The organism is Actinomadura sp. SCN-SB, assembly GCF_043906805.1.
Lineage (GTDB): Bacteria > Actinomycetota > Actinomycetes > Streptosporangiales > Streptosporangiaceae > Spirillospora.
Map to the genome: position 1 here is coordinate 1 of NZ_JBIMPP010000001.1, position 53,810 is coordinate 53,810.

Genomic DNA, 53,810 nt, shown 5'->3' on the forward strand with positions numbered 1-53,810 from the left:
CCGCTCACAGACCCCGCTCCACGTGCGGGTACCCTTCGGCTCATGCTGACGATCGAGCGTTCCCTGGTTGACAAGATCGTTGCGCATGCGCGCGCCGACCACCCCGACGAGGCATGCGGGCTGCTCGCCGGGCCGGAGGGCTCCGACCGCCCCACCCGGTTCATCCCGATGACCAACGCGCAACGGTCGCCGACCTACCACGACTTCGACTCCGGAGAGTGGATCAAGGTCGACAGGGAGATGAGCGACCGGGACGAAGAGATGATCGTCCACTACCACTCGCACACCTCGACCGAGGCGTACCCGTCCCGCACCGACATCGACTACCTGCGCTCCCCGCTGGCCGACCCGCGGGTGCACCGGGTGATCGTCTCCACCCGCGACCCCGAGGAGATCGAGTTCCGCTCCTACCTCCTGGTCGACGGCGAGGTCGTCGAGGAGAAGGTCGAGATCGTCGACTCGTACTCGTGAGGTCGTGCGGCGCCCGGCAGGCGGCCTCCGCGCCAGGGCGGACGCGAAACCCGGCACCGGTAAACTGGCCCGCATGCGGAGCGGCGAGCAGCGCGAGGGGACCCGGCGGCACCGGGCGGTCGCGCCGTGCTCGGTGCCGCCGGTGCAGAGCTTCCTCTTCGGCCATTCGCGTGCCGAGGTCGTCTACGACTGTCGCTGACGCGCCACGGGGACGCCGAACGCTCCCCACAGCCCGGAATTCCCCCGCGCCCCGCCCTGTTGTGATGCCGTGGGCGGGGAGCCCGTACGACCGAAGGAGATCTTCGCGATGGCGATCGAGGTCCGGATCCCGACGATTCTGCGCAACCTCACCGGCGGTGCCAAAGCCGTCGAAGGCAAGGGCGGCACGCTCGACGAGCTCTTCTCCGACCTGGACACCCGGCACCCCGGCCTGCGGGACAGGCTGGTGGACGACAAGGGGCTCCGCAAGTTCGTCAACGTCTACCTCAACGACGAGGACGTGCGGTTCCTCGGCGGTCTGGAGACCGAGCTGTCGGACGGCGACAGCGTCACCATCCTCCCCGCCGTCGCCGGCGGCTGAGCCGGAACCCACGACGCCATGCGTTTCGACTCGCTGCTGGAGTCGCTGGGCCGCACCCCGCTGGTGGGCCTGCCCCGGCTGTCCCCCGTCCCCGACGTGCGGCTGTGGGCCAAACTGGAGGACCGCAACCCCACCGGCTCGGTGAAGGACCGCCCCGCCTTCTGGATGATCAACAAGGCGGAGAAGGACGGGCTGCTCAGCCCCGGCTGCACCATCCTGGAACCCACCTCCGGCAACACCGGCATCTCCCTGGCCATGGTCGCCAAACTGCGCGGCTACCGGATGGTCTGCGTGATGCCGGAGAACACCTCCGCCGAGCGCCGCCAGCTCCTGCGGATGTGGGGCGCGGAGATCATCTCCTCGCCCGCGGCCGGCGGCTCCAACGAGGCGGTCAGGGTGGCCAAGCGGCTCGCCGCCGAACACCCCGACTGGGTGATGCTCTACCAGTACGGCAACGAGGCCAACACGCTGGCGCACTACGAGACGACCGGCCCCGAGATCCTCGACGACCTGCCCTCGGTGACCCACTTCGTCGCCGGCCTCGGCACCACCGGCACGCTGATGGGCGTCGGCCGCTACCTGCGCGAACGCGTCCCCGACGTGAAGATCGTCGCGGCCGAGCCCCGGTACGGCGAACTCGTCTACGGGCTGCGCAACATCGACGAGGGCTTCATCCCCGAGCTGTACGACGAATCCGTCCTCACCACCAGATACTCCGTCGGCTCCAAGGACGCCCTGCGCCGCACCCGCGAACTTCTGGAACACGAAGGCATCTTCGCCGGCATCTCCACCGGCGGCGCCCTCCACGCCGCCCTCGGCATGGCGCGCAAAGCCGTCAAGGCGGGGGAGCGTGCCGACATCGTGTTCGTTGTGGCCGATGGTGGGTGGAAGTACCTGTCGACGGGCGCGTACAGCGGCACCCTTGAAGAGGCAGAGGCAAAGCTGGAAGGCCAACTCTGGGCGTAACACTGTGGGGGGCGACCCCCCACACCTGTCATTGTGGGGGGGGCGACCCCCCCACACCCCCCGAAGCGGGGTCGGCGGCCCCTGCCGCTCGCCTGGCGGCTCGCGGCGGTGTCTTTTCATTGTGGGGGGACGACCCCCCACACCCCCCGAAGCGGGGTCAGCGGCCCCTGCCGCTCGCCTGGCGGCTCGCGGCAGGGGCCGCCGACCCCGGTGTAGGGGCTCCGCCCCTACGACCCCGGCAGGGGGCTCCGCCCCCTGCACCCCCGGTTATTGGGGGCTTTGCGTTGTTGGGGGCTGGGCGTGGGGGCGATTTTGCCGCGGCTTATACTCGAACGCGGTTCTAGTACTGGCTTCGCGGCGTGGACGGGCAGGTGGGGATGAGCGGGTTCTTGGACGCCACGGCGGTGAAGCAGGTCGCGGACGGCCGGTATGAGGTCGAGCTGGACGGCGGGTATGCGATCGGGACCGCTTTGAACGGCGGTTACCTGATGGCCGTGCTGGACAAGGCCGTCGTCGCGGAGTCACCGCACGAGCATCCGCTGTCCACCGCCGCCACGTTTCTGCGGCCGGCCACGGCGGGGCGGGCCGAGGTTCTGGTGGAGACGGTCAAGGTGGGGCGTACCGCCGCCACCGCGCGGGCGTCGCTCGTTCAGGGCGGGGAGCGGCTGGTGGAGGCCCTGATCGTCACGGGGACCCTGGGGGAGAGCGGGGAGCACGAGTGGAGGGGGGAGCCGCCCGTTCCCGCGCTGCCGCCGATCGAGAGTTGCCCGGAGTCGATGAAGCAGGGGCCCGTCCGGGTGCGGGGGTTCGCCGACCGGGTGGACATGCGGTTCGACCCGTCCACCATGCGGTGGCTGGACGGGGAGCCCAGCGGCAGGCTGGAGGCGCGGTCCTGGTTCCGGATGGCGGACGGGACGGAGCCCGACCCCTACGTGCTGGCCGTCGCCGTGGACGCGCTGCCGCCGGTCGCGACGAACATCGGATCCACCGGGTGGGCGCCCACCGTGGAGATGACCTGGCACCTGCGTGAGCTGCCCGCGCCCGGTCCGCTGGCGCTGTACGGGAGCGGGCGGCTGGTCAGCGGCGGGTGGTTCGACGAGGAGGTCGAGGTGTGGGACTCGGCGGGAAGGCTGGTCGCGCAGAGCCGGCAGCTCGCCCGTCTCGCGCGCAAGGGGTAGCCGCGTTTCAGTCATGTGACCATGTGATGTACGACGCATGACACGCTTCTGCGGCGGGTTCTCGCCTAGCCTTGTGGACCATGTCGGAATCTTTCGGCACGCGTTCGACCGACGCGCCGATCGGCATCTTCGACAGCGGGTTCGGAGGGCTGACCGTGGCCCGCGCGATCCTCGACCAGCTGCCGCACGAGCCGGTGATCTACCTCGGCGACTCCGCGCGCCAGCCGTACGGGCCGCGTCCGATCGCGCAGGTGCGCGCCTACGCGCTGGAGATGCTGGACCAGCTCGTCGCCGAGGGTGTGAAGATGCTGGTGATCGCCTGCAACAGCGCCAGCTCGGCCATGCTCAGGGACGCCCGCGAGCGCTATGACGTGCCGGTGATCGAGGTGATCAACCCGGCCACCCGGCGGGCCGCCCGCGCCACCCGCAACGGCAGGGTCGGGCTGATCGCCACCCAGGCCACCGTGACCAGCAGGGCGTACGAGGACGCCTTCGCCGCCGCGCCGCACATCGAGCTGGTGGCGGCGGCCTGCCCGCGTTTCGTGGAGTACGTGGAGCGGGGCGTCACGATGAGCGACGAGCTGCTGGAGGACGCCCGCGAGTACCTCGCGCCGATCATCGAGGCCGGGTGCGACACGCTCATCCTGGGGTGCACCCACTACCCATTGCTAACCGGTGTGATCTCGTATGTCGTCGGCGACGGGGTCACACTGGTCTCAAGTGCCGATGAGACCGCGAAGGACGTCTATCGCGTGCTGCACGACCGTGGAATGGCCCGCGCGGAAGCCCTGCCGCCTCCCGCGCACCGGTTCCGTGCGACCGGAGACCCCGCCGTGTTCGCAGCGCTCGGCCGCCGTTTCCTCGGACCGGAGATCGGTTTCGTGGAGGCCATGGAGCACACGGCTCTGATCACCTGATTCCTCGGGGACATCAAGAGGAGGAGTGAGCGTGCGGGTCACTGTGATCGGCTGCTCGGGCAGCTTCCCGGGGCCGGACAGCCCCGCGTCCTGTTACCTGGTCGAGGCGGAGGGGTTCTCCCTGCTTCTCGACCTGGGCAACGGGGCGGTGGGAACGCTTCAGCGCTTTCACGACGTGCTGGACATCGATGCGATCTGCATCACCCACCTGCACCCCGATCACTGCCTCGACCTGTGCGTCTACTGGATCGCCCGCACCTACTGCCCCGACGGTCCCGCGCCCAGGATCCCCGTGTACGGGCCCACCGGCACCGCCGACCACATGGTCAAGGCGTACGAGCTGGAGCCGAACCCCGGGATGCTCGACACCTTCGACTTCCGGCCGCTGGAGCCGGGGCCGGCCACGATCGGGCCGTTCACGGTGACCACCGCGCTCATGAACCATCCCGTGGAGGCGTACGGGCTGCGGATCGAGCACGGCGACCGCACCCTGACCTACTCGGGCGACAGCGGCCCCTGCCCCGAGCTGGTCGATCTGGCCCGCGGCGCCGACCTCTTCCTCTGCGAGGCCGCGTTCGTCCAGCGTCCCGGGCTGCCCCCCGACATGCACCTCACGGGACGGGAGGCGTCCGACCACGCGTTCAAGGCGGGCGTCAGCACCCTCGTCCTCACCCATCTGCTGCCATGGAACAGCCCGGAGCAGACGCTCGCGGAGGCCAGGAAGGGCGACTTCCGCGGCCCGATCGAGCTGGCCCGGGTCGGCGCCGTCTACGAGGTCTGAGGCCCCGGGTCAGCGCGGCGACCGGACCTCCGGCGCGGGTTCGTTCGGAGTGCGGAGGCTGGACGTGCGCAGGGAGCGCTCGGCCAGCGCCGCCAGCGCACCGCCCACCAGCGGCGCCACGATGAACAGCCAGACCTGTGACAGCGCCGTCGAGCCGCCGAACAGGGCCGGTCCGATCGAGCGGGCGGGGTTGACGGACGTGCCGGTCAGCGGGATCCCGATCAGGTGGACCAGCGCCAGCGTCAGGCCGATGGCCAGGCCGTCGAAGGCGTACACGTCGTTGCCGCGGGTCACCATCAGCCAGACCAGCACCAGCATGAACGTCATGATCACTTCCAGCAGGAACGCCCCGCCGACATTGATCCGTTCCCCGTAGCTGTTGGCGCCGTTCACCTGCATCTCCACCCCGCCCGCGGTGGAGATCAGCCGGATCACGCCCATCCCGATGAAGCCGCCGATCACCTGCGCGATGATGTAGACGCCGGCCTCGGTGGCCGTGATCCGCCTGGCCACCAGGAACCCGACGGTCACCGCCGGGTTCAGGTGGGCGCCCGAGACCGGGCCGATCGCGTACAGGAGCGTCAGCAGCACCAGCCCGAACGCCAGCGCCACCCCGAGCGTGCCGATCTGCGCCAGGCCGAAGACGGCGGCGCCCACCCCGAAGAACACCAGCAGCGCGGTTCCCGCGGCCTCGGCGATATATCTGTTCATTGAGCCCATCCCCCCGGTCACGACTCAATGAGAGTGATTACCGTCCGGAGCGGGATCAACCATGGGACGCGGGGCGCCGATGGAGGCGGCGCGGTTCCCAAGGCCCTAGGGTGGGTCCCATGGCCCGACCCGACGATCGCGCACCCGATCAGCTTCGTCCCGTCCGCTTCCAGCGCGGCTGGCTCGACCACGCCGAGGGATCGGTGCTGATCGAGTTCGGCGGCACCCGCGTGCTGTGCGCAGCGTCCGTCCAGGACTCGGTGCCCCGCTGGCGCCGCGACAGCGGCCTCGGCTGGGTCACCGCCGAGTACGCGATGCTGCCCCGCGCCACCAACACCCGCAACGACCGCGAGTCGGTCAAGGGCAGGCTCGGCGGCCGCACCCAGGAGATCTCCCGGCTGATCGGCCGGTCCATCAGGGCCTGCGTCGACTACAAGGCGCTCGGGGAGAACACCGTCCAGCTCGACTGCGACGTGCTCCGGGCCGACGGCGGCACCCGCACCGCCGCGATCACCGGCGCCTACATCGCGCTGGCGGACGCGGTGGAGTGGATGCGCAAACGGGGCCTGTGCAAGGGCGACCCGCTGATCAACTCCGTCGCGGCGGTCAGCGTGGGCGTCGTGAAGGGGCAGCCGCGGCTCGACCTGTGCTACGAGGAGGACGTGGCCGCCGAGACCGACATGAACGTGGTCTGCACCGGCGACGGCAGGTTCGTCGAGGTGCAGGGCACCGCCGAGGGCGTCCCGTTCGACCGTGCCGAGCTGGACGCGCTGCTCGACCTGGCCGCCGGCGGCTGCGCGGAGCTCACCCGCCTGCAGAACGAGGTTCTGGGCCGGTGACCGGCGTCCGGACGATCGTCCTCGCCTCGCGCAACAAGAGCAAGATCGCCGAACTGGAGCGCATCCTCAGCGGGCAGGGGGTCGAGGTGGTCGGCCTCGACGGCTTCCCGGACGCCCCCGAGGTGCCGGAGACCGAGCTGACCTTCGAGGGCAACGCGCTGCTGAAGGCCAGGGCGATCGCCGCCGCCACCGGCCTGCCCGCCGTCGCGGACGACTCGGGCCTGTGCGTGGACGCCCTGAACGGCATGCCGGGCGTGCTGTCGGCCCGCTGGTCGGGCCGGTTCGGCGACGCCTCGCCCGACAAGGACGAGGCCAACCTGCGGCTCGTCCTCGACCAGCTCGCCGAGGTCCCCGACGAGCACCGCGGCGCGCACTTCGTGGCCGCGGCTGCGCTGGTGGTGCCGTCCGGCGCCGAGCATGTCGTGGAGGGCCGCATGCACGGCCGGATCATCCGCGCCCCGCGCGGCACCGGCGGCTTCGGCTACGACCCGATCTTCGTCCCGGACGACGAGACCCGCACGTCCGCGGAGCTCACCCCCGAGGAGAAGGACGCCATCAGCCATCGAGGCCGGGCCTTCCGCGCCCTCGCGGGGTTGCTGCCGGGGGCGCTGGGCTCGGCGCGCCGCTGAGCGGTCAGGCGCCCAGGCGTACGCCGGGGAGCATGTGCCAGCCCACGGCGTCCATGATGCCGCGGAGGTGCGGCGGCATGCGGTCAAGAACGATGGCGCGGTCGTGCAGGGGACGGGCCGCCGTGTCGGCCAGGATGTTGAGGGCGCCGAGATCCATGAAGACGAGCCCGGACATGTCCAGATGGAGCTCGCCGTCCTTGGCGTGGGCACGGGCGGTGCCCAGCACCCGGACCAGGGCGGAGTGCCGGAAGGCGTCCAGCTCCCCGGTGAAGGCGAGCCCCGGCGGGTGGAACGTGCGGTCGATCCGGAGGACGTCGTCCTCGAACTCGGGGTCGGCGGCGACGGCGCCGCCGTGCAGCGCGCCCAGCGCGTCCAGGTCGGCGGGACCGCAGCGGCGCCGGTCGACCTGGCAGACGGCGATGACCTGAGCGGACTCGCCGACCAGGAGGTCGAGACCGCGCTCGAACTCGGACAGCGACTCCAGGCCCTGGGGATGGTCCAGTGCCCAGGAGAGGTCCGCGACGATCCGCACGCCCCGGTGGCCCTGCCGCATGGCCTGGGCGGTCGCGTCTTTCACCCAGGTCAGCAGCGCCTCGGGCGCGAGCCCCGACCCGTTGCGCCCGGCGGGGACGGTCCGGCCGGGAGCGTGGACGACCTTCTCCCCGGAGTCCAGGCCCGCGCGGGTGAACGCGCCGACGACGTGGCTGCGCTCCTCAGGGCTCTCGTACGCGAGCCAGCAGTGGTCCCCGGGACGCAGTTCGCCGACCGGCCTCCGGATGGACCAGAGGGTCTCCATGACGCCTCCCCAGGGGCTCGCCGACCCTTTCCAGGGTACGACCGGGGACCGCCGGGATACGGGGACTGGCAAGGGTTTTCGTCGCTATCTGAAACTTTCCGTGACCCCCGGGGGCGCGTCCGCGACCTGCGTCAACGCCGGACGTGGAGGCGGACGAACGTCCCGTCCCAGCCCGCCCGCAGCTCCATCAGATCCACCAGCAGCCGTACCGTCCACAGCCCGAAGCCCCGTTCCAGGGCGGAGCCGGGCGGGACGAAGCCGACCAGCGGCCCGGCGCGCCACAGTCCGTTGTCGCCGACCTCGCACAGCAGCTCCGGCCCGTCCGCCCACACCCACGCCCCCACCGGCGGTGAGCCGTGCCGCAGCGCGTTGGCGGCGACCTCGTTGGCGGCGGTGACCAGGTGCTGCGCCGCCTGCGGGTCCAGGCCGTGCCGGAGCGCGCGTTCGCCGACGAAGGCGCGGAGGCCGTGCAGGTCGTCCGAGGTGATGGCGTAGTAGTCGGCGCCCCGCGGACGCTTGAAGGCGCGAGCGCGGTCGCACCGGCCGCCGAACACGGCGGGCTGGACGTAGTCGGTGTTGCGCACCGTGCGCCCGCGGTCCTCCAGCAGGGGGTGGGTCTGCCGCGCGTGCTCGATGATCCGCTGGGGCAGCCCGTTCACGTCGTACGGGCACAGCGCCCGCGCGTCGGCGTCGCCGAACACCACGTTGATCAGCGACTCGTAGCGGGCCCACTCCACGGTCTGCCGGGGCGTCCAGCCGTCCCAGACCGGCTCGGCCAGCGCGCGCACGCCGCGCGGCTTCTTCGACAGCAGGAGTTCCTGGTAGCTCTTCAGCGTCCGCACCGGATGCCGGTAGAAGGCATCGGAGTCGTAGAACTCGATCGCCTCCCCGTACGGTGCCAGGGCGTCGCGCAACGCGCCGAGCCCCGGCTCGCGGACGACCACGATCACGGCCTCGTCCGCCTCCACGCCCTCGGCGACGTACGGCACCGACACCGACAGGAAATGCTCGATGCCGCCGTACAGGAAGGCCCTGTGCTCCAGCGTCATGAGATGCCGCCCCCGAACCGCTCGGTCGATGCCGCGGGCCGCCGGCCACGGACGATGCCGGGCAGGCGATGCCAGCCGACCATGTCGATCACGGCCTCGACGGCGGGGGTCAGGCCGTCGAGGACGATCCGCACGCCGGCCGGGCCGTTGGCGTGCAGGGTCAGCAGGTGCAGGCCGCCCAGGTCGATGAAGGCGAGCCGGGACACGTCCAGGAGGACGACGCGGCGCCCGGCCGAGGCCCTGGCGAGCGTGTCGGCGAACACCGTGTGCCGCGCGGAGTCGAGCTCGCCCTCGACGCGCAGGCCGGGCGGGTCGAAGGTGCGCACGATGGTCAGCACCTCGTCGCTGAACTCCGGGTCGACCTCCACCAGCACCTCGTGCGTGTCGCGCAGCGCGGCCAGCTCGTCGGGCAGGCAGGCGCGCCGCTCGATCTGGCAGATCGCCATCGCCATGGTGGACGGCGCGACCGCGTCGCCCATCCGGTGCTCGCAGCCCACCATCTGGCCGAGGTCGTGCCGGCCGGGGCCGCGCAGCAGCCAGCTGTGGTCGGTGGTGATCCGTACCGCCCGGAAGCCCTGGCCGAACGCCTCGCCGCTCTCCCGGTCGATGGTCTCGGCCATCTTCTCCGGGACGAACCGGCCGTGCCCGTCCAGGCAGGCGTCCCGGTGCCCGATCACCCGCAGCTGCCGCGAGCCGAGGAAGGTCCTCAGCTCGGCTCCGGTGCGGGTGGCGATACCCGGCAGGGTCTCCGGCCCGGCCTCGGTGACGTAGACGATCTTCTCGCCCGTGTCCAGTCCCTCGCCGACGAAGCCGCCGATCACGAGATCGCGCTCCTCCGCCCCCGAGTAGGCCAGCCAGGCGTGATCACCGGGCCGTACGTCCTTCACCGGGCGTTTGGCGAACCAGTTGGTCTCCATTGCGCGTCCATGGTGGTCGGCGAGGTCACGTCAAGCGTACGCCCGCGAGCGCTGAGTCGCAGCCGTACCGTGGTGCCCCGCTCACCGGTGCGGATCTGGACGAGCGAGCACAGCAGGCGCACCGCCCACAGCCCGAACCGTCCGGGGGCGTTCGTGCCGGGCGTGGCGCCGCGCGGCGGGAGCAGCCCGGCGTCGGCGCCCGCCTTCCACCGGCCGCGGTCGGAGACCTCGCAGACCAGGGCACGGTCGTCCGGGTCGGTCCACAACGTCAGGACGATCGGCGGCGCGCCGTGCCGCACCGCGTTGGTCACCACCTCGGTGACCGCCACCAGCAGGCGTTGCAGGTGCTCGTCGCAGACCTGGGCGCGCTCGGCGAAGTCGGCCACGTACTGGCGCAGCCAGTACAGGTCCGGCCGGTCGAGCGGGATCCGGTCGGCCCCGGGCGGCGGGTCGGGCAGCGGCCCGGTGTCGCAGCGCTCGCTGAACGTCCAGGGGTCCAGATAGCCGGGAGTGGCCACGGCTTTGGTGCCCTTGACCGTCTCCGGATGGGTCTGCCGGGCCGCCGCGATGACGCCCGCGGGCAGCGTGCGCGAGTACGGGCAGAGGAACGCGGCCCCGGTGCCCTCGTACGCCAGAGTGGTCAGGGCCTCGGCGCGCTGCCATTCCAGCACCTCGGCGCGGGAGCGTCCCGTCCAGGCGGGCTCGGCCAGCATCCGCAGCCGCCGCCCCTCCCACAGCGCCGCCTCGGCGTGATTCAAGCCGTCGGCCATCGCCCGCGGGGGGTGGGTGTACCAGTCGGACGGGTCGGCGAACTCGACCTCGTCCGCGGCGGCGCCGAGCGCGTCCTCCAGGATCATGCGGCTGCCCAGCGGTGTCACCGCCAGCACGCGGTCACCCGCGTCGATCCCTTCGCGCAGGAACGGGACGGCGCCCGCGAGGTAGCCCTCCATGCCGTCATAGGGCAGCACGCGATGGGTGACCGGTTCGCTCACGACTCCACCCTGACGATCGCCACCGTGCCCGGAACCCGTCCAGCCTAGGCTTCCCCCTCACGGCCGGAAAGGGCCGGGCGCGAAAGGTATGTCGAGGCTCCGCGCGCGAACGCTAAGCTGTGCTGGCCCGCATACCCAGCGGACGTGGCGAAATAGGCATACGCGGCAGGTTTAGGTCCTGTTGGTGGCGACACCGTGGGGGTTCGAGTCCCCCCGTCCGCACTCGGTCAGTGGAGGGCTCGGCGTGGGTTCAGCGTGGGGCTCGGTGAGGGCCGTTCAGCTTCCCAGCCCCAGGTCCCGGCGCAGGCGGTCGACGTGGCCGGTGGCGCGCACGTTGTAGTACGCCTTCTCGATCTTGCCCTCGGCGTCGATGAGGAAGGTGGACCGGATCACCCCGACGACCACCCTGCCGTACAGCTTCTTCTCGCCGTACGCGCCGTACTCCTGGAGGACCTTGGCGTCGGGGTCGGAGAGCAGGGGGAAGGTCAGCCCCTCCTTCTCCCGGAACTTGGCGAGCTTGCGCGGCTCGTCCGGGGAGATGCCCACCACCGTGACGCCCGCGGCCTCCAGTTCCGGAAGGCTGCCCTGGAAGTCGACCGCCTCCTTGGTGCAGCCGGGGGTCAGTGCCGCGGGGTAGAAGTAGAGGATCACGCGCCTGCCCCGCAGCGACGCCAGGCTCACCGTGGCGCCGTCGGCGTCGGACAGCTCGAAGTCGGGGGCGACGTCGCCGGGCTCCAGCCTTTCGGACACCGGGTACCGCCTTTCTCAGTGATGGGTCGCGTCCAACCGTACCCACAACTTCTAGGGGGACGGTCTCCCGCATCCGGCACCGCCGAGGCCGCGCGGGCGTTTCCGGGGAAGACCTGCAAGACTGTTCGGATCATGTGCCGCGCAGGCCACTGGACGTACGCCCGACGATAAGGAACAGGCATGGCTGACAGGTCCCGCGATCCGGAGACGCTGGAACGGCGGATCGAGCGCACCCGCCTGGAGCTCGCCCAGACCATCGACGAGCTGGCCCAGCGGGTCAGCCCGAGCAACGTGGCGCAGCGCGGCGCCGAGCGGTTGAAGGAGGAGGCGGGTCAGGTCGCCAGGGCGGTCGGCGCGATGATGAGGCCGTCCGACGGCACGGGACCCGAGAAGGACGACGAGCCGGGGCAGGGCGGACCCGACCCGCGGGTGGTCGCGGCCGTGGGGGTCGGCGCCGCGGTGGTGGTCACCGCCCTGGTGGTCTGGAGGAGGCGGCGCAGGCGCCGTTGATCAGCCGGTACGGGGCGCCGCGCCGTTCCCGGCGGGACGGGCGCGCCCGCGTGAGCAGGTCGGCGACCGCGCGCAGCTCGGCCAGCTCCGCCCGGCACGGCCCGCACCGGGCCACGTGCGCGCGCAACTCGGCGGCCTCGGCGCCGGCGAGCCGCCCGATGGCGAGGACGCCGAGCCCGATCCGATAGTCGCCGCAGTCGCTTGCTGCTCCCACGTAAGGCAATACGTGTTCTGGCCTTGGGATGTTCACGGGACCCTAGGCGAACTGCGGGAGGTGCGCGCGGTGCGCGGCCAGTCCCTCGTCCAGGATCTTCTCGGCGGTGTGCTTGCTCTGGACGAACGGGTGCGCCATGAGCGCCTGAAGGGCGGTGCGCCGCGATCCGGTGACGGCGGCGTCGGCGGCCAGCCGCTCGTACTCGTGGATCGCCTGGGTGAGCCCCCGGACGGGACGGGGCAGCGGCCCCATGGACAGCGGCGCCGGTCCCGAACGTCCGACCAGCGCGGGGACCTCGACGATCGCCTCCGGTTCCAGCGAGGTGATCGCGCCGCCGTTCACCGTGTTGACGATCATGCGGCGGCGCTCGTCGCGGTGCAGGGCGCAGATCACGTCCACCGCGAACTCGCCGTGCTCGCCGCCGCCCCGCTCCCGGCTGGGATCGGGGTCCGGCTTGGCCGCCTCCGCCCGGATGCTGTCGTAGTACGCGGGCAGCATGGCCTGGATGTCCTCGGCGCGCGTGGTGCCCTTCTCACGCAGCTCGCGGACGACGTCCTCGTGGAAGAAGTAGTACTTGGCGTAGGAGTTGGGGAGGAAGCCCAGGGCCTTGGCCAGCTCCGCCATCCGGGCCGGGTCGCGCCACGGGGTCGCTCCGCCGCCGGGGATCTCCATGGCGTCCAGGAGGGCGGGCAGGTCGAGTTCGAGGCCGTCGAGGCGGAGCCGCTGCGCCCACGTGGCGTGGTTGAGGCCGATCCAGTCCGCCTCAAGCCGGTCGAGCGGGAGCCCGAGCAGGCCGGCCCACATCTCGGTGTCGCCGACATGCTGGTCGCACAGCCCGATGACGCGGGCGCCGGAGTGGCGGGTGACGGCGTCGGTGACCACGTTGGTCGGGTTGGTGTAGTTGACGATCCACGCGCCGGGATCGGCCGCCGCCGCGATCGACATGAGCACCGGGACGGAACGGCACGCCATCAGGAACCCGCCGGGGCCCGCGGTCTCCTGGCCCACCACGCCGTGCCGGAGCGGGATCGACTCGTCCAGGTGCCGGGCGGCCATCCCGCCGGGCCGGAACGTGGTGAAGACGTAGGACGCGCCGTCCAGCGCGGGCTTCAGGCCGGTGTGCGTGGTGACCGTGAACGCGGCGCCCCGGGCCGCGAACATCCGCCGGGCGAGACCCGCCATCAGCTCCAGATGATCGGCGTCGATGTCGTGGCAGGCCACCTCGGTCCCGTCCAGGTCGGCGGCGCGGTGCAGCAGCCCGCGGATGATCCCGGGCATGTACCCGCTTCCGGCCCCGATGATCGCCAGCTTCATCCCACGGCCCCCATGCGCAGGGTCGGCTCGGCGCGGGTGACCGAGTCGGGCCCGCTCTCCAGCTCGGTCTCCGGGATGTACGGGACGACGAAGGCGTACTGCTCCAGCACCTCGGCCGGCACCTCGCCCGACTCGCCGAACGCGGCGATCTCCCCCCAGCAGGGCGCGCCGAGCGAGCCGCTGCGGTGCCGCACCGACAGCCCGGCGCACAGGTTGGCGAAGCGCAGCCGCTGTTCGAGCGGCCATCCGGCGAGGGTGCCGAACACGAATCCGGCGGCGAACACGTCGCCGGCGCCGGTCGGGTCCAGCGCCGTGACGGGCAGCGCGGCGGCGTGGGCGCGTTCGCCGGTGGACGAGTCGATCGCGGTCGCGCCGCCCGCCCCCTGCTTCACCACGACCACGGGGACCCGTTCGGACAGCGCCTCCAGGGCGTCCTCGGGCGTGCGGGTACGGGTGTAGGCCATCGCCTCGACGGCGTTGGGCAGGAACACGTCCACGTCCTTGAGACGGTCCAGGACGTCGGTCGACCAGGTCTCGGTGGGGTCCCACCCCAGGTCGGCGAAGACCAGCGCGCCGGTCGCGCGCAGCGCCAGGGCCCATTCGGGGACGGGACGCTCGATGTCGACGAAGCAGGTGGCGGCGCGTGGTAGCGGGGGCGACGCCGTGGCGACCAGGTCGCCGGAGGGCAGCGGCAGCGGGCGGGTGTAGGTGACCATGCTGCGGTCGGAGGCGTAGGCCAGCGACACCGTCACCGGGGTGGACCATCCGGCGACCTGACGCGCCCAGCGCAGGTCGACGTTCTCCTGCTCGGACAGCGTCCGCCACAGGTAGGCGCCGAACATGTCGTCGCCGAACGCGGCGGCGAGCCCCGTGCGCAGGCCGAGCCGGCTCATCGCGACGGCGATGTTGGCGACGCCGCCGGGCGCCGAGCCGAGCCCGTCGGTGACCAGCTCGGTGCCCGGCGGCGGCAGCCCCGGCAGCCCGGTGAAGATCATGTCCATGAAGACCTGGCCGGTCAGGAACACGTCCAGATCGCGCTGTGCCGTCCCGGGGTCCCGGCGCTTGTGCAGGAGGTCCCCGGCCGGCCCCCGCTCGGCGCAGGGGTCGGTGAGCGGCGGAAGGGGCGGTTCGGATTCCGGCAGTCCTCGTGTCATGTGGTGTCCCCCGTGTGCCGGTGCTAGCCGAGCTCCGGAGCGGTGGCGGTGAAACGGGCCTCCACCGCGGCCCGGACGATCTGCGTGGCGGGCTCCAGGTCGATCGGCGGCGGCTCGCCCGCGTCGGCCGCGCCACGGGCCGCCATCAGCGACACGCCCTCGGTGTGCGGGCGGGTGTCCCCGGTCAGCCCCTCGTCCGCCAGCTCCACCAGCCCGGTCAGCCGGGAGCCGAGCGCCTCGGCGTAGCTGCGGGCGCGCTCGACGGCCTCGTGCGCCGCCTGCCGCGCCGCCCGCTTGTAGACCTCGCTGTCGCGGCGCAGCCCCCAGTCGGGCCCGTGGACGAAGGTGCGCTCCAGGTCGCCGAGCCTGGTCACCAGCTCGCCGAGCACCGCGAAGTCGGCGACGACCAGCCGGATCCAGACGGTGCCCTGGTAGGCGCGGATCTCGCCCTCCTTGCGCCCCCCGTACCTCAGCCGCGGCGTGATCGACAGCCCGCCGGTGTCCAGCTTCTCGATCGCGTCCCCGTACGACCTGATCAGGTCGAGCGCGGCCTGGTTCCGCTCCGTGAGCCGCTCCAGCGCCGTGCGCCGGTCCCGTTCCTGCGACTGGACGTGCACGGACAGCCGCGCGATCTCCGGCTCCACCTCAAGGACGGCCTCGCCGCGGACCCCGATCAACGGTGCGTCGGTCATACCGGCCAACGTAGCCGCTGGAGCGCGGTCCAGGTCAAAGAAACGTGCCGCCCTCGCCGCGGTAGGTGGGGACGGTCCGGACGAGCCGGTCACCGTCGATCAAATGCAGCTCGGCGAAGCGCTCGCACAGCTCGCCGGCCTTGGTGTGCCGGAACCACACCCGGTCGCCGACGCGCAGGAGATCGGCGGCGGGGCCGAGCAGCGGGGTCTGCACCTCTCCCGCGCCCTCGTCGGGGTCGAAGGACAGCCCGGACGGCAGGTACGGCTGGGGCAGCCGCATGGGGTCGCCGGGGCCCGAGGCCAGGTAGCCGCCGCCGAGGCAGGTGGCCACGCCCGGACCGGGGCGGCGCACGACAGGCAGGGCGAACAGCGCGGCGGGCCGCCCGCGGAAGTTGGAGTAGTGGTCGAACAGGTGCGGCTGGTACAGCCCGGAGCCCGCCGCGATCTCGGTGACGGCCTTCTCCCGGGCGGTGGTCTCCACGCTGCCGGTGCCGCCGCCGTTGACGAACTCCAGGTCCGCCAGCTCCCGGACCGCCTTGACGATCTTCGACCGGCGGATGGCCAGTTCGAGGCGGGACCGGCGCTGCATGGCCTGGATCGCCCGTGCCCGCGCGGGCCTGCCGGGCGGGCGGTCGCCGACGCCCGCGATCTGCGCCTCGTACGCCATGAGCCCGACCAGCCGCAGTCCCGGCCGCTTGACGATCCGCTCGGCGAGCCCGCGCACCTGCTCGGGGGAGTGCAGCGGTGATCGCCGCGCGCCGAACCGCAGCCGCCCGCCCAGCGGCCGGTACGAGGCGTCGATGTCGACGCACACCCGTACCGGGCGCCCGCCCGCGGCCTCCTCGATCAGGTCGAGGTGCGCGTCCGAGTCCACCATCAGCGTGACGGTGGCGGCGGCGCGCTCGTCGGCGGCCAGCGCGGCGACGGCCGCGCGGTCCGCCGTCGGGTAGGCGACCAGGATGTCGTCGCTGGTCTCGTGGCGTGCCAGCCACAGCGCCTCGGGGAGCGTGAACGCCATGATCCCCGCGAACCCGTCCATCGCCAGGACCTCGTCCAGGAGGGCGCGGCAGCGCACCGACTTGCTGGCGACGCGGATCGGCTTGCCCGCGGCGCGGCGCGTCAGCCCGGCGGCGTTGGAGCGGAAGGCGTCCAGGTCCACGACGGCCAGGGGGGCTTCGAGCCCGGCGGTCGCGGCGTCGTATCGGTCCCGGAGGTTCATGGGCGTCACAGTGCCACAGTGCGGGCGGTAAAGCGAAAATCCCTCGTATTACTTCCCTCGTTCTCGGGTGGCCGCGCCCTTCCCGTCCCGGTCTTCCGTCCACCGGTAAGCCTGCTGGTGAACGGGTGTGGGACGCGTAGGCTTCAAAGGGTGTCCGAATATGTACTGACCCTCTCGTGTCCCGACCGTCCCGGGATCGTCGCCGCCGTCTCCGGGCTGCTCGCCGAGCGCGGATGCAACATCCTCGAAAGCCAGCAGTTCGGTGACCGGGACAGCGGCCGGTTCTTCATGCGGGTGCAGTTCGAGGGAGCGCAGGGCACCGACCCCGACGAGCTGCGCGGGGCCTTCGCCGCGCTGTCGCCCGAGCTGGGCCTGGAGTTCAGCCTGACCGACACCGCCGAGCGGCAGCGCGTGCTGATCATGGTGTCCAAGGCCGGGCACTGCCTGAACGACCTGCTCTACCGGCACCGCTCCGGCCTGCTGGACGTCGATGTCGTGGCGGTCGTGTCCAACCATCCCGACCTGCGCCCCCTCACCCAGTCGTACGGGATCGACTACCACCACCTGCCCGTGCAGGCACAGGCGGGCAAGCGCGGTAAGGCGGCGCAGGAGGCCGAGGTGCTCACGCTGGTGGACCACTACCGGGCCGACCTGGTGGTGCTCGCCCGCTACATGCAGATCCTGTCGGACGACTTCTGCGCCAAGCTGCCCGGCCGGGTGATCAACATCCATCACTCGTTCCTGCCGGGGTTCAAGGGCGCCCGTCCGTACCACCAGGCGCACGCGCGCGGGGTGAAGCTGATCGGCGCCACCGCCCACTACGTGACGCCCGAACTGGACGAGGGACCGATCATCGAGCAGGAGGTCGCCCGGGTCGACCACACCCACACGCCCGAGGACCTGATGGCCGTCGGGCGCGACATGGAGTGCCTCGCCCTGGCGCGCGCCGTCCGCTGGCATGCGGAGCACCGCGTCCTGCTGAACGGCGACCGCACCGTCGTCTTCCGCTGACGCGCGCCCGCCCCTGAGACGCCCACCCCTGAGCCGCCTCCTTTCCGGAGGGTGGCCGTGTGGACGCTGTCCGCATGCGGACGTGTGCCGCAGGTATCCGATCCGCCAATCCGGTTTCGCTCAGCGTCATCTTCCATCACCATTGGGTAACACGTGTCGGCACACCTCGGGGGTGGTGTATGGAGGGCACGCTGATCAAGAGCGTCCGTCCGGTCGTGGGGGCGGCCGGGGACGCCGAGGACGACGTCACGTCCGCCGAGGCTCACGCGGTCCGGCGGGCACGGCGCCTGGCGGCACGCGAGTTCCGGCTGTCGCGGGCGCCGCTCGCCCTGGTGGCCGCGCTGCTGCTGTTCGGCTGCGGCACGATCGCCGCGGTCGAGGTGGTGAGCGCGCTGCTGGGCGCCCCGGCCCGGCTGGTCCCGGCCGACCGTTGGGCCGCCGGCCTGCGCGGCACGGCCTGGCAGGACGGCGCGGTACGGGCCGTGGCCGTGGCCCTGGTCGTTCTGGGCGCGGCGATGGCGCTGCCGTCGCTGCTGCCGCGCCGCCTTCCGCGCGTGCTGCCGATGCGCGCCGCCGACCCGCGCGTGGCCGCGGGGATCAGCAGGCAGGCGGTGCGGCGGTCGCTGGCCGCGGCGACGCTGGCCGTGCCGGGCATCGTCCGGGCCCGGGTGCGGATGGGCGGCCGGTTCAGCGGACGGGTGTCGGTACGGGCCACCACCCGCTACCGCAACCCCGCCAACATCACCGACCTGGTGGAGGCCGCGGTGACGGCCCGGCTCGGCGAGCTGGACCTGATGGACGAGCCGCCCGTGCGCGTCCGCCTGCGCTGGCGGAAGGACTGACGGCGATGAGGGTCGAGAGCACGGTCGTCGCCGGAGCGCTGGCGCTGACGACAGGGGGAGGGGCACTGCTCCTCGGGGACGGCGCGTTCGGTGACGGGGCCGCGGCGCGCGCGGTGCTCGATCCGGCGCTGGCGCGGCTCGCCGAGCGGTACGAGTGGTTCTGGCCGTCGGCCGCGGTCGTGGCGGAGGTCGCCGCGATCACCGGGCTGGTGTGGTTCGGGATCCAGGTCAGGCGGATGGTGCTCAGGCGGCGGCCGGCGCTGGACGGCCCGACCCGGAACCTGGCGGGCGTGGCGGGTGGCGAGCTGCTGCGCGCGACCCGGCTGGTCCCCGGTGTGGTGGACGCCCGCCTGCGGCTGACCGGCACCTGGTGGAAGCCCCGGCTGCTGATGAGCGTGACCTGCGACGCCGAGGCCGTCCCCGCCGAGATCCGTACCGACCTGGTGAACGGGCCCATCGCCCGCTACCGCGCGGTGATGGCCATGCGCGACCTGATCGTGGTGATCCGGTTCCACCTGGCCCAGAGCGGCTCGTAAGGGATCATTACGGCCCGTGGCCTGAGACCGGCCCGGTGGGGGCCTTCCGGGAGGCCGCGGCCCTGGTGTGTCGCGCCGGCCCGGGCCCCGGCTCGGGCACGTGGGAGCTCGAGCCCGAACCGGGAGCCTATGGCCGTGGGTGACCGCGGGCGCGCGTTCGGTAAGGTCCTGGCCGTACCAGGGCGACTATGCGCGGACCCGCGCACGACGTCACGCTTGTGTACATTTCGTTCACGGCGGTGCCGTCCGCACCGGCGTCCCTGCCCGGGATGAGAGGTCGGGGGGTGGTAGTCGGTGTCCGGCAGGCGCTGGAGCCTGGCGCGGCAGTTGCTGGCGTTGCAGGCCGCCATCGTCGGCATCCTCGTGGTGGCCGGCGCGTACCTGGCGTCCCTGGACGCCCGGCGCGTCACCAACGAGAACGCGCGCCGCACCGTGACGACGGTGGCGCTGACCGTGGCGGACAGCCCGAGCGTCCGGGAGGCGCTCGCGCTCCCGAGCCCCACGTCGGTGTTGCAGCCGTACGCCGAGCGGGTGCGGCGTGACACGGGCGTGGACTTCATCACGATCATGAACCCGGCCGGTATCCGCTTCACCCATCCCAACCCCGAGCGGATCGGGGGGCACTTCGTCGGCAACACCGGACCCGCCCTGGCCGGGCGCACCTTCACCGAGACCTACACCGGGACGCTCGGCCCGTCCGTCCGCACCGTCACGCCGGTGATGGACGCGCGGCGCCGCGTGGTGGCGCTGGTGGCGGTCGGCATCACCATCCAGACGATCTCGGCGGAGCTGCGCGAGCGGCTGGTTCCCCTGGTGGCGGTGACCACCGGGGTGCTGGCGGCCGGGATCGGCGGGAGCTGGCTGGTGGCGGCGCGGCTGCGGCGGCAGACCCGCGGGGTGGCGCCGTCGGAGCTGCGCGGCATGTTCGACTACTACGAGGCGATCCTGCACGCGGTGCGCGAGGGCCTGGTGCTGCTGGACGGCAACGGCCGGGTGGAGCTGTGCAACGACGCCGCCCGCGAGCTGCTCGACCTGGACGGGATCCCGGACGGCCGGCCCGTGGACGCGCTGGGCCTGCCGTCCGAGCTGGTCGCCGCGATGACCTCGGCCGAGCCCCGGTCCGACGAGCTGCATGTGGGCGACACCCGCGTCCTGGTGGTCAACACCGCGCCGGTGCGCTCGCGGGGCCGCGCGATGGGCAACGTGGTCACCTTGCGCGATCACACGGAGCTCCAGGCGCTGATGGGGGAGCTGGACACGGTGCGCGGGTTCGCCGAGTCGCTGCGCTCGCAGGCGCACGAGGCGGCCAACCGGCTGCACACCGTGGTGTCGCTGGTGGAGATGGGCCGTCCAGCGCAGGCGGTGGAGTTCGCGACGGCCGAGCTGCGCACCGCGCAGCGGCTCACCGACCGGGTGGTCGGCTCGGTGCGCGAGCCGGTGCTGGCGGCGCTGCTGCTCGGCAAGTCGACGGAGGCGGCCGAGCGCGGCGTCGACCTGGTGGTCGCCGAGGACAGCGCGATCGACGGGACCTCGGGCGCGATCGCGCCCCGCGACCTGGTCACGATCATGGGCAATCTGATCGACAACGCGATCGACGCGGCCATCGAGGGCTCCCAGGACGTACCGGAGGGTATGGAATCGCAGGAGGCGCCGCGGGTGCGGGTGTCCGCCCGCGCCGGCCCGGACGGCGAGCTGGTGGTCGAGGTGCGGGACAACGGCCCCGGCCTGGACCCGGAGCGGGCGCACGAGATGTTCCGGCGCGGCTGGACGACCAAGGCGTCCGACGGCCCGGCGGGGCCGCGCGGCCTCGGGCTGGCCCTGGTCGGGCAGGCGGTACGGCGGTACGGAGGGCGGATCGAGGTGGAACGGGATGGTGGCGCGCTGATCCGCGTCCGGCTGCCGCTTCCCCGGCCCGCCGCCGTCCCCGTGGAGGCGGGTGATCCGGCGTCGTGATCCGGGTGCTGGTGGTGGATGACGACAAGGTCGTCGCCGAGGCGCACCGGCAGTACGTGGAGCGGGTCGCGGGTTTCACCGTCGCCGGGGTCGTCCACACGGGGGCTGACGCGCTCCGGTTCTGCGGGCGGGAGCCGGTGGACGTGGTGCTGCTCGACTTCTACCTGCCGGACACGCACGGGCTCACGGTGTGCCGGGCGTTGCGCGCCGGTGGCCTGGCGGTGGACGTGATCGCGGTGACCTCGGCGCGTGACCTGGCGGTCGTGCGCACGGCGGTGTCGGTCGGGGTCGTCCAGTACCTGCTCAAGCCGTTCACGTTCGCGTCGCTGCGGGACAAGCTGGAGGGGTACGCGCGGTTCCGCGAGCGCGCGGAAGGCGCGGGGGAGGTCAGCGGCCAGGCGGATGTGGACGGGCTGCTCGCCGCGTTGCGCCCCGCGGGTCAGGCGCCGCTGCCCAAGGGGATGAGCGCGCCCACCCTTGAGGCGATCACGGAGGTGCTCGCGGAGGCGCCGCCCGACGGGCTGTCCGCGGCGGCGGCCGCGTCCCTCACGGGCGTGTCCCGGGTGACGGCGCGCCGCTACCTGGAGTACCTCGCCGACAACGGCATGGCCCTGCGCCGCCCCACGTACGGGCAGGTGGGCCGCCCCGAGGTCAGGTTCTACCCGGTCACGCACTAGCCGCGCCCACACCGGATTCGCCCGGATTGACCTGGGTATTGTCCGGAATAGTGGTTTTATCGTGACCGAATGTGAGCATAATGCTGCACATCGACCGGCTCACCAGGGGGGATGCCGAATGAGTCAGGGAAGCGTTCAGGCGAAAGAGCGGCCCGCAGGCGCCTCCGTGCAGGACCGAGGTCACGAGTCCCAGGGGGCGCGCACGGCGTCCGGCGACGGGCAGGGAGAGCTGATCACCTCGCAGGGCCGGACGACGATCGCGGAAGCGGTGGTGGCGAAGGTGGCGGGCCTGGCGGCCCGCGAGATCGGCGGCGTGCACGACATGGGCGCGGGGATGGCCCGCGCCCTCGGCACCATGCGGGAGCGCCTGCCCGTCGGCACGAGCGACCAAAGCGCGACGCGCGGCGTCGCGGTGCAGGTCGGCGAACGGCAGGCGGCCATCGACCTCGACCTGATCGTGGAGTACGGCGCGTCCATCCCCGACCTGGCCTCGGCGGTGCGGGAGAACGTGATCGGCGAGGTCGAGCACATGTGCGGGCTGGACGTCGTCGAGGTCAACATCGAGGTGGCCGACATCCACCTGCCGGGCGAGGAGGACTCCGAGGAGCGGTCCGCCCAGACCGAGTCGAAAGTCCAGTGAACGGCCCGGCGAACGTGGCCGGGCTGCGGGAGCGCGAGCGCCGCGCCGAGCGGATCGGGGCGGCGGTGACCGCCCTCCCCGACGTGGCAGGGCTGAGCGCGGGTCCCAGGGCGCAGGTGGTGACCTACCGGGTCGGCGCCCCGTACACCGGGGTGGCCGTGCGGGACGGGGAGATCGAGGTGGGCGTGGTCGCGCGGCGCGGCCGTCCACTGCCCCAGGTCGCGGACGCGGTGCGCGGCGCCGTGCTGCCGCTGGCCGACGGCCTGCCGGTGAACGTGCTGATCGCCGACATCCAGGACGACGCCTCTTCGGGAGGGTCGGAAGGGAGCTGACATGGACGGGAAGCTGCTCTGGCCGGTCGCGGGCCTGGCCTTCGGCACGGCGCTCGGGTTCGCCGGAGCGTTCGGCGGGTTCGGGACCTTCGTGATCGTCCTGCTGCTCGGCGTCGTGGGCCTGCTGGCCGGCCGCGCGATCAGCGGCGAGCTGGACGTGGGCGACATGATGTCCGCGTTCGCGGGCAAGGGCACGGCGGGCAGGGGCGCGCAGGGCAGGGGTGAGCGGTGACGACGGGCCACGCGGCGCGCGGCAGGTCGGAGGCGCCGATGGCCGAACCGCCGCCGGCTCCGGAGCCCTCGCCCGACAGGGACGATCCGTACCACGGCGAGCGCGGCCACACCACGATCGCCGACCGCGCGGTCGAGCGGATCGTGGCCCGCGCGATGAGCGAGGACGGCGGCGGCCTGAAGCGGACCGCGCGCCCGATACGGGGCCGGATGGGCGGACCCCGCGTCGACGTGGACGTGCACGGCTCCCTGGTGACCGCCCGCGTGCAGATGGCGGTGGTGTATCCCGACCCGGTGCGCGAGGTGGCCAGGCGGGTGCGTGAGCGCGTCCGCGACCGCGTCCGCGACCTGACGGGCCTCACCGTGCGCCACCTCGACATCGAGGTGGCCAGGCTGGAACCGCTGGAGGAGCGATGACCTCGTCCGCGCCCCATGCGCAGCATGAGCTGCCGCGTGCGCTGGGTCATCCACGGTCACGGGTGGGGCCATCCCGAAAGGCCGACCGCGCGGCGCGCCGCGCGTTCCGTTCGCGCCGCGTCTGGCCGGCGCTGCTCGGCGCCCTGCTGATCACGGCGGTGGGCGCGCTCACCGCGATCGAGACGGTCTCCGGGCTGGTCGGCGAGCCGTCCCGGCTCGTCCCCTACGACCGGGTGACCTCGTGGGCGGCCGGGACGCCGTGGAAGGACTGGCTCGCGCTGCTGATCTCGGCCGTGCTGGCGCTGCTCGGCCTGATCTTCCTGTGGGCGGGGCTGTGGCCGGGACGCGGGCGGCTGGTCCCGCTGCACGGCGACAACCCCGGCCTGATGGTGGGCGTCACCCGGCGCGGGCTCAAGCGCGCGGTCGCCTCGGCGGCCGAGTCCGTCGAGGGCGTGTCGCGCGTCCGCCGGGTCGGGCTGAGACGGCACCGGGTGAAGGTCGTCGCGGCCACCGCGATGCGCGAGGAGCACGACCTGCGCGGCTCCGTCACGGACGCGGTACGGCGGCGGCTGGAGGAGATCGGGCCCATGCCGAGACGGCGCGTCACGGTCGTGATCAAAACGGCCGAGGACTAGGGGGACAGGAGCCGCCATGGACCGCCACGCGTCCCGTATCAACCATGTGGGGCTGACGCTGCTCGGGCTGATCCTGCTGGCCGCCGGGGTGGCCGCGCTGACGCGCGGGCTCGGCGCCTTCGGGGGGACGGCGGCGTCCGAACCGCTCATCACCGGGGCGATGCGCCGGTACGCCGCCGAGCAGGCGTGGTTCTGGCCCGTCGTCGCCGCGTGCGGGGTCGTCCTGGCGCTTCTGGGGCTGCTGTGGCTGATGGCGCAGGGCCGTTCGGAGCGGCTGCCGGCCCTGACGCTGGAAGAGGACACCGGCGAGGGAAGCACCCACCTGTCGGACAAGGCGGTCACGAAGGCGCTGGAGGACGAGATCGCGGCGTACCCGGGCGTCCGGAACGTCAGCGCGCGGCTGCTGGGCCGGTCCAAGCGGCCGCGCCTGCGGCTGAACGTCACCTACGGATGGGACGCCGACCTGGTCGCGTTGCGCCGCCGCATCGACGAGGAGGCCGTCGACCGGCTCCGCACCGCCCTCGAACGCGAGTCGCTGCCCACGGTGGTGCGGCTGAGCCTGGTTCCGGGAGGGCACGGGCGCAGGGTCGTGTGACCCTCCCGACAGTGGGTTTTCTTTTCCAACTCACTGCGCTAGCGTGTCGGTTGGATTTTCCAACTCACTACGGGAGGCGATGTGGGCCCGTCCCCCCGATCCGTGGGCACCGCGGCGGCGGTCGTCGCCGGCGTGGCGATGGTCAACCTGGACCTGTTCATCGTCAACGTCGCGCTCCCCGAGGTCGGGGAACACTTCGCCGGCGCCTCGCTGGCCTCCCTCTCCTGGGTGCTGAACGCCTACGCGGTCATCTTCGCGGCCCTCCTCGTCCCCGCGGGGAACCTCGCGGACCGCACCGGGGCACGCCGCGTCTACCTCTGGGGCATCGCCGTCTTCACGGCCGCGTCCGCCCTGTGCGCGTTCTCCCCGTCCGTATGGGCGCTCGTCGGCGCCCGCGCCGTCCAGGCCGCCGGGGGCGCGCTGCTCATACCCGCCTCGCTCGGGCTGCTGCTGGCCGCCGCCCCTCCCGAACGGCGCGTCGCGGCCGTCCGCGGCTGGACGGCGATCGGCGGGCTCAGCGCCGCGCTCGGCCCGGCCGCCGGCGGGCTGCTCACCGGCGCCGACTGGCGGTGGGCGTTCCTGGTGAACGTTCCCGTCGGCATCGCCGTGCTCGCCGCCGGACCGCGCGTGCTGCCCTCCGTGCCCCCCGCCGAACGCGGCCCGCGCCCGGACCTGCTCGGCGCCGGCCTGCTCACCGTCGCCGTCGCGGCGGTCGCGCTGGGACTGGTCAAGAGCGGCGACTGGGGCTGGGGGTCGGCCGAGGTCATCGGCTCCCTCGCCGGCGCGGCCGTCCTCGCCGCCGGGTTCGTCGCGCGGTCGGCGCGGCACCCCGCGCCCGTGCTGCCGCTGTCCCTGCTGCGCGTGCGGTCGTTCAGCCCCGCCACGTTCGCCAACGTCCTGTTCGCGGTGGCGTTCGTCGCGATGCTGTTGTCGGCCGTGCTGTGGTGCCGGCAGGTGTGGCACTGGGGGCCGCTCCGCACCGGGCTGGCGGTGGCACCCGGGCCGCTGATGGTGCCGCTGCTGGCGATCGGCATCGGCCCGGTCGCCCGCAAGGTCGGCTCGGGACCCGTCGCCGCCATCGGCTGCCTCGTCTTCGCCGCCGGGATCGGATGGTGGTACGCCTGGATGGACACCGGCTACGCCCCCGGGATGTTGCCCGGCATGATCCTCACCGGAATCGGCGTCGGCCTCGTCCTGCCCACCCTGATCGGCGCCGCCGTCGGGGCGCTGCCGCCGCGGTCCTTCTCGACCGGCTCGGCCGTCGTCACCATGGCCCGGCAGCTCGGCACCGTCCTCGGCATCGCGCTGCTGGTGGCCGTCCTCGACACCGCGGGAGGCCCGGACGACTTCGGGGACGGCTGGCTGCTCATCCTCGCGGCGACCGCCGCCACCGCGGGCTCCTGTGCCCTGCTGCGCCGTCCCCGCACGGCGCCCGTCTCCGAACCCACCCCGGCCACCACCGCCTAGGAGGACGCCGTCATGCGTGACGCCGTGATCATCGAAGCCGTCCGTACGCCGATCGCCAAGGGCAAGCCCACCGGCGCCCTGCACGACTCCCACCCCGCCGACCTCCTCGCCCGCGCCCTGGTGACGCTGGTCGAGCGGGCCGGCATCGACCCCGCCCAGGTCGACGACGTGATCGGCGGCGCCGTGACCCAGGCGGGCGACCAGGCCGCCAACATCACCCGCACCGCCGTCCTGGCCGCCGGGTTCCCCGAGAGCGTGCCCGCGATGACGGTGGACCGGCAGTGCGGCTCGTCCCAGCAGGCCGTCCACATCGCCGCGCAGGGCGTGCAGAGCGGCGCCTACGACATCGCCATCGCGTGCGGGGTGGAGTCGATGTCCCGGGTGCCGATGGGCTCGGCCGTCCTGCCCGGCACCGACCCGTTCGCCCCGCTGCGCACCCGGTACCCGGACGGGCTGGTCGGCCAGGGCATCAGCGCCGAACTGATCGCCGCCCGCTGGAAGCTGTCCCGCGAAGAGCTCGACGCGTACGCCTACGAGTCCCACCGCAGGGCCGCGCAGGCTTACGCGAACGGCGAGTTCGACCGCGAGCTGGCCTGGAAGGCCCCGGACGAGACGGTACGGCCGTCCACCACCCCCGAGATCCTCGCCGGGCTCAAGCCCGCCTACTACGATCCGCGGATCGCCGAGCGCTTCCCCGAGATCGACTGGCGGATCACCGCCGGCAACGCCTCGCCGCTCAACGACGGCGCCGCCGCCGTCCTCATCATGGGCGCCGACGTCGCCGAGCGCCTGGGCCTGCGTCCTCGCGCCCGCTTCCGCGCGTTCGCCGTCACCGGGGACGACCCGCTGCTCATGCTCACCGCGATCATCCCGGCCACCGCCAAGGTGCTGGACAGGGCCGGCCTGCCGCTGTCCGCCATCGACCTGTTCGAGGTGAACGAGGCGTTCGCGTCCGTCGTGCTGGCCTGGCGGCACGAGACCGGCGCCGACCTGTCCCGCGTCAACGTCCGCGGCGGGGCCATCGCCATCGGCCACCCCCTCGGCGCCAGCGGCGTCCGCCTCCTGACCACGCTCCTGCACGCCATGGAGGACCGGGACGCCCGCCTGGGCCTCCAGACCATGTGCGAGGCCGGCGGCATGGCCAACGCCACCATCATCGAGCGTCCATGACGGACCTCGTCCCTAGGATGGAGGGCATGCCGAAGGATGCCGATCCCCGCCCCTGCTCGATCGCCGACACGCTGGAGGTCATCGGCGGGCGCTGGACGATCCTGGTGATCCGGGAGCTGTTCCACGGCGTCCGCCGGTTCGACGGCATCGCCCGCAACACCGGGGCGTCCCGCGACATCCTCACCACACGCCTCCGCAAGCTGGAGGCGTCCGGCATCGTGCGCCGCGAGCGCTACAGCGACCACCCGCCGCGCTTCGAGTACTACCTCACCTCTCGGGGCAGGGAGCTCGGCGAGGTCCTGATCGCGCTCATGAAATGGGGCGACCGCTACCTCAACCCCGACGACCCGCCCGTCCGCTGGCACCATTCCTGCGGCGAGTTCCTCGAACCGGTCACGGTGTGCGCCCACTGCGGCGAGCCCGCCTTGGCCGGCGCCCACACCCCGGTGGGCCGGGGCGTCATCTCCTCCCGGCCGACGTCATGAGGGTGCGCCGGCGAACGGACGCGGACCTGGCGGCCGTCCGCGCTTTCCTCGCCGAGAACCACAGCGACAGAGTGGCCCGCCGAGGAGAACTCCTTCACCCCTTGGAGCATCCGGCGTTCGTGGCGGAGAGCGAAGAGGGACGGCTCTTGGGCGTGCTCACCTACGTCCCGGACGAGACCGGACGGCAGTGCGAGATCCTGACGCTCCATACCACCGAACAATGGCACGGTACGGGTACGGCTTTGATCGAGGCCATGGAACGGTGGGCGGCGGAGCACGGCATCGACCGTCTCTGGCTCATCACGACCAATGACAATGTCGATGCCGTGCGCTTCTACCAGCGCCGAGGGTTCCGGCTCGCCGCACTGCACCGCGACGCCGTCACCGAGTCACGCGCCCGGCTGAAGCCCGAGATCCCCCTGACCGGCGAGTACGGCATTCCGATCAGGGACGAACTGGAACTGGACCGCAGCCTTGGTGATGCTGGATGGCGCGATAGGTGAGGGAGGCCCGGCGGGCCTGTCTCAGCGGGTGTCTTCGACCACGCACAGGGCCGCCGCGATCTCCTTGATCTCGATCGTCGAGCAGGAGGTCGCGATCCGCAGCACGAGATCGAACGCCTCGTCGTCGGAGAGGGTGGGGCGCTTCCCGTTGAGGGCCAGCATGACGCGGGCCGCCGTCCAGCCGGTTCGCTTGTTGCCGTCAAGGAACGCGTGATTGCAGATCACCGAGTGCATCAGCGCCGCGGCCTTCTCGTCGACGGTGGAGTACGCCTCCATGCCGAAGGCGACGGTCGCCGGGCGCATCGCCGATGAGGACACCAGTCCGGCATCACGGACCGCCGCGGTGCCGCCGAGGACCGCGGCGTTGATGTCGATAAGGTCGTCCGCCGTCAGGTACTCGGTCATGCGTCCGCGAGCCGATCGAGAAGCGCGGCGTCCTCGGCCATCACCTGCGCCGTCACGGCGCGGACGCGGGCACGGTGCGAGCGCAGCCGGGTCCATTCCTCCACGGCTTGGACGACGGCGGAGTTGACGGATATGTGCTCATCCTCGGCGGCCTTGACCAAGAGGGCGTCGATCTCGTCGGGGATACGGATGCTGCGGGTCGTCATGAGGTCCAGCATACCGAAATGGTATCACAACGCTCCGTCAGCATTCGACTACATTAACGGCAAGTCCGCCACGTGCGGTCTCCTTGTATTTGTCGAGCATGTCGCGGCCGGTGTCCTTCATGGTCTTGATGGCGCGGTCGAGGGAGACGAAGTGGCGGCCGCTCGAAGGACAGGTGCTCGCCCACGACGAACGGGATCTCGCGGGTGCCGAACAGGCGCAGGGAGCCGCGCGAGCGGATCGCGGCGAGGCGCTCGTCCACCGTGTCGACGTCGACCAGTTCGGGCCTGTCGCCCTCCAGGCCGAGGGCGACGGCCTTGTCGCTGCCGTGCCCCTTGCCGGTGAGGCCCAGCGACCCGTACAGGATCACCCGCACGACGGCGGTCTTCTCCACCAGGCCGTCCCGGCTCAGACCGTGCGCGAAACGGTGCGCCGCGACCATCGGCCCGCCCGTATGGGACGAGGACGGGCCTATGCCGACTTTGAAGAGGTCGAAGACGCTGATGGCCATGGGGTCCACCTCGCCCGCCCCGGTCCCTCTGAGCGAAGGACCGGGCGCGGGTGTCGGCTAGAGGTTCGGATACAGCGGATGCAGGTCCGCCAGGTTCCGGACGCGCTCGGCCAGCGCGTCCTCGTCGTAGGACGGTTGCAGCGCCAGCGCGATGATGTCCGCGACCTCGGTGAAGTCCGCGGCGGTGAAGCCGCGGGTGGCCAGGGCGGGCGTGCCGATCCGCAGGCCGGAGGTGACCATCGGCGGGCGCGGGTCGTGCGGGACGGCGTTGCGGTTCACGGTGATGCCGATGCCGTGCAGCCGGTCCTCGGCGTCCCTGCCGGTCAGCTCGGACTCCACCAGGTCGACCAGGACCAGGTGGACGTCGGTCCCGCCGGTGAGCACCTTGACGCCGGCCTTGGTGGTGTCCTCGGCCAGCAGCCGCTCGGCGAGGATCTTGGCGCCCTCGACGGTGCGCCGCTGCCGCTCCCGGAACCCCTCGGACCCGGCGATCCGCAGCGCCACCGCCTTGGCGGCGATCACATGCTCCAGCGGGCCGCCCTGCATGCCGGGGAACACCGCGGAGTTGATCTTCTTGCCGTACTGTTCGCGGGACAGGATCAGCCCGCCGCGCGGGCCGCCCAGCGTCTTGTGCGTGGTGGTGGTGACGATGTCGGCGTACGGGACGGGCGACGGGTGCAGTCCCGCGGCGACCAGCCCGGCGAAGTGCGCCATGTCCACCATGAGCAGCGCGCCCACCGAGTCGGCGATCTCCCGGAACCTCGCGAAGTCCAGGTGCCGCGGGTACGCCGACCAGCCCGCCACGATCATCTTGGGCCGGTGCTCGGCCGCCAGCGCCGCCACCTCGTCCATGTCGACCAGGCCGTCGGAGGAGCGCACGTGGTACGGCACCACGTTCAGCACCTTGCCGGAGTAGTTCAGCCGCATGCCGTGCGTGAGGTGGCCGCCGTGCGCCAGATCCAGGCCGAGGATGGTGTCGCCGTGCTCCAGCAGCGCGAAGTACACCGCCGTGTTGGCCTGGGCCCCGCTGTGCGGCTGGACGTTGGCGTGCTCGGCGCCGAACAGCTCCTTGGCCCGGTCGATGGCGAGCTGCTCGGTGACGTCCACGTACTCGCAGCCGCCGTAGTACCGCTTGCCCGGATAGCCCTCCGCGTACTTGTTGGTGAGGACCGACCCCTGCGCCTCCAGCACCGACACCGGCGCGAAGTTCTCCGAGGCGATCATCTCCAGGGTGGACTGCTGCCGGTCGAGCTCGGCCGCGACCGCCCTGGCCACGTCGGGGTCGACGGAGGCCAGCGGGTCGTTCAGCGGGTCATGCAGAGGGGTGTGCGGCGGGTCGTTCAGGGGCACGTCTCAGGACTCCTCGATGAGCTTGCCGTAAGCCTCCGCGTCCAGGAGGTCGCCGGGCTCCTCGGAGATCCGCACCTTGAAGATCCACCCCTCGCCGTACGGGTCGTCGTTGATGACCTTGGGCTCGTCGATCACCGCGGCGTTGATCGCGGTGACCTCGCCGCTGACGGGCGAGTAGATGTCGCTGACGGACTTGGTGGACTCGACCTCGCCGCACGGCTCACCCGCCTCGACCGGGTCGCCCTCGCCGGGCTGCAGTTCAAGGAAGACGATCTCGCCGAGGGCGTCGGCGGCATACGCGGTGATGCCGATGGTCACGACGCCGTCCTCGGTGTCGAGCCCGGCCACCCATTCGTGCTCTTCGCTGTAGCGCAGCTGCTCCGGAACGCTCACGATGCTTCTTCTCTCCAGCTCTGGTCTCAGGAACGCTTGTAGAAGGGCAGGTCCACCACGTCGACCGGCTCCAGCCGGCCGCGGACGTCCACCGCCAGCCCGGTCTCCGTCACGGCGCCGTCCACGTACGCCATGGCGATCGGCCTGCCCAGTGTGGGCGACGGAGCGCCGCTCGTCACCACTCCACACGGCGTGCCGCCGGACGAGACGACGTCGTACCCCTTGCGGGGGGCGCGCCTCCCGCGGGCCACCAGCCCCACGAGCCTACGGCCTGGAGGGGTCTGCGCATGGACGGCCAGCGCCGCCTTGCCCACGAAATCTCCGGGCTTGTCCAGCTTGACCACCCGGCCGAGGCCGGCCTCGTACGGTGTGGTCTCCGTGGTCAGCTCGTTGCCGTACAGCGGCATGCCCGCCTCAAGCCGCAGCGTGTCGCGCGCCGACAGCCCGGCCGGGACGACCTTCTCCTCATCGCCGGGCTTCGCCTCGGCCAGCTCGCCCCAGAGGGCCACCGCGTCCCCCGCCGACACGAACAGCTCGAAGCCGTCCTCGCCGGTGTAGCCGGTACGGGCGATCAGCGCGTCCACGCCCGCCACCTCGCCCGCCATGATGGCGTAGTACCGCAGGTCGTCCAGCGGGGCCGCGGTGTGGCGCGCCAGGATCCGCTGCGCGTGCGGGCCCTGGAGCGCGATCAGCGCGTACGCGTCCGACCGGTCCTCCACCGCCGCCTCGAAGCCCGCCGCCCGTTCGGTGAGCGCGTCGCGGACGGTCGCGGCGTTGGCGGCGTTGGCCACCACCATGAACGTCTGGTCCGCGAGCCGGTACACGATGAGGTCGTCCAGGACGCCCCCGTCCGGCGCGCAGATCATCGTGTACCTGGCCTTGCCCACCGCCATCGGGGACATGGCGCCGACCAGCGCGTAGTCCAGCGCCGCGGCGGCGCCCGGCCCGCTGACGAAGATCTCGCCCATGTGGGACAGGTCGAACAGCCCGGCGGCGGTCCGCACGGCCTGGTGCTCGGCGACCTCGCTCCCGTACCTGAGCGGCATCAGGTACCCGGCGAAGTCGACGAGGGTGGCGCCGAGGTCGCGGTGGACGTCGTAGAGCGGCGTGTGCTTCGCCGGCGAGCTGGACATGGGGTTTCGGCTCCTTCGTCACGGGCGCGTGATCCGATCGTCGCACGCGTACCCGGTCGTGTTCGGGCCTCCCCCTCTGTCATCGGCCGCGTGGCGGCGCCTGAGAGCTTCACCCCGGCCCCTCGCGGGGCGGGCGGGGCTTTCACCTTCGGCGGGGGACGACGTGTCCCCGCTTTCCAGAGGTCACCTGATCCGCGCGGTCCTGGGGCCTGAGAGGTTCCGGGGAGGAGTTGCTCCTTCGGCGTCCCCTGGCCGGCTGCCAGGGGCCATGAGCGCTCCTCGTCCTCGTGCCGTCCCAGGCGTTCGGCCCTCGGGACAGGCCGGACGAAGACCACTCAACTCTCCCGCGCGGAGTGAACGGCTGCGAGCCAGGCTAGCAGCGGCCCCACCGTGCCACCAGACGCCGCCCCCGCCCCCTGAACCACCGTGATCGTCTCATCCGTATGACCCGTCGGCCCGGGTGTGCACTGCTACGCGGTCGGGTGAGGCCCGGATCACGTAGCCTTGAACGTCTGAACGGGTTGCCGGGGAACGCCGAGGAACGGGGTGCGCATGGGCTGGCTGGCGGGAGTCTTGATCCTGTTCTTCGGCCTGATGGCGTCGATCGCCCTGCACGAGCTGGGGCACTTCTCCTTCGCCAAGCTGTTCGGGGTCCGCACCCCGCAGTTCATGGTGGGCTTCGGGCCGACGCTGTGGTCGCGGCACAAGGGCGAGACCGAGTACGGCGTCAAATGGATCCCGCTCGGCGGCTACATCCGCATGATCGGCATGCTGCCGCCGCGCAAGGGCGACCTGCCGGGCCAGGCACGGCGGCTCAGCACCGGGCCGTTCCAGGCGCTGATCGAGTCGGCCCGCGGCGCGTCGCTGGAGGAGGTCCGGCCGGGCGACGAGAACCGGGTCTTCTACGCCAAGAAGTGGTGGCAGAAGCTCACCATCATGTTCGCGGGCCCCGCGATGAACCTGGTCCTCGCGGTGATCTTCTTCGGGATCCTGCTGATGGGGATCGGCACCCCCACCCCGCAGCCGGTGATCAGCGCGGTGGCCAAGTGCGCGATCCCGGCCGACTCCCAGCTCACCGAGTGCCCGGAGGGCTACACGCCCACGCCGGCCGCGTCCGCGGGGCTGCGGGCCGGCGACCGGATCGTCAGCTACGACGGCCGGCGGATCACCGACTACGACCAGCTCCAGGGCCTCATCCGCGACTCGGGCGGGCGCACCGTGGCGCTGACCGTCGAGCGGGACGGCAGGCCGGTCTCGTTCCAGGTGCCGGTCACCCGCAACCAGATGTACGACCTGGACGACCCGAAGAAGATCGTCAGCGTCGGCTTCCTCGGCATCACCCCGCTCCAGGAGCGCGAGCGCCAGGGCCCGGTGGCCGTCGCGAACTACATGGGCGAGCTGACCGCCCACACCGCGGGCGCGCTGCTGCGGATGCCCGAGAAGATGGTCGGCGTCTGGCAGGCCGCGTTCGGCGACGAGGCGCGCGACCCCAACGGCCCGATCGGCGTGGTGGGCGTCAGCAGGCTCGGCGGTGAGATCGCCGCCTCGGAGAGCCCTATCGTCGAGAAGGTCGCGATGTTCATCGCGCTGCTCGGCTCGATCAACCTCGCGGTCGGCCTGTTCAACCTGGTCCCGCTGCTGCCGCTGGACGGCGGCCACATGGCGGGCGCGCTGCTGGAGGCGATCAAGAAGTTCTTCGCCCGCGTCTTCGGCCGCCCCGACCCCGGCTATGTGGACGTGGCCAAGGCGCTGCCGCTCACCTATGTGATGGCGGCGGTCCTGATCGTGATGGGCGGGCTGCTGATCTACGCGGACCTGGTCAACCCCATCCGCTTCGCCGGTTAGCGCCGCGGGTCACGGCGGGGCCTCGGCCGGCTCGGCCCCGCTCCCTTGGGGGACGGCGTTCCGCGATGCCCGCGCATGTCACCCGGCATGATGGGGGGCCGGAGGAGCATGTCCGAGTACTTCACGCTGCATATCGACGACAGCGGCCGGCTGCCGCTGCTGGCGTTCTTCGTCGCGTTCATCGTCACGTTCGTGCTGACCCGGGTGAACGTGCGGCTGATCCGCGCCGACGTCCGCTGGTGGTTCCGCAACGTCAAGGCCGGGGACCTGCATATCCACCACGTGGTGTTCGGCGTGGTGCTGATGCTGGTCGGCGGGGTGATGGGCTTCGCGATACCGGACGCCTACCGCGGGTTCGTGGTGTCCGCGGCGGCGGTCTTCGGGGTGGGCTCGGCGCTGGTGCTGGACGAGTTCGCGCTCATCCTGCACCTCAGCGACGTCTACTGGACGGAGAAGGGCCGCGCCTCGGTGGACGCCGTCTTCGTCGCCATCGCGGTCACCGGGCTGCTGCTGCTCGGGGTGCGCCCGGTCGGCTTCGCCGGCTGGGAGCCCGGTCCGGGCAGCGGGCTGGACGGCCCCGTGCTCGTGGGGATCTATGCGGGGTACCTGGTCGTCAACCTGATCCTGGCCGTGCTCACGCTGCTCAAGGGCAAGATCTGGACGGGTCTCGCCGGGCTGTTCCTGCCCGTCCTGCTGGTGATCGGGGCGATCAGGGTGGCCCGGCCGGGCTCGCCGTGGGCCCGCTGGCGCTACGCGCCGGGCTCGCGCAAGCACCGCTCGGCGGTCTGGCACGAGGAGCGCTTCCGCCGCCCCCTCATCCGCGCCAAGATCTGGGTGCAGGAGTTCATCGCGGGCCGGCACGACCTGATCAGGCCGGAGTTCCGGCATCGCCACACCCCGTTCGACCGCGGCCGCCATCACCGCCGTACCGAACCGCCGTCGCGCAAGCCGACACGGCACAACTAGCCGGGCGGCTCGCCGGGGGAGCCCTCCTCCTTCCACAGGGACAGCACCGTGCCGATGGTGTCGGCCTCCTGGGCCGTCTTGTCCTCCCGGTAGCGCAGGACGCGGGCGAAGCGCAGCGCGATGCCCGCCGGGTAGCGGGGGCTGCGCTGGACGCCGTCGAAGGCGATCTCCACGACGAGCTCGGGCCGGACGTGAACGGTCCAGTCGTCCTCCCGGACGGCCAGCGCGCGCAGCTTCTCGGTCTGCCAGGCCAGCAGCTCGTCGGTGAGGCCCTTGAACGTCTTGCCGAGCATGACGAAGCCGCCGGTGGCCGGGTCGCGGGCGCCCAGGTGAAGGTTGGACAGCAGGCCCTGGCGGCGGCCGTGCCCCCATTCGGCGGCCAGCACGACCAGGTCGAGGGTGTGCCGGGGCTTGACCTTGATCCAGCCGGCGCCGCGGCGCCCCGCGGTGTACGGCGTGTCCGGCGACTTGATCATGACGCCCTCGTGGCCGCGCGCGATCGCGTCGTCGAAGAACGCGCGGGCGCGGGCCGGGTCGCCGGTGACGACGCGCGGCATGCGCAGCCGCTCGGGGACGACCCGGGCCAGCGCGGCGTGCCGTTCGGTGCCGGGACGGTCGAGCAGGTCGGCACCGTCCAGATGCAGGACGTCGAACAGGAAGATCGACAGCGGGACCTGGGAGGGGCTCGCGGCCCGGGTGGCGGTGCGCGCCGCGGTCACCTGGAAGGGCTGGGCGGAGCCGTCGGGGCGCAGCGCGATCAGCTCGCCGTCGAAGACCGCGTCCCGCACCGGCAGCGTGCGCAGCTCCTCGACGACCTCGGGGAGCCGGGAGGTGATGTCGTCGAGCGTGCGGGTGAAGACCCGCACCTCGGCGGGGTCGGAGCGGACATGGATCTGCGCGCGGATGCCGTCGAGCTTCCATTCGATGGCGGCGCCCATCCCGGGCGGCAGGTCGAGCTTGGCGTAGGCGTCCTCGATGGACGGGGCGGACGCGGCGAGCATCGGCTTGATGGGACGCCCCACCTGGAGGGTGAAGCGGCGCAGGCCGTCGACGCCGTCGGCGAGCGCGGCGGAGGCGACCGGGCCGAGCGAGCCGCGCAGCATGACGGCGCGGCGGACCTCGGCGGACGGGACGCCGGCGGCGGAGGCGATCGCCTCGGCCATCACCCCGTCGAGCGCGCCCTGGCGCAGCTCGCCGGACAGCAGCCGGATGAGGAAGTCCTGCTCGGCATGGGTGGCCCTGGCCATCAGCGCGGACAGCAGCGCGCGGCGGCGCGCCACCGAGCCCTTGCCCGAGACCGCGCCGATCTCGCTGAACGCGGCGTCCACCTCCGCGACGGTCAGGGACGGCTCGGCCGCCGGCGGCGGGATGTCGCGGAACGAGGCATAGCCGACGCCGATCTGCCGCTGGGGCAGCTCCCCGGAGAGATAGGCGACCACGATGGGGGCCTCGCCGGGGCCGGCGTCGCGCAGGCACTCGGCCAGGAACCCGATCTTGGCCTTGCGCGCCGACGTCCCGGCGACGGCACGGGACGTACGGGCGATCTCGCTGAGCAGCACGTTTCCATTGTGCGTCCTGAGTACGACATCGGATCCGCCCGAGGTCGGCCCGGGTGAAACGGGTGTCCTCGGAGTTGGGTGATTGGCGCCCCGCGGAGCACCGCGGAGCCCTGGCGGGGTGAGGGTCCGGCTGTTTACCTTCGAGGGGTACGGCTGGCGATCAGCGGAGTCGGCAAGAGGAGTGTGGAGTGGGCGGCCTTCAGCGTTCGCCGGAACCGTTCCAGCGGGTGTACTCACCGCCGGAACCGCCGGCGCCCGCGCGCCGGCCGCGGGTGCTCGTGCTGCTGGTGGCGGCGGCCGCGGTGGTGCTGACGGCGGGCGGTGTCTTCGTCCTGCTGCCGGACGGGGAGCCCGGGGGCCGCGGCGACCGTCAGGCGTCGGTCGGCGAGGCCGCGCCGTCACCGTCCTCCCCGGAGGCGCCGGGACCCGAGCCGATCACCGCGCTGCCGCCGCCGTGCGAGACGGTCCCGGCCGCCACCGTACGGAGCCTGGTTCCGGGCGCGCAGCGGCGGGCGAGCGCCAATCAGACCCTCACCACCTGCACGTACTCCTCGGGCAGCGACGGGTTCCGCTGGCTGCGGGTGGAGGCGCACCTGTACTCGCCCGCCAACACGCCCACGCCGGTCGAGGACGCCAGGCGCTACTACGGCGCCCAGTGGACGCAGGCCCACAACGCGACCCTGGAGCGGACGGTGAGCCTGGCCAGGCATCCGGGCATGGGGGACGAGGCGTACCGCTGGTTCAAGGAGGACCGCGGGCAGCCGACCGTGGTGGGCCAGGTGACGGTCCGCCTGCGCAACACGGTGATCACGGTCGGGTACAGCGAGCGCAGCGGCGGCGCCGGCGGCGCGGAGGCGCGCGAGGAGGCGTGTCTGGACAAGGCCACCAGGGTCGCCCGCGAAGTGCTGCGGGCCTTCCGTTAAATCATTTCTGACCTGGATTGGCCGAACCCGCCATGATCGCTCCGAATTACTTCTAGGCTCTCCCTGTTTAGAAAACGATACGCCAGAGGGAGGCAACATCGTTATGGCCGCGCGGCCGGGAGGAGTGTCCTGGGTCAGGTGACGCTCACGATGGAGTGAGCGTCGGTCGGCGGGCCGCGGAGCGGAAACGCTCCGCGGCCTTTCTCATGCCCGTCGCCGAAACTCCGTGGAATGGCGGAGTAATGTCTACCGTCAGAAAAATGCCCAACGTTCGATTGCCGCTATGGTGGAGCCCGGTGGCCCCCTGGGACGGAAGGCGAAGCCGAAGTGGAACCGGTGACGGTCTGGTGGGCGGAGCTCGGCGCGGCCCGCCCCGCGCTGCTCGGTCTGGCCGGCCTGCTCGACCCGGTCGAACGCGCCCGCAGGGATCGCTACCTGCGGGACGCGGACAGGGACCGGTTCACGCTCGGGGTGGCGATGACCAGGCTGGCGGTCGCGGGACGGCTCGGCCTGCAACCGGAACGCGTCCCCCTCACCCGCGCCTGCCGGGACTGCGGCGAGCCGCACGGCCCGCCCGTCGTGGACGGCGGCCCCCACCTTTCGGTCTCGCATTCCGGCGACCGGGTCGCGGTGGCGGTGTCGCCGCATGGGCCGCTCGGCGTGGACGTGGAGGAGGACAGCGGCAGGATCGGCGACGACATCGCGCGTCAACTGCTGGCCGGCGACGAGCCCCCGGGCGGTCGCGCGGGGCTGCTGACGTACTGGACGCGCAAGGAGGCGTTGCTGAAGGCCACCGGCGACGGGCTGCGCGTCCCGCTCAGGAAGGTTCGCGTCTCTGCGCCGGACGAGCCACCACGATTGCGCCTTTGGGACGGTCGTCCCGGGCTTGCCGAGCGGATCATGATGCGCACCCTCGACCCGGGCCCCGGGTACGCCGCCTGCCTCGCGCTGCTGGACCATCCCGAGGGCGTGCCGGTGCGCGAGCGTCCCGTGGCCGAGCTGCTCAGGCCGCGAGCAGACCTGCCTTGACCCACACCTTGCGGGCCGGGCCGTCCAGGAACCCGACCTCCTCGAAGAGGTCGGTGCACCTGCGGAACGCCCAGGCCATGGTGGCGCGGCGGTGCGGGCTGCGCGCGGCGACCCGGCTCGCCACCTTCGGGTCCAGGCCCACGGCCTCGTAGCACGACGGGTGAATGAGCCGCGTGGCCATCGCCCGGGTGGCCTGCGCGAGCCCGAAGGCGGCCATCCGCCGCCGCGCGGGATGGGCTTCCGCGACCAGCCGCTTGAGCTCCTCCCTCGCGTACTTGATGTGCCGGGCCTCCTCGATCACATGGATCCTGGTGACCTGGCGGACCATCGGCTGGACGTCCTCGTCCGGGAACGTCAGGCGCTGGAAGGCGTCGGTGAACTCCTCGATCACCAGCGTCCCGGCGAACGTGGGCAGCGGGTCGTAGGCGGCCATGAACAGCTTGCCGAGCTGGTAGTCGATGGCGCGCGGGCGGTGGGTGCGCAGCCCGCAGGTCCGCACCATCCGGCCGAACATCTTCGAGTGCCGGCACTCGTCGGCGATCTCGGTGAGCGCGTAGGCGACGTGGTCGCTGTCGTAGCGCCGCCGGTAGGAGTGCTGGACCAGGGCCTGCATGAGCAGCAGTTCCGACCAGATGCCGAAGGAGGCGATGCTGCACATCTCGTGCTTGGTCAGCTCCACCCGCCGGCGGTGGCTGAGGCCGTCCCACAACGGGGTCTCGTAGAGGGACGCGAGCTGCGGCGGGGCGTAGAAGCGGTCGGGGTCCTGCGGCGCGTCCCAGTCGACGTCGGTGTCGGGGTCGAAGGAGTGCTTGCGGGAGGTCTTCAGCAGCCGTTCGGCGACCACCTCCCGGTCGGTGAGCTCCAGCGTGTGGTCGCCGTCCCGGCAGCGGATCGTGGCGGTCCAGGTGCCGGGACGGGAGCGGCGGCCGTTCGGCGGAGCGGGCACGGCCATGGTCGCCTCCTTGGCGTGGCGTGTCAGCGTGGTGTCGGTATCCGGGCGAGCATGCGCAACGCGCGCGGGGAGAGCCGGGACAGCGCGTACAGCAGGTGGCCCTCGACGTTGACGGGGACGACCGGGCGGTTCTCGATGATGGCGTCGACGATCCGCTCGGCGACCTTCTCGGGCGGGTAGCCGCGCCTCTGGAGCCCGCGGTCCAGCCGCTCCCTCATCCGCTGGACGCCGGCCTCGTCCACGCCCACGATGGTGGCGTTACGGCCGATGCCGGTGCTGGCGAAGCCGGGGCACACCGCGGTGACGCCGATCCGCAGGCCCGCCAGTTCCGCGCGCAGGCTGTTGCTGAGCTGGAGCACGGCGGCCTTGGTCATGCAGTACGCGCCCAGGTCGCGGTGGGGCGCGAAAGCGGCGGCCGAGGCGATGTTGACGATGTGGCCGCCGAGGTTGGGCCTGTCCGGTTTGACGGGCAGGGCGCGGACGCGGTCGGCCATCTGCCGTCCGAACAGCCGTGAGCCGTGGACGACGCCCCACAGGTTGACGCCGACGATGCGCCGGAGGTCGTCGAGACCGGTCTCCAGGAACGGCCCGGCGACCGCGATGCCCGCGTTGTTGACGACGATGTCGGGGACGCGCCTGGCGTCCTTGATCTCCGCCGCGAACTCCTCCATCGCGGCGGCGTCGGCGACGTCCACCTGATAGGCGGCGCCGTCCGCGCCCAGCGACTTGGCCATGGCGATGGTGCGCTCGGCGGCGGGCAGGTCGATGTCGGCGGCGATGACGGTGGTGCCGCGCTCGGCCAGCGCGAGCGTGGTGGCGCGGCCGAACCCGCTGCCCGCTCCGGTGACGACGGCCAGCGCGCCGTCGAAGTGCGCGAGGGGCATGCCCGCCTCCTGGTCTCCCGGGGTGTTCACGAGGAGAACGTACAATGTACGTACCGTGTCATGCGCTACTTACCGGTGTCAATGGACTCGGTGTCAATAAGGCCGGGAGGGCGGATGGGCCTGACCCGTGACCGGATCGTCCGCGCGGCCGTGGAGCTGATCGAGCGGGACGGGCCGGACGCGCTGTCGATGCGCGCGGTGGCCGGGCTGCTCGGCGTGGCCGTCATGTCCCTCTACAACCACGTCCCGAACAAGGCCGCGCTGCTGGAGGGCGTGGCCGCGCACGTCGTCGCCGGCATGGATCTCGACGGCATGGATCTCGACGGCGAACCCGACGAGGACTGGCGGGCCCGCGCGCGGACGCTGGTGCGGGCGTTCCGCAAGGTCGCGCACGACTACCCGCGCTGCATGACGGTCGTCCTCACCCATGAGATCGACACTCAGGAGGCGGTCCGGCCGGTGGAGCGGGCGCTGGAGCTGGCCGACGCCGCCGGGTTCGACGGCGCCACCTCGGTACGCATCATGCGGGCGCTGCTGGCCTACGCGCTGGGCGCGCAGGTACGGGAGATCGGCGCGGTGAAGTGGCTCCACCATGTCGCGAACACGGACGCCTACGGACGCCTCGATCCCGAGCGCTTCCCGCATACCGTCGCGCTCGGACCGGAGCTGGCCAAGCAGGATCCCGAGGCCGACTTCGAGTTCGGTCTCGACCTGCTCATCCAGGCTGTGGACGCTCTCCCGCGCCGTCCTCCCGGAGATACGGGCTGAGGCCCGTCCAGCAGAAGTCGGTCATGTAGCGAGCGGCCTGCTCGGCGGTCACCCCGGGCCGCCGCGTCCGCCACAGGGACAGCCGCTCCGAGCCGCCGATGATGATCTCGGTGTACGCCTCCACGACCTCGGCGGGCGCGTCGGCGGCGAACCCGGTCAGCACCCCGGCGACCAGCGCGCTCTGCTGCCGCCTGATCGCCTCGATGGCGTCCGCGGTGTCCGGTCCCCCGGCGAGCGGCTCCTTGGCCAGCATCGCGAACGACTTGCTGTGGGTGTCGATGAAGGAGAAGTAGGCGACCATCCCGCGCCACAGGACGTCCCGGGGCGAGGTGGCGCCCGCGATGGCCTTCTGGGTGACCTCGTGCAGCTCGGCCTGGGATCGGGCGACGCAGGCCAGCAGCAGGCCGTCCTTGGAGCCGAAGTACTCGTACAGCATCGGCTTGGAGACCCCGCAGCGTTCGGCGATCTCGTCCATCGAGGTGGCGCGGTAGCCTCGCTCACCGAACACGCGCTCCGCCACGTCCATCATCTGGCGCTCGCGCTGGGCGCGGGACATCCGGCGGCGCGGCGTTCCGGACGTGCCCGGCGCGCCGGGTGTGGCGGTTCCCACAGCGGTCGGCCCCCTGTTAGATATTTCGTCAATAGCATTACCGGTAGTAACTTACTCGGAGTAGGTTAGCGCGGAAGGGACTCGGGACGCCATGAGCCACACAGCGGGCACCAGCACGGGCACGGGTTCGCCCAGGATCGTCATCATCGGCTCCGGGTTCGCCGGGCTGGGCATGGCGATCCAGCTCAAGCGCAACGGCTTCGACGACTTCGTGATCCTGGAGAAGAGCCAGGCCCTCGGCGGCACCTGGCACGACAACACCTATCCCGGGTGCGCCTGCGACGTCCCCTCGCACATGTACTCCTTCTCCTTCGAGCTCAACCCGGGCTGGACGCGAATGTTCGCCCCGCAGCCGGAGATCCGCGCGTACCTGGAGCGCACCGCCGACAAGTACCGCGTCCGCGACCACATCCGCTTCGGCGCCGCCGTCGACGCGATGGAGTACGACGAGGACCGGCGCGAGTGGAAGGTGACGCTGGCCGACGGCGGCGTGCTGAACGCCAAGGCCGTCGTCTCCGGCGTCGGCGCGCTGCACATCCCGTCCTTCCCCGACCTGCCCGGCATCGAGCGGTTCCAGGGCACGGCGTTCCACTCCGCCGAGTGGGACCACTCCTACGACGTCACCGGCAAGCGGGTCGCCGTCATCGGCACCGGGGCCTCGGCGATCCAGTTCGTGCCGAAGCTCGCCGAGCGGGCGGGCAGGCTGGTGGTCTTCCAGCGCACACCGCCGTGGATCCAGCCCAAGCCCGACTTCGAGATTCCCAAGGCCGCGCGGATGCTCTTCAGGACGGTGCCGGGCACGGCCCGCGCGTTCCGCAACGCCATCTACTGGGTGCTGGAGGCACGTGCTCTCGGCTTCACCGTCCACCCGCGGCTGTCGGCGCCGCAGGAGCGGATGGCCCGCCGCCACATCGCCCGCCAGATCCAGGACCCCGAGCTGCGCGCCAAGGTCACCCCCGACTACACCATCGGGTGCAAGCGGGTCCTGCTGGCCAACGACTACTATCCCGCGCTCGCGCAGCCACACGTCGAGCTGGAGACCGCCCGCATCGCCGAGGTGCGCGAGCGCTCGATCGTCACCGCCGACGGCCGCGAGCACGAGGTCGACGCCATCGTCTACGGCACGGGCTTCAAGGTCGTGGACGCGATGTCCGAATGGCACATCGTCGGCCGGGACGGCGTGAAGATCCAGGAGGCGTGGGCGGAGGGCGTCGAGGCGCATCACGGCACCACGCTCCCCGGCTTCCCGAACCTGTTCCTCATGCTCGGCCCCAACACCGGGCTCGGCCACAACTCCGTCGTCTTCATGATCGAAGTCCAGATCCAGCACATCCTGAGCCTCCTGCGGCTCATGCGTGAACGCGGGGCCCAGAGCGTGGAGCCCAGGCCGGAGGCGATGCGCGCGTACAACGACCGGCTCCAGCGGCGGCTGCGCCGCGCCGTGTGGAACGAGGGCGGGTGCGACAGCTGGTACCTGGACGACCAGGGCGTCAACCGCACCCTCTGGCCCGGGTTCAGCTTCGAGTTCTGGGCGCGCAGCCGCAAGGCCAGGCCCGAGGAGTACGTCCTGAGCTGAACGGCTACCGGTCCTCCTCGTCGTCCCGGGCGAACATGGGCCGCATGCCCGCGATCAGCTGCCGGATCACCGGGCGCTGCTCCGCGGGCGTCCGCCCGCGCAGGTCGTGCACCGGGTCCAGGCCGTCGTAGTACGGGGCCAGCGCCAGGAACGGCAGCATCAGCAGCAGCGTCGTGATCAGCACGTCGAGATCGACGTCCTCGCGGAAGGCGCCGCGCTCCTTCCACAGCCGCAGCATCGGATCGATGACCTGGAGGTAGTGCTGGTTGGACGTGCCGCGCACCACCGACCGGACGTTGTTGTCCAGCTCGAAGTGCAGCGCCGCCGTCAGCGCCCGTTCCAGCGGGTGCTCGGCCATGTACTCGGTCCACTCGCAGAACACGTCGAACAGCCAGGCGTCGAAGGGCTGGTCGAAGTCGGTCAGCGCGATGCGCCGCTCCATCTCCTCGCGCACCCGGCGCGAGACCTCGTCGCAGACGAAGGCGAAGAACTCCAGCTTGTCGCTGAAGTACTGGAACAGCGAGCCCTTGGCGATGCCCGCCTCGCGGGCGATGGTGTTCAGGCTTCCCGTGGAGTAGCCGTGCTCGCCGAACTCGCGCATCGCCACCTCAAGGACACGCTCGCGCTTGCCGACGCTCAGCCGGAACCACGTGGAGGTGGGCATGGGGGGCACTCCCTGGTCGGGCACGGCGGTCGGGGCCGGGCCGGGCGGTCAGGCCGCCTGTCAGGTCGGGACCGTGCGGCGGTCAACGGACGGGATTTCAGAGGTTAGCGGGAGCGGCGCCGCGGCGAGGAGGCTTCGGCCGCCGCCCGTCTCGCCGGCTCCGCCGGTTCCGCTCGTCCCCGGCCGTACGAGCGCTCAGTACCAGTGGTGGGACTGCCAGAACGCCCACGCGCCGCACGGGTTCTTGTAGCGGGCCTTGATGTAGCCCAGGCCCCAGGCGATCTGGGTGGGGGAGCTGGTGCGCCAGTCCGCGCCCGCGCTGGCCATCTTGGAGCCGGGCAGCGACTGCGGGATGCCGTACGCGCCGCTGGAGGGGTTCTCGGCCCGTTCGTTCCAGCCGCTCTCGTGGTCCCACAGCGTCTCAAGGGACGACCAGCACCGGCCCCACCCCTTGAGCTCGTTCATCTTCTTGCCGTACGCCTTGTTCTGCTGGGCGCTGGGGTTGGACTTGGCCAGGCGCTCCCGCTCCTGCTGGGCCCGCAGCCTGGCGCGGGCGGCGGCGTCGCGCTTGGCCTTCTCCCGCAGCGCCTTCAGCTCCGCCTGGTGCTTCTCGTAGGCGCGCTTCTTGGCGGCGGCGATCACGTCGGCGGAGACGGCGTCGATGTCGGAGCTGCTCATCATCGCCAGCATGTCGTTGGCGGTCAGATTGCCGACCGCCGCTCCCGACGGCCGGCTCTGCTCGCCGGACAGCCGGTCGAAGTCCACCATCACCACGGCCGCCAGCACGGCGCCGATCGCCACGGCGGTGATGGTGACGTTGCTGGTCAGCATCCTGCGCGCCTTGCCGGGGCCGGACGGCCGCTTGCGCCGGGGCGGGCGGGAGCGCAGCTCTTCCCGCAGGGACGGCTCGTCCGGGCGGTCCAGCCCGTACGGGTCCTGGTACGGGTCGTACGCCTCGCGCGCGGGCGCCGCGGACCCGGCGGCGGGCGGCCCGCCGCCCTGCCGCGCCCGCCGCCGCCCGCCCCGCTTCTGCTGGGGCGCGGCGTGTCTTCTGCGCGTGCCGTGACTCTGTGGCATAGAAGTAGAGTGCCCTATCGCCTGAGACCTGTCGCCGTCCTTCACGAGGTACGGCCACGAGGTGACGCTCGGTTCATGCTTCGGTGAACGCTCGGTACACCGCGGCTCGGTAGCTCGCGGGCCGTAGCGTACAGCGGTCACAGCGCCGGTCACAGTACGAGGTCGTCCAGATCCCCTGCGGCTCTGCGGACGGGTTGCAGCGCCTCGAAGACCTCGCGGTGGAAGCCGGTGAAGACGCCCATGGGCCCGTCGGGCGACTCCAGCGCCCGGTTCACCGCCCCGGCGCGCTCGCGTCCCGCGTCGGTGATCCGGACGAGGGTGGCGCGGCGGTCGCTGGGGTGGGGGAGCCGCCCGACCAGACCGGCGGCCTCCAACTGGTCGACGGTCAGCCTCACCGAGGTGGGGTGCAGCATCACCAGGCGGCTGAGCGTGCTCAGGCTCGCGTGCCCCTCGCTGATGAGCGCGAGCGTGGTGAGAAGGAAGTACCCGGTCCTGGTCAGGCCGAGCCGCTTCAGCTCCGCCTCCAGGGCCTTCTGCAGTAACTGGTGCAGGCGTGCGACCGAGACCATGCTCATGAAGGGCCACGGGGCGCCCGGCAGCCCCTGTTTCTCCCAGCGCTCGTACACCCCGGCGACCAGCGGGTCCGCGCCTCCGTGCGTGAAAGTGGGCACCGCAAGATCGTAGCTTCGGACCAATCCTCATGTAAGTACTCGCTTTTTAGAGCTTCCTGATTTAGAGTGCTCCAGATCACACACGGTGTCCGTGTGCTCTCGGTCCCCATGTGTGACTCCGATCCCAGCCGGCATCGCGGGGGCGCGGTATCGGCCGTGGCGGCCGTGATCGGAACTCGGATGAGCGCCGACGTCCGAACGTGAGGAGTCTGGAATGACCCCCCCTGCCCCCGTCCCCAAGGTCGCCGGCCGATGGCCCTGAGCCTGGCCAAGGCACCCGACCTGGCCCGCAGGCGCATCGGCAGGACGCTCGACGAGACCGGGCTCCTGTGCGTCACCTTCCTGGAGGGCCTCCGCCGCACCTGGGACCTGCGCCAGTGGTGGGGCGAGTTCATCGAGCAGTGCTGGTTCCTGGCCCGGGTGACCAGCGTGCCGGTCATGCTGGTCGCCATCCCCCTGGGCGCCACCATCTCGTTGCAGGTCGGCGATATCGCGCGCCAGCTCGGCGCGCAGTCCGGCACCGGCGCGCTGCTGGTCGCCGCGATGATCCAGCAGGTCGCCCCGCTGGCCGCCGCGCTGCTGGTCTCCGGGGTCGGCGGCTCGGCCATCACCTCCGACATGGGCGCCCGCAACATCCGGGACGAGCTGGCCGCCATGGAGGTCATGGGGATCAACCCCGTGCACCGGCTGGTGACCCCCCGGCTGTGGGCGGCCAGCACGGTCTCGCTGCTGCTGTGCTCGGTGGTGATCCTGGCCGGCGTGCTGGGCGGCTACTACTTCAACGTCGTCCAGCAGGGCGTCAGCCCCGGCGCGTTCTTCGACGGCGCCACGTCCCTGCTCCAGTTCCCCGACCTCCTCATCACGCTGTTCAAGGCGTGGGTGTTCGGGTTCATCGCCGCGGCGGTCGCCTGCCACATGGGCATGACCTGCGACTACGGCCCGGTCGGCGTCGGGCGGGCGGTCAACCGCGCCGTGGTGGTCACCTCCATCGTGGTGTTCACCGCCAACTACGTGCTGACGATGATCTACCAGGTTCTCTTCCCCCCGAGGTACTGACGCCTATGGTCGCGATCTCCCCCGTACGCCGGCTGGGCCGGCTGCTCCAGAGCCGCGCCGCCGGCGTGCCGGCCTCCCTCAACCTGCCGATCTTCCTCGGCCGGGTGCTGCACGGCCTGCTGGTCGACATCGTCCTGCGGCGCAAGTACGGCCGGACCCTGGCCAAGCAGGTCAGCGACATCACCGTCGGCGTCGGCGCGCTGGTGATCGGCGGCGGCATGATCTTCGTGGTGGCCACGATGTCGCTGGCCACCGGCGCCATGGTCGGGCTGCAGGGCTATCCGGGCCTGGAACGGATCGGCGCGGAGGCGTTCACCGGGCTGGTCGCCAGCTACTCCAACGTCCGCGAGGTCACCCCGATCATCGCGGGCGTCGCGCTGGTCGCCCAGGTCGGCACCGGCTTCACCGCCGAGATCGGCGCGATGCGGATCTCCGAGGAGATCGACGCCCTGGAGGTCATGGGCATCAACTCGCTGACCTACCTGGTCTGCACCCGGGTGGCGGCGGGCGTCATCGCGCTGGTGCCGCTGTACCTGGTCTCGCTGTTCATGGCGTTCGCCGCGACCCGGCTGATCACCATCGAGTACTTCGGGCTCTCACCCGGCATCTACGACTACTACTTCCACCTCTACCTCCCGCCGATCGACGTGTTCTACAGCGTGATCAAGGTCGCGGTGTTCGCGTTCATCATCATGTTCGTCCACTGCTACCGCGGCTACTACGCGGCCGGCGGCCCGGTGGGCGTGGGCGTCGCGGCGGGCCGGGCGATCCGGGAGTCCACGATCCTGATGATCCTCATGAACCTCGTCCTGTCGTACATCTTCTGGGGGCACGGCGGCACCGTGAGGCTGACCGGATGAGCGGGGGAGCCGTCGGGGCGGGCCGGGGGACCGCCCCCAAGGAGGGCACATGAGCGACGAACCACTCAGCGCGCGGAGCCGGGCCCTGTTCGGGCTGCTGGGCGCCGGTGTCATCGCCGGGGCGGCGGTGCTGGTGGCGCTCGGCTCCACCGAGTCGCACGAGGGGTCCACGTACCTGACCGCCTCGTTCGGACGGGCCGGGCAGGGCCTGGACCCGGGACGCTCGGATGTCAAGATCCGCGGCATCACGGTCGGCACCGTCGACGCGGTCACGCTGGAGCGCACCGGACGGGTCACGGTACGGGTGCGGATGGACCGGGGCGTGAAGGTGCCCAGGAGCGCCACCGCCAGGATCGAGCCGGTCTCGGTGTTCGGGCCCAAGGACGTCGACCTGGTCCCCGGCTCCGGCGAGCTGACCGGCCCCTACCTGGCCGACGGCGGCCGGATCACGCGGACCAGGGACCCGCAGGACCTCGCCGAGACGGCCTGGCCCGCCCACGAGCTCACCCGGGCCATCAACCCGGACGAGCTGGCCACGATCCTGCACACCTTCGCCGCCGGGCTGTCCGGCGAGGCCCCGGCTTTGCGCCGCACCATCACCAACGGCCGGCAGGTGATCGACGCGGCGCACGCCAACCGCGCGGTGATCCAAAGCCTGATCGACGACATCGCGGGCGTGTCCGGCACGCTCGGCTCCCGCGGCGGCACGCTGAACGCGACGATCAGGGACTTCAACCGGCTCGCCCCCGCGCTCAACGGCCGTCCCGACAAGGTGACGCGGCTGCTGGACGAGTCGGGACGGCTGGCCGGCACGGTCGGCGACACCCTGGAAGGGCACGGCCGCAACCTGGGGACGGTCATCGACACCGGCGGCAGGATCGCGTCCGTCATGGCCGGGCAGCGGCACAACATCCCGGTCCTGATCGACTCGCTGAACGGGTTCTTCGCGCTGCTGTCGGACACCATCAGGATCAAGGGACCCGGCAACACGCTGCTCGGCCAGCAGGTCAACACGCTCCCGCTCGACCTGTGCTTCCTGCTGTACGACGTGTGCCGGGCCCTCCCGGGGCAGGGGCGGTGAGGCGCCCATGAGCCGCAGCGGACGCGCGCCCACGCCGAGCACCACGCTGAAGTTCCTGGTGTTCGTGGCGCTGACCGGAACGCTGACCTTCTTCATCGGCCAGCAGATCCTCGGGACCGGTTTCACCGACCGCTACCGGCTGACCGCCGTCTTCGACGACGTGACCGGGCTGCTGGAGGGCGACCAGGTGAAGATCGCCGGGGCCCCGGTCGGGCAGGTGAGCGCCATCCGGGTCGAGCGCGGCAAGGCCGTGGTGGAGCTGGCGGTGGACCGGGACGTGCGCGTCCCCGACGACTCCACCGCCGCGGTGCGCTGGCGCAACGTGATGGGCCAGCGGGTGGTCTACCTGGAGCCCGGACGCGGCGCCGGGCGGCTGGGCGACGGCGACCGCGTGCCGCACACCCGCTCGGTGGTGGACCTCGGCGAGATCGTCAACAGCCTGGGCCCGCTGACGCGGAGCCTGGACCCCGACCAGCTCAACAAGATCCTCTTCGCGTTCACCCAGATGCTGGACGGCAACGAGCGGAACATCGGCCTGCTCGTGCAGAACTTCGACGCGCTGCTGCGGACGTTCAGCGTGCGCCGCGCCACCATCCAGCGGATGATCGAGGACTACGAGACGGTCAGCGAGGCGGTGGCCACCCGCGACAAGCAGATCGCCGCCAGTGTCGACAACCTGCGCGAGCTGACCCGGGTGTTCGCCGGCAACCACCGGCTGCTGGAGAACGCCGTGGTGGAGATCAGCGGCGTCACCACCAACCTCAACCAGGTGCTCGCGGGGCAGGACGGGCAGCTCGCCCGGATCATCGACAACCTCGGCCGGTTCAGCGAGACGTTCCGGCTGAACGTCGACCAGCTGGAGAAGATGGTGCAGAACCTGCCGCTGACCCTGCGGCAGCTGTTCGCGGCCGTCAACGGCGGCCACTTCCTGCGCACCACCGCGCTGTGCATCAACATCGTCCAGGGCCCGTGCCCCTTCCCGATGACGCTGCCCGGGCAGGCGCCGGCGCAGCCGTCGCCCGCCGACCTGGCCAAGCTGAAGAAGATCCTGGCGGGTGGTCGGTGATGGCGCTGAAATCGCTGCGGGACGCCGACCACCGGATCGTCGCTGTGGTCACGCTCACCGCGCTCGCCGCCGGATGCGTGTTCGCGTTCGCGGCCGGGCAGCTACGCCTGTTCGAACGCGGCTACACGATGAGCGGCGTCTTCGAGGACACCGCGGGCATCAAGAAGGGCCACGACGTGCGGGTGGCCGGGGTCAAGGTCGGCCGGGTCACCTCGGTCGAGCCCGACTTCTCCACCGGCACGGTGATCGTGAAGTGGCAGGTGAACGAGGGCATCGACCTCGGCCCGGCCACCCGCGCCGACATCCAGACCACGACCCTGCTGGGCGGCCGCTACCTGCGGCTGTCCGGGCCGGTCGCCCAGCCGTACATGGCGGACGTGCCCGAGGAGCGCCGCCGCATCCCGCTGCGGCGCACCACCGTCCCGTTCACCGTCCCGCAGGCGCTGGACAGCGCGCAGAACATCGTCGGCAGGCTCGACCAGCGCAGCATCGACACGCTGCTGACACAGATCAACACGATCGAGACACCTGGGGCCCAGCGGCTCCGCCGGATCCTGGTCAACCTGCGGGAGCTGTCGCGAACGCTGAACGACTCCTTCCCCGAGGTCGAGAAGCTGATCCGCAACAGCAGGACGATCACCGGCACGCTGGCCGCCAAGGACGAGGAGCTGCGCCAGATCATCGCGTCCAGCCAGGTGCTGCTGCACAGCCTGGTGCGGCGCCGCGACGAGCTGGCCGCCACCATCGGCCAGGGCAACCGCACCGTGCGGACGCTGTCCAACGTGATCTCGCGCAACCAGCGGGAGCTGGACACCCTGCTGGACAACCTGCACCTGCTCACGACCCGGCTGGCCCCCAACATGGACGCGCTCAACACCGACTTCTCGCTGCTGGGCCCGACCTTTCTCCAGGTCGCGAACCTGAAGGGCAACGGGCCCTGGGTGGAGGGACTGCTGACGGGCCTCGGCCCGCTCCAGCCCCCCGGACCCATCTCCACCCCACGGCGGGGGGCGAACTGATGAGACCGATCACGAGGTTCGGCGCGGTGGTGGCCGCCCTGTGCACGGCGGCCGCGGCCGGATGCTCGGTGCTGCCGGACGACGCCGCCGGGCGGCGGACCATGACCGTGGAGTTCGCCAAGGCCCGCTCCTTCTACCCCGAGTCCAGGGTCAAGGTGATGGGCGCCGACGTGGGTCTGGTCGACAAGGTCGAAAACGCCGGCGACCGCATCAGGGTCACCTTCCACATCGACGAGGACGTCCCGCTGCCGAAGGGCGTGCGGGCCTCGATCGTCCCGCTCAACCTGGTCGGCGAGCGCAACCTGGTGCTGCACCCGCCGTGGCGGCCGGGCCGGCCGAAGGAGACCTCCGACCGCATCCCGATCGAGCGCACCCACGTCCCGGTCGAGGTGGACGACGCGCTCAGCTCGTTCACCAACCTGGCGAACGCGCTGGACCCGACCAAGATGGGCGCCGCGCTCGACAAGTCCGCCAACAGCCTCGACGGCAACGGGCGGGAGTTCAACGCGACGCTGGAGCAGAGCGCCAGGCTGGTGGAGAACGTCGCCGGCCAGGACCGGCAGCTCGTGGAGGTCGCGCGCAACCTGCGACGGCTGGCGGGCGTGGTGCGGGGCCGCGAGCAGGTCCTCGGCCAGGTGATCCGCGGCTTCGCCGAGGCCACGCAGGTGCTCAGCGCCGAACGCGGCGAGTTGCAGGAGCTGATCCGCGGCATCCTGGAGCTGTCACGGCAGGGCGACACGCTGCTGAAGAAGTACAAGGGCCGCCTGCCGTACGACCTGGCGGTGCTCACCCGGACCGCGCTGGTGCTGAAGGGCAACGCCCAGTCGCTGGCGCAACTGATCGACGCGCTGCCCGGCATCAGCGAGGCCCTCATCGGCGGCTACAACCCCAAGACCAGGTCGCTGCAGATCCGGTTCGCGACCGACGCCTTCCTGCGGACCTGGCTCAGGAGCATCCTCAACAGCGACGAGGTGCCCTGCCCGCTGCCCGCGCCCAACTCCAACTGTCCCTGGATGGGCACGGGAGGGGGTGACTGATGAGGGTCCGTGTCGCGGCCGTGCTGCTCGCCCTGGTCGCGCTGGCCGGGTGCTCGATCCGGACGGCGGGGGCGCCGCAGGGCTCGCTGGTGCTCAAGGCCGCCTTCGACGACGTGCAGGGCCTGGTCGCCGGGCACAGCGTGCAGATGTCCGACGTGACGATCGGCACGGTCACCAAGGTCGAGCTGGACAAGCGCGCCTACCGGTCCATCGCCACGCTGTCGATCGAGGACGGGCACCGGATCCCGCGGGGCACCAGAGCGGAGATCAAGGTGACCTCGCTGCTCGGCGAGAACTACGTGGACCTGGTGCTGCCCCCGGGCGGGAGCATGGACCGCGGCCCGTTCCTGGCCACCGGCTCCATGATCACCCAGACCCGTGTCCAGCCGTCGTTCGAGCAGGTGGTGGGCCAGGCGGGGCCGCTGCTGCGGGCGCTGGCGGGCGACGACCTGGCCACGATCGTCAACACCGGCGCGGCGGCGCTGGACGGCAACGGGCGGCAGCTGAACGTCACCATCGCCAAGTCCAGCGAGCTGGTGAAGGTGTTCACCGACCAGCGGAACCAGCTCGCCCAGGCGGTCGACCGGTTCGCCAGGCTGGGCCGGTCGCTGGCGCAGGGCGGGGACGAGCTGAACCGGGCGCCGGGCGAGCTCGAACGCACCACCCGGCTGCTGAACGACAACAAGGAGAAGATCCTCCAGACCGTGCGGCGGCTGACCCACATGGCGCGCCAGCTCAACGACAAGGTGCTGGAGGGCAGGGTGCGGCGGTTCCGCACGCTGCTGCGCGACCTCGACCCCGTGCTGGCCCAGCTCGGCGACAACAGGACCAGGCTCACCAACCTGGTGAACGGGCTGGTGACCTTCGAGTCGAAGCTGCCGCGCGCCAGCTATGACGGCCAGGTGCTGCTCTACCCGATCCTGCGGATCACGTGGCCGGACGGGACGCCGCTGCTGCCCACCGGCCGCCAGAACCGCACCGGCGGAGACGACGGTGGCGGCGGTGGCGGCGGTGATGCCAGGACGCCCAGGCTTCCCGAGGGTCTGCGTGGCGCCCTGCCCGACCTGGACGACCTGCTGAGGGGGCCGCGCTGATGAGCACCCGGTTGACGGTCAACCTGCTGGCCTTCGCCGCCCTTGCCGTGGTCATGGCGGTGTGGGCGTTCAACAACGTCGTCCGGTTCGACTTCATCGACCGGCCGTACCACATCACCGTGGAGTTCGCGTCCTCGCCCGGCCTGCATCCGGGCTTCGAGGTCGACTATCTGGGCCTGCGCATCGGCAAGATCGACTCGGTGCGGCTGGCCGGCGACCGGGTGAGGGTCACGCTGGACATCGACAAGGGCATCGAGATCCCGCGCGGGGTGAAGGCCGCGGCCGCCCGCAAGTCCGCGGTGGGCGAGCCGGTGGTCGAGCTGACCCCACCCCCCGGTGGCGGGGTGGACGGGCCGAAGATGCGGCCGGGCGCGGTGATCCCGATGTCGCAGACCACCGTCCCGCCCAGGTACGGCGACCTGTTCGGCGCGGTCATCACGTCGCTGAAGGCCATCGACCCGCACGACGCCCAGGTGCTCACCCGCGAGCTGGCCGCCGGGTGGTCCGGCCGGGAGGGCTCGCTGCGTCAGATCATCAACGGCGGCGACCAGCTCACCGGGACCTTCGCGGAGAACACCGAGGTGCTGGACGGGCTGACCAAGGACCTGGCCAAAATCACCCGCGTGCTCAACCAGAACCGCGACCAGCTCGGCGCGGGCATCGACAACCTGGCCGCGCTGACCGCGGCGCTGGCCCAGGTCCGCGGAGAGCTGACCACCCTGCGCGACACCGGACCCGACTTGCTGGCCACGGTGAACTCCGTGCTCGACAAGACCCGGCCGGATTTCACGTGCGCCGTGGACACGCTCGCTACGCTGGGCCTGACCCAGTACAACCCGGCCGTCTACCGGGATCTGCGGCAGACCCTGGCGCTGGCGCCCGAACTGAAGGTCGTACTGGACAA

62 protein-coding genes, 1 tRNA gene, 2 pseudogenes and 1 riboswitch (1 of these 66 running past the window's edge) are annotated in these 53,810 nt (G+C 71.8%); of the genes and pseudogenes, 40 read left to right on the plus strand and 25 right to left on the minus strand.

Annotated elements, in window-relative coordinates; all coding sequences use genetic code 11:
- Positions 1-42 precede the first annotated feature (42 nt).
- The 7 genes from ACGWYJ_RS00005 to ACGWYJ_RS00035 all read left to right on the plus strand — a co-directional run bounded on the left by ACGWYJ_RS00005 (position 43) and on the right by ACGWYJ_RS00035 (position 4,893).
- Positions 43-471 (plus strand): M67 family metallopeptidase, encoded by a 429-nt coding sequence (locus ACGWYJ_RS00005; RefSeq protein ID WP_285700873.1) that lies wholly within the window; start codon positions 43-45, stop codon positions 469-471.
- A 73-nt stretch (positions 472-544) separates the two neighbouring features.
- On the plus strand, positions 545-670 hold the full coding sequence (locus ACGWYJ_RS00010; RefSeq protein ID WP_395103359.1) for a hypothetical protein: 126 nt from the start codon (positions 545-547) through the stop codon (positions 668-670).
- Between the two features lie 108 nt (positions 671-778).
- A complete protein-coding gene (locus ACGWYJ_RS00015; protein ID WP_285700871.1) occupies positions 779-1,051 on the plus strand; it encodes a MoaD family protein in 273 nt (90 codons plus the stop codon).
- Between the two features lie 18 nt (positions 1,052-1,069).
- Positions 1,070-2,017: a PLP-dependent cysteine synthase family protein gene (locus ACGWYJ_RS00020; protein WP_395103360.1), complete on the plus strand. Its 948-nt coding sequence runs from the start codon at positions 1,070-1,072 to the stop codon at positions 2,015-2,017.
- Positions 2,018-2,394: 377 nt separating this feature from the next.
- Positions 2,395-3,195, plus strand: a complete 801-nt coding sequence (locus tag ACGWYJ_RS00025) for a thioesterase family protein (protein WP_395103361.1) — start codon at positions 2,395-2,397, stop codon at positions 3,193-3,195.
- Positions 3,196-3,275: 80 nt separating this feature from the next.
- Positions 3,276-4,112 (plus strand): glutamate racemase, encoded by an 837-nt coding sequence (gene murI, locus ACGWYJ_RS00030; RefSeq protein ID WP_395103362.1) that lies wholly within the window; start codon positions 3,276-3,278, stop codon positions 4,110-4,112.
- Positions 4,113-4,143: 31 nt separating this feature from the next.
- Positions 4,144-4,893, plus strand: a complete 750-nt coding sequence (locus tag ACGWYJ_RS00035) for an MBL fold metallo-hydrolase (protein WP_395103363.1) — start codon at positions 4,144-4,146, stop codon at positions 4,891-4,893.
- Between the two features lie 9 nt (positions 4,894-4,902).
- Here the strand turns inward: ACGWYJ_RS00035 and ACGWYJ_RS00040 are convergent, their stop codons facing one another.
- Positions 4,903-5,604, minus strand: coding sequence for an MIP/aquaporin family protein (locus ACGWYJ_RS00040; protein ID WP_395103364.1), 702 nt, complete (start codon positions 5,602-5,604; stop codon positions 4,903-4,905).
- Positions 5,605-5,723: 119 nt separating this feature from the next.
- On the opposite strand from ACGWYJ_RS00040, the gene rph reads away from it, so the two are divergent.
- A complete protein-coding gene (rph, locus tag ACGWYJ_RS00045; RefSeq protein ID WP_395103365.1) occupies positions 5,724-6,443 on the plus strand; it encodes a ribonuclease PH in 720 nt (239 codons plus the stop codon).
- A complete protein-coding gene (gene rdgB / locus ACGWYJ_RS00050; RefSeq protein ID WP_285700865.1) occupies positions 6,440-7,072 on the plus strand; it encodes an RdgB/HAM1 family non-canonical purine NTP pyrophosphatase in 633 nt (210 codons plus the stop codon). The genes rph and rdgB overlap by 4 nt, the downstream gene beginning before the upstream one ends.
- A 4-nt stretch (positions 7,073-7,076) precedes the next feature.
- Here the strand turns inward: rdgB and ACGWYJ_RS00055 are convergent, their stop codons facing one another.
- From ACGWYJ_RS00055 to ACGWYJ_RS00070, 4 genes are all read right to left on the minus strand, one after another.
- Positions 7,077-7,868 carry an MEDS domain-containing protein gene (locus ACGWYJ_RS00055; RefSeq protein ID WP_285700864.1) on the minus strand — a complete coding sequence of 264 codons (792 nt, stop codon included), beginning with the start codon at positions 7,866-7,868 and terminating at the stop codon, positions 7,077-7,079.
- A gap of 131 nt (positions 7,869-7,999) precedes the next feature.
- On the minus strand, positions 8,000-8,917 hold the full coding sequence (locus tag ACGWYJ_RS00060) for an anti-sigma factor RsbA family regulatory protein (protein ID WP_395103366.1): 918 nt from the start codon (positions 8,915-8,917) through the stop codon (positions 8,000-8,002).
- A complete protein-coding gene (locus tag ACGWYJ_RS00065; RefSeq protein ID WP_395103367.1) occupies positions 8,914-9,834 on the minus strand; it encodes an MEDS domain-containing protein in 921 nt (306 codons plus the stop codon). Before ACGWYJ_RS00065 ends, ACGWYJ_RS00060 begins: the two co-directional genes overlap by 4 nt.
- Positions 9,801-10,826, minus strand: coding sequence for an anti-sigma factor RsbA family regulatory protein (locus ACGWYJ_RS00070; protein WP_395103368.1), 1,026 nt, complete (start codon positions 10,824-10,826; stop codon positions 9,801-9,803). Before ACGWYJ_RS00070 ends, ACGWYJ_RS00065 begins: the two co-directional genes overlap by 34 nt.
- A gap of 138 nt (positions 10,827-10,964) precedes the next feature.
- Between ACGWYJ_RS00070 and ACGWYJ_RS00075 the strand changes: the two genes are divergently transcribed.
- A tRNA-Leu gene (locus tag ACGWYJ_RS00075) sits at positions 10,965-11,048 on the plus strand.
- A gap of 54 nt (positions 11,049-11,102) precedes the next feature.
- Here the strand turns inward: ACGWYJ_RS00075 and bcp are convergent.
- The gene (bcp, locus tag ACGWYJ_RS00080) at positions 11,103-11,576 is read right to left on the minus strand and encodes a thioredoxin-dependent thiol peroxidase (RefSeq protein ID WP_395103369.1); all 474 of its coding nucleotides are present in this window, start codon (positions 11,574-11,576) and stop codon (positions 11,103-11,105) included.
- Positions 11,577-11,756: 180 nt separating this feature from the next.
- Here bcp and ACGWYJ_RS00085 point away from each other — a divergent pair, with 180 nt between their 5' ends.
- Positions 11,757-12,086, plus strand: coding sequence for a DUF3618 domain-containing protein (locus ACGWYJ_RS00085; RefSeq protein WP_285700859.1), 330 nt, complete (start codon positions 11,757-11,759; stop codon positions 12,084-12,086).
- On the opposite strand, the gene ACGWYJ_RS00090 is transcribed toward ACGWYJ_RS00085, so the two are convergent.
- The 5 genes from ACGWYJ_RS00090 to ACGWYJ_RS00110 are packed head-to-tail and all read right to left on the minus strand — an operon-like array spanning position 12,043 to position 16,679.
- Positions 12,043-12,300, minus strand: a complete 258-nt coding sequence (locus tag ACGWYJ_RS00090) for a hypothetical protein (protein ID WP_395103370.1) — start codon at positions 12,298-12,300, stop codon at positions 12,043-12,045. The genes ACGWYJ_RS00085 and ACGWYJ_RS00090 overlap by 44 nt on opposite strands.
- 42 nt (positions 12,301-12,342) lie before the next feature.
- A complete protein-coding gene (locus ACGWYJ_RS00095; RefSeq protein ID WP_395103371.1) occupies positions 12,343-13,614 on the minus strand; it encodes a glycoside hydrolase family 4 in 1,272 nt (423 codons plus the stop codon).
- The gene (locus ACGWYJ_RS00100) at positions 13,611-14,768 is read right to left on the minus strand and encodes a carbohydrate kinase family protein (RefSeq protein WP_395103372.1); all 1,158 of its coding nucleotides are present in this window, start codon (positions 14,766-14,768) and stop codon (positions 13,611-13,613) included. The genes ACGWYJ_RS00095 and ACGWYJ_RS00100 overlap by 4 nt, the downstream gene beginning before the upstream one ends.
- Before the next feature lie 23 nt (positions 14,769-14,791).
- On the minus strand, positions 14,792-15,460 hold the full coding sequence (locus ACGWYJ_RS00105) for an SIMPL domain-containing protein (protein WP_395103373.1): 669 nt from the start codon (positions 15,458-15,460) through the stop codon (positions 14,792-14,794).
- A gap of 34 nt (positions 15,461-15,494) precedes the next feature.
- Positions 15,495-16,679 (minus strand): amino acid deaminase/aldolase, encoded by a 1,185-nt coding sequence (locus tag ACGWYJ_RS00110; RefSeq protein WP_395103374.1) that lies wholly within the window; start codon positions 16,677-16,679, stop codon positions 15,495-15,497.
- A gap of 150 nt (positions 16,680-16,829) precedes the next feature.
- Between ACGWYJ_RS00110 and purU the strand changes: the two genes are divergently transcribed.
- The 15 genes from purU (at position 16,830) to ACGWYJ_RS00185 (ending at position 28,173) form a co-directional block, all read left to right on the plus strand.
- Complete coding sequence (gene purU, locus ACGWYJ_RS00115) at positions 16,830-17,690, plus strand: formyltetrahydrofolate deformylase (RefSeq protein WP_395103375.1); 861 nt, start codon at positions 16,830-16,832, stop codon at positions 17,688-17,690.
- A gap of 179 nt (positions 17,691-17,869) precedes the next feature.
- The gene (locus ACGWYJ_RS00120; protein ID WP_395103376.1) at positions 17,870-18,532 is read left to right on the plus strand and encodes a DUF6286 domain-containing protein; all 663 of its coding nucleotides are present in this window, start codon (positions 17,870-17,872) and stop codon (positions 18,530-18,532) included.
- Between the two features lie 5 nt (positions 18,533-18,537).
- Positions 18,538-19,068 carry a hypothetical protein gene (locus ACGWYJ_RS00125; protein WP_395103377.1) on the plus strand — a complete coding sequence of 177 codons (531 nt, stop codon included), beginning with the start codon at positions 18,538-18,540 and terminating at the stop codon, positions 19,066-19,068.
- Between the two features lie 294 nt (positions 19,069-19,362).
- Positions 19,363-21,021 carry an ATP-binding protein gene (locus ACGWYJ_RS00130; RefSeq protein WP_395103378.1) on the plus strand — a complete coding sequence of 553 codons (1,659 nt, stop codon included), beginning with the start codon at positions 19,363-19,365 and terminating at the stop codon, positions 21,019-21,021.
- Positions 21,018-21,698, plus strand: a complete 681-nt coding sequence (locus tag ACGWYJ_RS00135) for a response regulator (protein WP_395103379.1) — start codon at positions 21,018-21,020, stop codon at positions 21,696-21,698. The genes ACGWYJ_RS00130 and ACGWYJ_RS00135 overlap by 4 nt, the downstream gene beginning before the upstream one ends.
- 166 nt (positions 21,699-21,864) lie before the next feature.
- Positions 21,865-22,338: an Asp23/Gls24 family envelope stress response protein gene (locus ACGWYJ_RS00140; RefSeq protein WP_395103380.1), complete on the plus strand. Its 474-nt coding sequence runs from the start codon at positions 21,865-21,867 to the stop codon at positions 22,336-22,338.
- The gene (locus ACGWYJ_RS00145) at positions 22,335-22,670 is read left to right on the plus strand and encodes a hypothetical protein (protein ID WP_395103381.1); all 336 of its coding nucleotides are present in this window, start codon (positions 22,335-22,337) and stop codon (positions 22,668-22,670) included. Before ACGWYJ_RS00140 ends, ACGWYJ_RS00145 begins: the two co-directional genes overlap by 4 nt.
- Position 22,671: 1 nt before the next feature.
- Positions 22,672-22,902 carry a hypothetical protein gene (locus tag ACGWYJ_RS00150; RefSeq protein WP_395103382.1) on the plus strand — a complete coding sequence of 77 codons (231 nt, stop codon included), beginning with the start codon at positions 22,672-22,674 and terminating at the stop codon, positions 22,900-22,902.
- Positions 22,899-23,318, plus strand: coding sequence for an Asp23/Gls24 family envelope stress response protein (locus tag ACGWYJ_RS00155; protein WP_395103383.1), 420 nt, complete (start codon positions 22,899-22,901; stop codon positions 23,316-23,318). The genes ACGWYJ_RS00150 and ACGWYJ_RS00155 overlap by 4 nt, the downstream gene beginning before the upstream one ends.
- 62 nt (positions 23,319-23,380) lie before the next feature.
- Positions 23,381-23,953, plus strand: coding sequence for a DUF6286 domain-containing protein (locus tag ACGWYJ_RS00160; protein WP_395103384.1), 573 nt, complete (start codon positions 23,381-23,383; stop codon positions 23,951-23,953).
- 16 nt (positions 23,954-23,969) lie between these two features.
- Positions 23,970-24,548, plus strand: coding sequence for an alkaline shock response membrane anchor protein AmaP (gene amaP, locus ACGWYJ_RS00165; protein ID WP_395103385.1), 579 nt, complete (start codon positions 23,970-23,972; stop codon positions 24,546-24,548).
- 102 nt (positions 24,549-24,650) lie between these two features.
- Positions 24,651-26,015 carry an MFS transporter gene (locus ACGWYJ_RS00170; RefSeq protein WP_395103386.1) on the plus strand — a complete coding sequence of 455 codons (1,365 nt, stop codon included), beginning with the start codon at positions 24,651-24,653 and terminating at the stop codon, positions 26,013-26,015.
- 12 nt (positions 26,016-26,027) lie between these two features.
- A complete protein-coding gene (locus ACGWYJ_RS00175) occupies positions 26,028-27,185 on the plus strand; it encodes a thiolase family protein (RefSeq protein ID WP_395103387.1) in 1,158 nt (385 codons plus the stop codon).
- A gap of 26 nt (positions 27,186-27,211) precedes the next feature.
- Positions 27,212-27,670, plus strand: a complete 459-nt coding sequence (locus ACGWYJ_RS00180; RefSeq protein ID WP_285700838.1) for a helix-turn-helix domain-containing protein — start codon at positions 27,212-27,214, stop codon at positions 27,668-27,670.
- Positions 27,671-27,771: 101 nt separating this feature from the next.
- On the plus strand, positions 27,772-28,173 hold the full coding sequence (locus tag ACGWYJ_RS00185) for an N-acetyltransferase (RefSeq protein WP_352231341.1): 402 nt from the start codon (positions 27,772-27,774) through the stop codon (positions 28,171-28,173).
- A gap of 21 nt (positions 28,174-28,194) precedes the next feature.
- On the opposite strand, the gene ACGWYJ_RS00190 is transcribed toward ACGWYJ_RS00185, so the two are convergent.
- The 7 genes and pseudogenes from ACGWYJ_RS00190 to gcvT form a co-directional block, all read right to left on the minus strand.
- Positions 28,195-28,578 carry a type II toxin-antitoxin system death-on-curing family toxin gene (locus ACGWYJ_RS00190; RefSeq protein ID WP_285700835.1) on the minus strand — a complete coding sequence of 128 codons (384 nt, stop codon included), beginning with the start codon at positions 28,576-28,578 and terminating at the stop codon, positions 28,195-28,197.
- A complete protein-coding gene (locus ACGWYJ_RS00195) occupies positions 28,575-28,796 on the minus strand; it encodes an Arc family DNA-binding protein (protein ID WP_285700834.1) in 222 nt (73 codons plus the stop codon). Before ACGWYJ_RS00195 ends, ACGWYJ_RS00190 begins: the two co-directional genes overlap by 4 nt.
- Positions 28,797-28,821: 25 nt before the next feature.
- Positions 28,822-28,944 (minus strand): annotated as a pseudogene (locus ACGWYJ_RS00200) (L-serine ammonia-lyase, iron-sulfur-dependent, subunit alpha); the annotation flags it as partial.
- A gap of 58 nt (positions 28,945-29,002) precedes the next feature.
- Positions 29,003-29,293, minus strand: a pseudogene (locus ACGWYJ_RS00205) (serine dehydratase beta chain); the annotation flags it as partial.
- Between the two features lie 57 nt (positions 29,294-29,350).
- Entirely contained in the window at positions 29,351-30,613 is a 1,263-nt protein-coding gene (gene glyA / locus ACGWYJ_RS00210; RefSeq protein ID WP_395103585.1) for a serine hydroxymethyltransferase, read from the minus strand.
- A gap of 33 nt (positions 30,614-30,646) precedes the next feature.
- The gene (gene gcvH / locus ACGWYJ_RS00215; protein ID WP_395103388.1) at positions 30,647-31,036 is read right to left on the minus strand and encodes a glycine cleavage system protein GcvH; all 390 of its coding nucleotides are present in this window, start codon (positions 31,034-31,036) and stop codon (positions 30,647-30,649) included.
- Positions 31,037-31,062: 26 nt separating this feature from the next.
- Complete coding sequence (gene gcvT, locus ACGWYJ_RS00220; RefSeq protein ID WP_395103389.1) at positions 31,063-32,169, minus strand: glycine cleavage system aminomethyltransferase GcvT; 1,107 nt, start codon at positions 32,167-32,169, stop codon at positions 31,063-31,065.
- 187 nt (positions 32,170-32,356) lie between these two features.
- Positions 32,357-32,526: riboswitch (glycine riboswitch) on the minus strand.
- A gap of 195 nt (positions 32,527-32,721) precedes the next feature.
- Here gcvT and ACGWYJ_RS00225 point away from each other — a divergent pair.
- Both ACGWYJ_RS00225 and ACGWYJ_RS00230 read left to right on the plus strand, forming a co-directional pair.
- A complete protein-coding gene (locus ACGWYJ_RS00225; RefSeq protein WP_395103390.1) occupies positions 32,722-34,014 on the plus strand; it encodes a M50 family metallopeptidase in 1,293 nt (430 codons plus the stop codon).
- 108 nt (positions 34,015-34,122) lie between these two features.
- A complete protein-coding gene (locus ACGWYJ_RS00230; RefSeq protein ID WP_395103391.1) occupies positions 34,123-34,980 on the plus strand; it encodes a hypothetical protein in 858 nt (285 codons plus the stop codon).
- Here ACGWYJ_RS00230 and ACGWYJ_RS00235 read toward each other — a convergent pair.
- Positions 34,977-36,539, minus strand: a complete 1,563-nt coding sequence (locus ACGWYJ_RS00235; RefSeq protein WP_395103392.1) for an ATP-dependent DNA ligase — start codon at positions 36,537-36,539, stop codon at positions 34,977-34,979. The genes ACGWYJ_RS00230 and ACGWYJ_RS00235 overlap by 4 nt on opposite strands.
- A 188-nt stretch (positions 36,540-36,727) precedes the next feature.
- Between ACGWYJ_RS00235 and ACGWYJ_RS00240 the strand changes: the two genes are divergently transcribed.
- Together ACGWYJ_RS00240 and ACGWYJ_RS00245 are read left to right on the plus strand one after the other, a co-directional pair.
- Positions 36,728-37,462 carry a hypothetical protein gene (locus tag ACGWYJ_RS00240; protein WP_395103393.1) on the plus strand — a complete coding sequence of 245 codons (735 nt, stop codon included), beginning with the start codon at positions 36,728-36,730 and terminating at the stop codon, positions 37,460-37,462.
- Positions 37,463-37,789: 327 nt separating this feature from the next.
- Positions 37,790-38,491: a 4'-phosphopantetheinyl transferase family protein gene (locus ACGWYJ_RS00245; protein ID WP_395103394.1), complete on the plus strand. Its 702-nt coding sequence runs from the start codon at positions 37,790-37,792 to the stop codon at positions 38,489-38,491.
- Here the strand turns inward: ACGWYJ_RS00245 and ACGWYJ_RS00250 are convergent.
- Positions 38,466-39,443: a diiron oxygenase gene (locus tag ACGWYJ_RS00250; RefSeq protein WP_395103395.1), complete on the minus strand. Its 978-nt coding sequence runs from the start codon at positions 39,441-39,443 to the stop codon at positions 38,466-38,468. The two genes, ACGWYJ_RS00245 and ACGWYJ_RS00250, sit on opposite strands and share 26 nt — an antisense overlap.
- A gap of 23 nt (positions 39,444-39,466) precedes the next feature.
- Positions 39,467-40,357 (minus strand): SDR family NAD(P)-dependent oxidoreductase, encoded by an 891-nt coding sequence (locus ACGWYJ_RS00255; RefSeq protein WP_395103396.1) that lies wholly within the window; start codon positions 40,355-40,357, stop codon positions 39,467-39,469.
- A gap of 84 nt (positions 40,358-40,441) precedes the next feature.
- On the opposite strand from ACGWYJ_RS00255, the gene ACGWYJ_RS00260 reads away from it, so the two are divergent.
- Positions 40,442-41,095 carry a TetR/AcrR family transcriptional regulator gene (locus tag ACGWYJ_RS00260; protein WP_395103397.1) on the plus strand — a complete coding sequence of 218 codons (654 nt, stop codon included), beginning with the start codon at positions 40,442-40,444 and terminating at the stop codon, positions 41,093-41,095.
- Here ACGWYJ_RS00260 and ACGWYJ_RS00265 read toward each other — a convergent pair.
- Positions 41,043-41,705, minus strand: coding sequence for a TetR/AcrR family transcriptional regulator (locus ACGWYJ_RS00265; RefSeq protein ID WP_395103398.1), 663 nt, complete (start codon positions 41,703-41,705; stop codon positions 41,043-41,045). The genes ACGWYJ_RS00260 and ACGWYJ_RS00265 overlap by 53 nt on opposite strands.
- A 91-nt stretch (positions 41,706-41,796) precedes the next feature.
- On the opposite strand from ACGWYJ_RS00265, the gene ACGWYJ_RS00270 reads away from it, so the two are divergent.
- On the plus strand, positions 41,797-43,281 hold the full coding sequence (locus ACGWYJ_RS00270) for a flavin-containing monooxygenase (protein WP_395103399.1): 1,485 nt from the start codon (positions 41,797-41,799) through the stop codon (positions 43,279-43,281).
- 4 nt (positions 43,282-43,285) lie between these two features.
- On the opposite strand, the gene ACGWYJ_RS00275 is transcribed toward ACGWYJ_RS00270, so the two are convergent.
- From ACGWYJ_RS00275 to ACGWYJ_RS00285, 3 genes are all read right to left on the minus strand, one after another.
- Positions 43,286-43,945 (minus strand): TetR/AcrR family transcriptional regulator, encoded by a 660-nt coding sequence (locus tag ACGWYJ_RS00275; protein ID WP_395103400.1) that lies wholly within the window; start codon positions 43,943-43,945, stop codon positions 43,286-43,288.
- 195 nt (positions 43,946-44,140) lie between these two features.
- Complete coding sequence (locus tag ACGWYJ_RS00280) at positions 44,141-45,022, minus strand: lytic transglycosylase domain-containing protein (protein WP_395103401.1); 882 nt, start codon at positions 45,020-45,022, stop codon at positions 44,141-44,143.
- A gap of 149 nt (positions 45,023-45,171) precedes the next feature.
- Complete coding sequence (locus tag ACGWYJ_RS00285; RefSeq protein ID WP_395103402.1) at positions 45,172-45,693, minus strand: MarR family winged helix-turn-helix transcriptional regulator; 522 nt, start codon at positions 45,691-45,693, stop codon at positions 45,172-45,174.
- Positions 45,694-45,945: 252 nt separating this feature from the next.
- Between ACGWYJ_RS00285 and ACGWYJ_RS00290 the strand changes: the two genes are divergently transcribed.
- The 8 genes in view from ACGWYJ_RS00290 to ACGWYJ_RS00325 are tightly spaced (at most 49 nt apart) and all read left to right on the plus strand, a layout consistent with a single transcriptional unit that may run on beyond the window.
- Positions 45,946-46,749, plus strand: coding sequence for an MlaE family ABC transporter permease (locus tag ACGWYJ_RS00290; RefSeq protein WP_395103403.1), 804 nt, complete (start codon positions 45,946-45,948; stop codon positions 46,747-46,749).
- 5 nt (positions 46,750-46,754) lie between these two features.
- The gene (locus tag ACGWYJ_RS00295) at positions 46,755-47,609 is read left to right on the plus strand and encodes an ABC transporter permease (RefSeq protein ID WP_395103404.1); all 855 of its coding nucleotides are present in this window, start codon (positions 46,755-46,757) and stop codon (positions 47,607-47,609) included.
- 49 nt (positions 47,610-47,658) lie between these two features.
- Positions 47,659-48,690, plus strand: a complete 1,032-nt coding sequence (locus ACGWYJ_RS00300; protein WP_395103405.1) for an MCE family protein — start codon at positions 47,659-47,661, stop codon at positions 48,688-48,690.
- 7 nt (positions 48,691-48,697) lie between these two features.
- The gene (locus ACGWYJ_RS00305) at positions 48,698-49,756 is read left to right on the plus strand and encodes an MlaD family protein (protein ID WP_395103406.1); all 1,059 of its coding nucleotides are present in this window, start codon (positions 48,698-48,700) and stop codon (positions 49,754-49,756) included.
- Positions 49,756-50,775 carry an MlaD family protein gene (locus tag ACGWYJ_RS00310; RefSeq protein WP_395103407.1) on the plus strand — a complete coding sequence of 340 codons (1,020 nt, stop codon included), beginning with the start codon at positions 49,756-49,758 and terminating at the stop codon, positions 50,773-50,775. The genes ACGWYJ_RS00305 and ACGWYJ_RS00310 overlap by 1 nt, the downstream gene beginning before the upstream one ends.
- Positions 50,775-51,812 (plus strand): MCE family protein, encoded by a 1,038-nt coding sequence (locus tag ACGWYJ_RS00315; protein ID WP_395103408.1) that lies wholly within the window; start codon positions 50,775-50,777, stop codon positions 51,810-51,812. The genes ACGWYJ_RS00310 and ACGWYJ_RS00315 overlap by 1 nt, the downstream gene beginning before the upstream one ends.
- Positions 51,812-52,906, plus strand: coding sequence for an MCE family protein (locus ACGWYJ_RS00320; RefSeq protein WP_395103409.1), 1,095 nt, complete (start codon positions 51,812-51,814; stop codon positions 52,904-52,906). The genes ACGWYJ_RS00315 and ACGWYJ_RS00320 overlap by 1 nt, the downstream gene beginning before the upstream one ends.
- Positions 52,906-53,810 carry the 5' portion of an MCE family protein gene (locus ACGWYJ_RS00325; protein ID WP_395103410.1) on the plus strand. The gene runs 373 nt beyond the window's last position, so only the first 905 of its 1,278 coding nucleotides appear in the window; it begins with the start codon at positions 52,906-52,908; its stop codon lies off the right edge, out of view. Before ACGWYJ_RS00320 ends, ACGWYJ_RS00325 begins: the two co-directional genes overlap by 1 nt.

Bases quoted from the DNA above. Each gene is read 5' to 3' on its own strand.
- ACGWYJ_RS00005 (WP_285700873.1), top strand. From the start codon at position 43: ATGCTGACGATCGAGCGTTCCCTGGTTGACAAGATCGTTGCGCATGCG.
- ACGWYJ_RS00010 (WP_395103359.1), top strand. From the start codon at position 545: ATGCGGAGCGGCGAGCAGCGCGAGGGGACCCGGCGGCACCGGGCGGTC.
- ACGWYJ_RS00015 (WP_285700871.1), top strand. From the start codon at position 779: ATGGCGATCGAGGTCCGGATCCCGACGATTCTGCGCAACCTCACCGGC.
- ACGWYJ_RS00020 (WP_395103360.1), top strand. From the start codon at position 1,070: ATGCGTTTCGACTCGCTGCTGGAGTCGCTGGGCCGCACCCCGCTGGTG.
- ACGWYJ_RS00025 (WP_395103361.1), top strand. From the start codon at position 2,395: ATGAGCGGGTTCTTGGACGCCACGGCGGTGAAGCAGGTCGCGGACGGC.
- murI (WP_395103362.1), top strand. From the start codon at position 3,276: ATGTCGGAATCTTTCGGCACGCGTTCGACCGACGCGCCGATCGGCATC.
- ACGWYJ_RS00040 (WP_395103364.1), bottom strand. From the start codon at position 5,604: ATGAACAGATATATCGCCGAGGCCGCGGGAACCGCGCTGCTGGTGTTC.
- rph (WP_395103365.1), top strand. From the start codon at position 5,724: ATGGCCCGACCCGACGATCGCGCACCCGATCAGCTTCGTCCCGTCCGC.
- ACGWYJ_RS00055 (WP_285700864.1), bottom strand. From the start codon at position 7,868: ATGGAGACCCTCTGGTCCATCCGGAGGCCGGTCGGCGAACTGCGTCCC.
- ACGWYJ_RS00060 (WP_395103366.1), bottom strand. From the start codon at position 8,917: ATGACGCTGGAGCACAGGGCCTTCCTGTACGGCGGCATCGAGCATTTC.
- ACGWYJ_RS00065 (WP_395103367.1), bottom strand. From the start codon at position 9,834: ATGGAGACCAACTGGTTCGCCAAACGCCCGGTGAAGGACGTACGGCCC.
- ACGWYJ_RS00085 (WP_285700859.1), top strand. From the start codon at position 11,757: ATGGCTGACAGGTCCCGCGATCCGGAGACGCTGGAACGGCGGATCGAG.
- ACGWYJ_RS00095 (WP_395103371.1), bottom strand. From the start codon at position 13,614: ATGAAGCTGGCGATCATCGGGGCCGGAAGCGGGTACATGCCCGGGATC.
- ACGWYJ_RS00100 (WP_395103372.1), bottom strand. From the start codon at position 14,768: ATGACACGAGGACTGCCGGAATCCGAACCGCCCCTTCCGCCGCTCACC.
- ACGWYJ_RS00105 (WP_395103373.1), bottom strand. From the start codon at position 15,460: ATGACCGACGCACCGTTGATCGGGGTCCGCGGCGAGGCCGTCCTTGAG.
- ACGWYJ_RS00110 (WP_395103374.1), bottom strand. From the start codon at position 16,679: ATGAACCTCCGGGACCGATACGACGCCGCGACCGCCGGGCTCGAAGCC.
- ACGWYJ_RS00120 (WP_395103376.1), top strand. From the start codon at position 17,870: ATGGAGGGCACGCTGATCAAGAGCGTCCGTCCGGTCGTGGGGGCGGCC.
- ACGWYJ_RS00125 (WP_395103377.1), top strand. From the start codon at position 18,538: ATGAGGGTCGAGAGCACGGTCGTCGCCGGAGCGCTGGCGCTGACGACA.
- ACGWYJ_RS00150 (WP_395103382.1), top strand. From the start codon at position 22,672: ATGGACGGGAAGCTGCTCTGGCCGGTCGCGGGCCTGGCCTTCGGCACG.
- amaP (WP_395103385.1), top strand. From the start codon at position 23,970: ATGGACCGCCACGCGTCCCGTATCAACCATGTGGGGCTGACGCTGCTC.
- ACGWYJ_RS00175 (WP_395103387.1), top strand. From the start codon at position 26,028: ATGCGTGACGCCGTGATCATCGAAGCCGTCCGTACGCCGATCGCCAAG.
- ACGWYJ_RS00180 (WP_285700838.1), top strand. From the start codon at position 27,212: ATGCCGAAGGATGCCGATCCCCGCCCCTGCTCGATCGCCGACACGCTG.
- ACGWYJ_RS00190 (WP_285700835.1), bottom strand. From the start codon at position 28,578: ATGACCGAGTACCTGACGGCGGACGACCTTATCGACATCAACGCCGCG.
- ACGWYJ_RS00195 (WP_285700834.1), bottom strand. From the start codon at position 28,796: ATGCTGGACCTCATGACGACCCGCAGCATCCGTATCCCCGACGAGATC.
- gcvT (WP_395103389.1), bottom strand. From the start codon at position 32,169: ATGTCCAGCTCGCCGGCGAAGCACACGCCGCTCTACGACGTCCACCGC.
- ACGWYJ_RS00225 (WP_395103390.1), top strand. From the start codon at position 32,722: ATGGGCTGGCTGGCGGGAGTCTTGATCCTGTTCTTCGGCCTGATGGCG.
- ACGWYJ_RS00230 (WP_395103391.1), top strand. From the start codon at position 34,123: ATGTCCGAGTACTTCACGCTGCATATCGACGACAGCGGCCGGCTGCCG.
- ACGWYJ_RS00250 (WP_395103395.1), bottom strand. From the start codon at position 39,443: ATGGCCGTGCCCGCTCCGCCGAACGGCCGCCGCTCCCGTCCCGGCACC.
- ACGWYJ_RS00260 (WP_395103397.1), top strand. From the start codon at position 40,442: ATGGGCCTGACCCGTGACCGGATCGTCCGCGCGGCCGTGGAGCTGATC.
- ACGWYJ_RS00270 (WP_395103399.1), top strand. From the start codon at position 41,797: ATGAGCCACACAGCGGGCACCAGCACGGGCACGGGTTCGCCCAGGATC.
- ACGWYJ_RS00275 (WP_395103400.1), bottom strand. From the start codon at position 43,945: ATGCCCACCTCCACGTGGTTCCGGCTGAGCGTCGGCAAGCGCGAGCGT.
- ACGWYJ_RS00280 (WP_395103401.1), bottom strand. From the start codon at position 45,022: ATGCCACAGAGTCACGGCACGCGCAGAAGACACGCCGCGCCCCAGCAG.
- ACGWYJ_RS00290 (WP_395103403.1), top strand. From the start codon at position 45,946: ATGGCCCTGAGCCTGGCCAAGGCACCCGACCTGGCCCGCAGGCGCATC.
- ACGWYJ_RS00295 (WP_395103404.1), top strand. From the start codon at position 46,755: ATGGTCGCGATCTCCCCCGTACGCCGGCTGGGCCGGCTGCTCCAGAGC.
- ACGWYJ_RS00300 (WP_395103405.1), top strand. From the start codon at position 47,659: ATGAGCGACGAACCACTCAGCGCGCGGAGCCGGGCCCTGTTCGGGCTG.
- ACGWYJ_RS00305 (WP_395103406.1), top strand. From the start codon at position 48,698: ATGAGCCGCAGCGGACGCGCGCCCACGCCGAGCACCACGCTGAAGTTC.
- ACGWYJ_RS00310 (WP_395103407.1), top strand. From the start codon at position 49,756: ATGGCGCTGAAATCGCTGCGGGACGCCGACCACCGGATCGTCGCTGTG.
- ACGWYJ_RS00315 (WP_395103408.1), top strand. From the start codon at position 50,775: ATGAGACCGATCACGAGGTTCGGCGCGGTGGTGGCCGCCCTGTGCACG.
- ACGWYJ_RS00320 (WP_395103409.1), top strand. From the start codon at position 51,812: ATGAGGGTCCGTGTCGCGGCCGTGCTGCTCGCCCTGGTCGCGCTGGCC.